The following is a 56,961-nucleotide window of genomic DNA, read 5'->3' on the forward strand; positions in this document are numbered from 1 at the left end:
GGACGCACCCTGAACGAAGCGTTTATGATTCTGGATGAAGCCCAGAATACCACCACCGAACAGATGAAAATGTTTCTGACCCGAATCGGTTTTGGCTCCAAGGCGGTGATTACCGGGGACATCACTCAGTGTGATTTGCCAAAAAATCAGCGTTCGGGCCTGCGTCATGTGATTGAAGTGCTGGAAGGCGTGCCGGAAATCGGGTTTACCTTTTATCAGTCACAGGATGTGGTGCGCCATCGCCTGGTGCAAAACATCGTGCAGGCGTATGATCAGTATGACAAACGTCACACCAAATCGGGGGATGGGCGATGATCACTTTGGACTGGCAGGTGGGACTGGAAAATGAGGATCCTTTGCGTTCGGCGTTGCCGTCCACAACAGACGTGGAGGACTGGGTGGCCGCGTCCTTGCGTGATCCCTGGCGACTGGGTGAAACCGAATTGACGGTCCGAGTGGTGACACCCGAAGAAAGCCAGACGCTCAATCAGGCCTATCGGGACAAAGACCGGCCCACCAATGTGCTTTCCTTTCCGTTTGAGAACCCGCCTGCGCTGGTGGATTTGGGCGAAGCGTTGCCTTATCTGGGCGATCTGGTGATTTGTGCGGAAGTGGTGGCCCAGGAAGCCGAAGAACAGAATAAGCCGCTCGTGGCGCATTGGGCGCACATGGTGGTCCATGGTTGTCTGCATCTGCAGGGATTTGATCACCTGGACCCCGAAGAGGCGAAGGAAATGGAGGCCATTGAGGTCGCCGTGTTGAACGATCTGGGTTGGCCCAACCCTTACTGAACGGGTTTTGTATGCGGGCCGGGAAGGTCCGCCTCTAATGTTGCACAATGGAGTTGAACAAGTCGATGAGTGACGAGGACAGTCGAAGACCCTGGTTGGAAAAACTGGGACGCTTTTTTTCGGACGAGCCAAAAAATCGGGAAGACTTGGATGCCTTTCTAGCCCTGGCCCAGGCGCAGGACCTGATCGACCGCGATGCAATGCTGATGATTCAGGGGGTTTTGGGCGTCTCCGAGTCGCGTGTGCGCGATGTGATGATCCCCAAGGTGCAGATGGTCTGTGTGGACGAAGCCGATGAGTTGTCACAGATTCTTGATACCATGCTTGCCTCGTCCCACTCGCGTTATCCGGTGCTGTCGGCTGATACGGATGAGGTTATTGGCATTCTGCTGGCCAAAGATGTGCTCAAAGCGGTGGTTAAAAATAATCTGACCGACAAAGAACAATTGCGCGAACTCTATCGTTCTCCGGTCATGGTCAGCGAAAGCAAACGTCTCAATGTCTTGTTGCGCGAATTCAAAAACAGCCGCAATCACATGGCCCTGGTGGTGGATGAATACGGCGAAGTGGCCGGGCTGGTGACCATTGAAGATGTGCTTGAGCAAATCGTGGGCGACATCGAAGACGAGCACGATGAAAATGAAGACAACATTCAGAAACACATCAGTGGCGGCTATGCCGTGCAGGCGATCACGCCTCTGGCGGATTTCAATGCGGCGTTTGACACGCAGCTGGAAGATGACATGTTGGAAACCATTGGCGGGGTGATCAATAAAACTCTGGGACGCATTCCCGAAGAAGGTGAGTCGTTCGACTTGCCGCCTTTGCGCTTGACGGTGCTCAAGGCCGATCAGCGCCGGGTGGAGAGCTACCTGGTGGAACCGCTGGATGAAGCGCAGCAGCGTGATGCAGAGGTCGCAAGTGATGCCGCGGAGGCGGCCGAGGCAGACGGCTCAACCACGGAGCGTCGCGACGAATGAAGGCGGCCCTGGCGTTTTTTCGCCCGCAGCGTCAGGATGCGGCCCTGTTTGGTCTGGGCGGGCTGATGGTGTTTGCCCATGCGCCAATCGGTCTGGCTCCTCTGGCGTTGCTGGCATTGATTGGGCTTTTCTGGTTTTGGCAGCAGGCCCCCACCCTGACACGTGCCGTTCAGCAAAGCATGTGGTTCGGGTTTGGCTTTTTTGGCGTGGGCGTGAGCTGGCTGATCTCCAGTATTTATCTCTTTGCCGATGTGCCTTTGCCTTTGTCGGTGGTGGCCGTTTTCATTTTTATTGCCTTTCTAACCGCGTATTTTATGTTGGCCGGTGCCCTGGTCGGCTGGCTTAAACGGCCCGAACCGGGGCGTGTTGACCAGGCCTGGCACTGGCTGGGGTTGATGCCAGCGGTCTGGGTGCTGGCGGAGCTGATACGCGGCTCTCTGTTTGGCGGGTTTCCGTTTCTGGTGACCGGCAACAGTCACCTCTACAGCAGTCTGGCCGGTTATGTGCCGGTGATTGGTGCCATGGGCGTTTCCTGGCTGGTGGCTTTGAGTGCCGGGATTCTGTTGTGGCTATTCAAGACCCGCACCTGGGTATTGAGTGCCACGGCGTTGGCGCTGATCTGGGGCGGTGGCGTGTTATTGGGACGTGTCGACTGGGTGACGCCCAAAGGAAACCCCGTGGACATTGCTCTGTTGCAGGGCAATGTGCCTCAGGACCAGAAATGGCAGGGCAGTCAGTTGATGCCGACGCTTGAGCGGTATGTGTCCATGACTCGTGACAACATGGGCGCGGATGTCATTGTCTGGCCGGAAACCGCCGTCCCCGGTTATTTTGATGTGGTCGAACGTGGGGCACTGCGTTCCTTTATTCGCGACGCTCAGTTGCTGGAAAAAGACATTTTGCTGGGCGTGATTCGTCGAGACGACGCGGGTGAGGCCTATTTTAATTCGATTGTGAACGCGGGCGATCCGACCCAGTTTTATGACAAGCGCCATCTGGTGCCGTTCAGTGAGTTTTTCCCGTTTTACGACCTGTTGTCGGTGATCAGCGGCTGGTTTGACATTCCATTTTCGGAATTTACCGCCGGGGCGACCGACCAGGCCCCGTTGCAACTCGGGGCGCATCAGGTCGGCTTGTCGGTTTGCTATGAGATGGCGTTTGGCACGGAGTTGGCGCCGAGCGCCAGGGCGGCGGATTTTCTGGTCACCGTCAGCAACGATGCATGGTTTGCCCACACCTTTGAACCGGCGCAGCAAATGCAGGATGCGCAAATGCGCGCCCTGGAACTGGGGCGTGAAATCGCCCGGGCCACCAATACCGGTTATACGGCGATTGTGGGCGTGGACGGACAGATCCGTTCGCAGCTTCCTTTGTATGAAGCAGGTGTTCTGCGTGGTGAGATCCAGCCTTACCAGGGAGAGACACCGTTTGTGCGTTGGGGCCACACACCGTTATGGCTGGCGACCTTGGGAATGCTCGGGCTCGCGCTGTTTTTGCGTTTCCGGCAGCGAATCCGGCAACCAAGGCGCGAGCAGAGTCAGTAAGCGCGACAGGGCCCCGGTCTGCCGTTGAAAACACTGTTGTGCCTGTTGGCCGAGGTCGTCTCGTTTGCTCGTGTCCAGCGCCAACTCGGTTAATACTGTGCCCAGTTGTTCGGGTGTGTCAACCAGGGTGATGGCATCGTCTTGCAGAAACGATTCATAGAGCGCGCTCAGATTCTGATAGTGTGGCCCTGACAGCACTGGCTTGCGCAAGGTGGCCGGTTCCAGAATGTTATGGCCGCCGAAGGGCACCAGGCTGCCGCCAACAAAAGCCACATCCGCCACCGCGTACCAGAGCATCAGTTCGCCGATGGTGTCGGCCAGATACACCTGTGTGTCGGCGGCCGGTTGGCTCGATTGCGAGCGGATGCGGTGAGGGCGGTCCGCCACCAGATCGGCCACGGTTGCAAAGCGATCACTGTGACGGGGCACCAAAATCAGCAGGGCATCGGGCACGCTTTGACGCAAACGGTCGTGCGCGGCCAGCATTTTTTCTTCCTCGTCGGCATGGGTGCTGGCGGCCACCCAGATAAAGCGATTGGACAGGCTGTTTTCCTGTCGCCACTGTATGGCCCGTTCCATCTGGGCCGAATCGATTTCCAGATCAAATTTAAGATTGCCGAGCGTGTGCACCTTTTCTGCGGGCGCGCCCAGTTCGATCAGGCGATTGCGATCAATCGGAAATTGCGCTGCGATCTGTTCGGTATGGATCAGCGCGTCGCGGATCAAGGCGCCGCCCCATTTCTGATAGGCGCGAAACGAACGCTGTTTGATGCGGGCATTGATCAGCAGCAGCGGGATGCCGCGTTCACGGCAGGCCTGGTATAAATTGGGCCAGATTTCGGTTTCGACCATCAGCACCAGTCTGGGCTGAAGCTGGTCTAGAAAGCGGTTGACCGGGCCGGGCAGGTCGTAGGGGATCATCTGGTGCTGAATGGGCACGGGGCAGAAGCGCAGCGCTTGTTGCGCTCCCTGAGTGGAGCCGCTGGTCAAGGTTAAAGGGGTGTCGGGGTTGTGCTGATGCAGCGCCTTGAGCAGCGGGAACACCGAGCGGGTTTCGCCCACGGAGACGGCGTGCACCCAGATGCTGCCGGTTTGGAACGGGCCGGGGTGGCGACCGAAGCGGGCCGCCAGGCAATGCCGGATCGGCTGCTCGTCTGGGTTCTGTCTGGCCTGTCTGTCGGCGCGGCGACAGCGGCGAAAACCGGACCAGGCGATGAGGGGCCAGAGCAGGCGCAACAGCCATCGATAGGTTCGAAGCGTCATCGCGTGTCTCCGGCCAAGCGATTAGCTGAGGTCATAAATCTGTATGACCCCGACCACGGGGTTAGGTTGACCGCTTTCGCGCTGGCGCACCAGCAATGAAGTGATTTTTTTGCCGGTCATGCGTTCTTCGGCCTCAGTCAGCCGGGCGTCCTGATGGATCCATTGCGGTTCCGGCGTCATGATCTGGGCTGCGGTCTGTTGCATGAAGCTCTGAGGATCGGCTTCCATGACCCGCCGCAGATCGCCATCCGTGATCACGCCTTCCCCCTGATTGACAATGCAAAGCCCCAGACGTCCTTCGGTCATGGCATGCACCACATCGATCATCGGCGCCGAACCGTCGATGAACGGCAGGTCACCTGAGGTCATTTCATGTTTGACCCGGGTCAGAAGTTTGCGGCCCAGACTGCCGCCGGGATGGAAGCGGGCGAAGTCCTGAGGCTGAAAATCACGTGCCTGCATCAGCGCCACCGCCAGCGCGTCCCCCATCACCAGCGTGGCGGTGGTGGAAGAGGTGGGGGCCAGTTGCAGCGGACAGGCTTCTTTGGGCACGGCGATGTTGAGGTGAAAGTCGGCGTTTTGTGCCAGCGTGGAATCGGGTCGGCCGGTCATGGCGATGATCGAATTACCGTTGTCTTTAAGAAACGGGATCAGTTTGATCACCTCTTCGGTTTCGCCCGAGTTGGACAACGCCAGGAAAATGTCATCGGGCGCGACCATGCCCAGATCGCCGTGAAAGGCTTCACCCGGGTGCATGAAAAAACAGGGCGTGCCGGTGCTGGCGAGGGTGGCCATGATCTTTTTGCCGATCAGGCCGGATTTGCCCATGCCGCAGATGACCAGTCGACCGCGTGTGTTCAGGATGGTGTGAACACTGCCTTCAAACTGATCGTCCAGCAGTTGTGTCAGGTGTTGTACTGCCTCGGCTTCGATTTGGATAACGTCTTTGGCGATTTGCAGGGCGTTGAATTGACTCATAAATTGACCAGGCCTGGTTAAAAATGCCATCCGATATGGATGTTGTGAATGTCGGTGTCCGGGTTGGGCGTTTGAATGTTGTTGTTGGAAATGTGCTGGTAGCGATAGCCGATTTCGTATCCATCGTGTGCCACGCCGATGCCCAGAATGCTGCCGAACTGGAATTGGGTCGACTTGTTGTCGTTTTCGAGCCAGACGTCGCTCAGGTATTGAGGGCCGATGCCGGTTTCGAGATAAGGGCGCAGGGAGTCGGCTTTGTATTGATAGCGAAACACCGGGGTCAGGCCCAGAATGTAGCCGTTGTCGTTGCGAACACCGGATTCGTTGCTGTACCAGTATTGCAGATTCAGGGCCCAACGCCCGTTGACGATGAAGCGATCGGATTCGTAAATCGGCCCTTGCCAGTCCATGCCAAGCCAGAGCGCTCGGTTTTGCAGGGTGTCATCGCGCCCGAGGTCCACCGACACACTGCGCCGGTCCGAAGCCATTTCCTGCGCCAGGGTGCAGGGCGTTTTCTGTTGATAGCACGCCAGTCCGAAGGACGCAATGGTGCCGGCAATCGCGGTGGAAAGCAGCGTTCGGTTGAGGTCAACGGCTTGAGCGGGCATCGTCAGCGAGGCCAGAAGCAGGCCGGTGATCAGTGGGCGCGTGTTTGAGCGTGAAATCAGAGGCATAGGGTTTAGAATCCTGTCAGACTGTTTCAGAATACGGTAACATGACACCATCCGGCTCACATTCGCGATGGTGAGCGACTATTTTAAACAAACTCTTAGATGATTATGGACGAATTTTCCAGGACGCGGATTCTGGTGGTCGGCGATGTCATGCTCGACCAGTATTGGGCCGGTTCGGCCAAACGCATTTCCCCTGAAGCCCCGGTGCCGGTGGTCAAGGTCGGCGAACAGACGGTTCGCGCTGGCGGCGCGGCCAATGTGGCGCTGAATGTGGCCGCTCTGGGGGCTCAGGCGACTCTGATGGGCGTGGTGGGTCAGGACGACCACGGTCAACAGCTGGAGCAGGTGGTGAGCGCAGCCGGCGTGACCCCTGACTGGGTTTACAGTGAGGTCGGCACCATTTGCAAGCTGCGGGTCTTGAGCCATCACCAGCAGTTGATTCGTATGGACTTCGAAGAACCCGTGCCGCCACAGGCGGCCAGTGAACTGGCAGCGAAGGTTGGCCGTGCGGTGGCGGGGTACGATGCGTTGGTGATTTCGGATTATGCCAAAGGCAGTCTGACCGATGTGGCGGTCATGATCGAAGCCGCCAATCAGGCAGGCGTGCCGGTGCTGATCGACCCCAAGGGCGATGATTTTTCGCGATACCGTTCCGCCACGCTGATCAAGCCCAATCAGTCGGAGTTTGAACACATTGTCGGGCCCTGCCCGGATACCGCCACCTTGTTGCAAAAAGCGGAATCACTGCGGGAATCTCTGGGCACGCAGGCCTTGTTGATTACGCGTAGCGAGCATGGCATGGCGCTGGTCGAAGCCGAGCATGCCGCAACGACGCTGCAATCCAAGGCGCAGGAAGTGTTTGATGTGACCGGTGCAGGGGACACGGTGATGGCGGCACTGGCGACGGCTTATGCCAGTGGCATGACGCTTCCCCAGTCGGTGCGGCTGGCCAATGAAGCGGCCGGGCTGGTGGTCAAAAAAGTGGGTACCTCCACCGTTACGCGTGCCGAGTTGGAAGCGCAATGGCGCCAGGCGCACAGTCATCAGGGCTATGCCAGTATGAGCGAGACCGAGGTGGCAGAACTGGTGCAGCTGGCCCAAAGCAAAGGCGAAAAGGTGGTGTTTACCAACGGCTGTTTTGATCTGTTGCACAGCGGCCATGTGCGTTATTTGTCCGAGGCGGCCCGTCTGGGCGATCGGCTGGTGATTGGCGTCAATGCCGACGCCTCGGTCAGTCGTCTTAAGGGCCCCAGCCGTCCAATCGTTGATCTAGTCGGACGGATGGAGGTGTTGTCGGCGCTCAGTTGCGTGGATTGGGTGGTGCCGTTTGAGGAAGACACGCCGCAACGTTTGATTTGTCGTCTGCAGCCGGATATTTTGGTGAAGGGCGGCGATTATCAGCCAGACCAGATCGCCGGAGCCGATTGTGTGCTGGCAAGCGGCGGGCAGGTCGAGGTGCTGTCGTTCTGGCAGGGCCATTCGACCACAGAGCTGGTCAAAAAAGCGCAGGCCGAGGAGCAAAAAGATGGCACAGATTGATCTGGCTCGGTCACTGGCGGCGCATCAGCAGGCATTGGCCTCTGTCACGCAATCGTCACAGAAGATCGAGGCCCTGATTGCTAGAATCATTGATGCGTTTGAAGCGGGGGGCAAAGTCCTCTGGATGGGCAATGGCGGCAGTGCGGCCGATGCCCAGCACATGGCGGCGGAAATGATGGTGCGCTATGTCAAAAACCGTCGGCCGTTGCCGGCTCTGGCGCTGACCACCGACACCTCGATTCTGACCGCGCACAGCAATGACTATCAGTTTGACACCGTCTTTGCCCGTCAGATAGAAGGGATTGCGCAGGCGCCGGATGTGGTGATGGCGCTGTCCACGTCCGGGCACAGTGCCAATGTGGTGAAGGGCCTGGAAGCGGCCCTGGCCAAAGGCTGTTACTGTGTGGCCCTGACCGGAAGAGAGGACTCACCGCTGAGTCGCATGGCGCACTGTGTGTTTCAGGTGGATTCGGATGAAACCGCCCGCATTCAGGAAGCGCATACGTTTGTCAGTCATCTAATTTGCGAAGGTCTGGACAATCATTTTGCCTGAATCCCTTTGAGCCAGGGCAGGGAAAGTGAGCGGAAAACAGACCGGGGAGGTCCGATGTCCGTTGTTCTTGCGGCCGATGTGGGGGCAACCAAGGTGTTGCTGCAGGCCCGTGATACCGATTCACAGACTGTGCTGGCCGAGGCGCGTTATCTCAGCAAAGGCTACCCCTCTCTGACGGTGATGTTGACTCAGTTTCTGGCGGACTACCCTTTGCCCACCATTGATGCGGCCGTATTCGGGGTACCGGGGCCTGTTTCGGGCCGAGTTGCCAATCTGACCAATTTGCCCTGGCGGGTGGATGCCGATGAATTGGCCAATGACGGCGTGCTGGGGCAGGTGGCCCTGGTCAATGACTTTTATGCGGCCGCCCGTGGCGTGGATGCGCTGCAACCGGGCGACTGCGTGTCTCTCCAGCCCGGTGAACCCGATCCGAATGGCAATCGCCTGGTGATCGGAGCCGGTTCCGGACTGGGGGTCGCGCCCGTCAAAAACTGTGACGGTCGTTTCTTCCCCCAGCCGTCCGAAGGCGGGCACATTGATTTCGCACCGGTCAATGACGTTCAAATCAAAATTCTCACCTGGCTGCAGCAGAAATGGTCCCATGTTTCTTATGAGCGGCTCCTTTCCGGTGAAGGGCTGGAAACCCTTTATCACTTTTACAGTATTCAGTCGCATGGTCACGGCCGCAAACGCATGCGGGCCGCAGACATGGTCGAAAGCGCCAAAACCGGGGATGCGATTGCGCAACGCACTCTGGAAACGTTTACAGATATTTATGGTGCTTACGTGGGCAATGCGGCACTGATCTGGGAGGCACGCGCGGGGATTTTCCTGGCTGGGGGGATTGCCCCCAAGATTCAGGAATGGATGCGCTCGCCCCGTTTTTTGAATGCCATGCACAACAAAGGCCGCATGCGGGCGTTGGTCACACAATGGCCGGTACAACTGGTGGTAAACGAGTCGGTCGGGTTACTGGGTGCTTTGGCGGAGGCCGAACAACTGGCAGCGCAGCCCAAAACAGCGTAATCTGACAGGAGTCTGCCAGAGAAATTTTGAACGTGCGGGGACACGTTTCGCCGTTCAATCAGACGAGGAGAGAGAGCATGAAAAATTATTGCGAGATGAAAACCGCCACGGACCTGACCCGACAAACACTGGCTCTGGTCCTGGCTGGCGGTGAAGGCAGTCGGCTCAAGGACTTGACTAAATGGCGGGCCAAACCGGCCGTGCCATTCGGGGGGAAATACCGGATCATTGATTTTGTGCTGTCCAATTGTGTGAATTCCGGCATTCGTAAAATCGGTGTCCTAACGCAATACAAATCGCACTCACTGATCCGTCACGTGCAGCGGGCCTGGTCGTTTATGCGTTACGAAGTGGGTGAGTTTGTGGAGTTGCTGCCGGCTCAGCAGCGTATCGACAAAGGCTGGTATCAGGGCACGGCGGACGCGCTTTATCAGAATTTGGATATTATGCGTCGTCACACCCCGGAGTATGTGCTGGTGCTGGGCGGCGATCATATTTATTCCATGGATTACAGCAAGATGCTGTACAACCATGCCGAATCCGGAGCCGATGTGACCATCGGCTGCATCGAGGTGCCGCGTGAGGAAGCCACCGGGTTTGGGGTGATGTCGGTCAACGACGATCTGGAAATCACCCACTTTACGGAAAAGCCGGCCAACCCGGATGCGATGCCCGGCAAACCCGATAAAGCGCTGGCGTCGATGGGGATCTATGTTTTTTCCCGCGAATTTCTGTTTCAGAAACTGATTGAAGACCACGACAACCCAGAGTCGTCCAAGGATTTCGGTAAAGACATCATCCCGTCCGTGATCGAGGATCACAAGGTGCAGGCGTATCCGTTCGTGGATGAAGACGGCGACCCGGTCTACTGGCGTGATGTGGGCACGGTGGAATCCTACTGGAAAGCCAGTCTGGATCTTTGTTCGATCACACCGGACCTCAATTTATACAATGAAGACTGGCCGATCTGGACCTATCAGGCGCAAATGCCACCGGCCAAGTTCATTTTTGATGACGAAGGCCGACGCGGCGAGGCGATTGATTCCATGGTCGCCGGTGGCTGCATTGTGTCGGGCGCCCGGATCAAGCGCTCGGTGATTTCCAGCGGTGGGCGGGTACACAGTTATTGCCTGATCAAGGATTCGGTGCTGTTGCCGCGCGTGGAAGTGGGGCGCAACAGTCGCATCCAGAATGCGGTGATCGATAAGGGGTGCGTGATTCCCCCGGACACCGTGATCGGTGAAGATGCCAAACTGGATGCAGAGCGGTTTTATGTGGAACCGCAGTCGGGGATTGTCCTGGTGACGCCGGACATGCTGGGTCAGAACATTCATATGACGCGCTAATCGGACGAGGTTTATGAGCGAACAGAAAATCAAGCTGGTTCTGTGCTGGCACATGCATCAACCGCACTATCGCGATGGCGTCAATGGCGCTTTCCGTCTGCCCTGGGTTTATTTGCATGGCATTAAGGATTACTCCGACATGGTGGCGCACCTGGAAGCCTGTCCCGAAGCGCGGGTGGTGGTTAACTTTGCCCCGGTGCTCTTGGAACAACTCAGTGATTATGCCGATCAGATGCAGGCCTGGCTCGACAAAGCCGAACCGATGCAGGACGGTTTGCTGAATTTGCTGGCGGGAGCGGAGCCGATTACCGAGGATCGGCAACAGCGTTATGACATCGTCCAGGCCTGTCAAAAGGCCTTTGCCCCGACCATGATTCAGCCGTTTGCTCCGTTTACCAAACTGTTGGAGATGGCGAACTGCGATCCGCACACACCACCGGAAGACGCCACGTGTCTGGCCTATTTTAATGAACAGTTTTTTATGGATCTGCTGGTGTGGTATCACCTGGCCTGGATGGGCCAAAGCGTGCGCCGTGACGATGAACGTATTCGCGCGTTGATTGCAAAGGGCGAGGCGGGAGAACACTTTGGCAGCGAAGACCGCCGACGCCTGATGCAGGTCATGACCGACGTCATCGCGGGACTGATTCCCCGTTACAAAGCCTGTCAGGACCGTGGTCAGATTGAAATTTCCATGACCCCTTACGGGCACCCGATTGTGCCGTTGATGATTGATTTTCAATCCATGCGCGATGCCCAGCCGCATGACCCCATGCCGGTTTCACCCGTTTACCCGGACGGGTTTGAGCGTGCCAAGTGGCACATGGAGCGGGGCATGTCGGTCTATCAGCATTATTTTGATCGCCGACCCCAGGGCGTCTGGCTGTCGGAAGGGGCAATCAGTTCGGCCGCCATCGGTTTGCTGGATCACTATGAAATTGGCTGGACCGCCTCGGGGGAGGGCGTGTGGCGCCATTCCTGTGAAGCCTCGCACATGGATCATCATGATGTGGCGTCCAAAAAAGCGCTGTATCAGCCTCTGCAGCATGCCACCCAGCACTGCGCGTTGTTTTTCCGGGACGATGGCCTCTCTGATCTGATTGGGTTTCAATACAAAGACTGGGGGCCGCAGGATGCGGCCAATAACTTCGTGCATCACCTGCAAAACATTGCCCGGGGACTGGGCGAAGATGTGGAAGAGCACGTGGTCTCGGTGATTCTGGACGGTGAAAATGCCTGGGAATATTACCCGGATAATGCCTGGGCGTTTCTGAGTTGTTTGTATGACACCTTGAGCACACACCCGGGCATAGAAATGACCACGTTCAGTGATGCGCTGGCCACGCCGATCCGGCCACGACACCTGTCCACGCTTAAGGCGGGAAGTTGGGTGTTTGGCTCCTTTTCCACCTGGATTGGCGAGGCCGACAAAAATGCGGCCTGGGACTTGTTGGTGGAGGCAAAAAGCGCGTATGATCGAGTCATGGTCAGCGGCCGATTGAGTGATGTGGAAGCCAGCGAAGCGTCTGAACAGCTCGCGATCTGTGAAGGGTCCGACTGGTTCTGGTGGTTTGGTGATTACAATCCCTCGGACAGTGTGCGAGATTTTGACCGTCTTTACCGGCGTCATCTGCGCCGTCTGTATGAGCTGCTGGATGAGCCGATACCGCCGCAGTTATCCCAGCCCCTTTCAGAAGGGGGTGGTCAGATGGAAAATGCGGGGACCATGCGCCGCAACTAGACATTTCACCAGGCCTGGTGAAAAAGGAGTTCTATGAACCCGGATGCCGTGAACGAAGACCTGATCCAAACCGATAATGTGCGCGAGGCGGGCGTGTTGATGCACCCGACCTCCCTGCCTTCCGGTTGTTTGGATGAGCAGGCCTGGTGGTTTTTGGACTGGTTGGCACAGGCGGGCTTGCGCGTCTGGCAAGTGTTGCCTTTGAGCGAACCGGTTCAAGGGTTGTCGCCGTATCAGAGCCTGTCCGCGTTTGCGCTGAACCCGGCATTGCTGCCAACCGACTGGGAAGCCGAGGTGGATGAAGCCGCCTTTGCACACTTTTTTGCCCACCCGCCTCACTGGCTGGATGATTACGCGCTGTTTCGGGTACTGCGTGCCGAGCATGGGGAGGCGCCCTGGTCACAGTGGCCGGCCCCTTTGCGCGACCGTGACCCCGAAGCCTTGGCACAGGCCAGAGAGGCGCATGACCGGGCAATCATGGCGGTCAAGCGTCAACAGTTTCAACTGCGCACGCTCTGGCAGCGTCTGAAAGCCGATGCCAACGCACGCGGGATTGAATTGTTTGGCGATGTCCCTATTTTTGTGGCCTATGACAGTGCCGATGTCTGGGCCAACCCCGATCAGTTCAAACTGGATGCCCAGGGGCAGCCCGAAGTGGTGACCGGTGTGCCGCCGGACTATTTTTCCGAAACCGGGCAGCGCTGGGGCAACCCGCATTATGACTGGTCGGTGATGGCTCAGGACGACTTTTTGTGGTGGCGGCGTCGCATGGCCGAGACCGGCACGTTGTTTGACCGGGTACGGATCGATCATTTTCGTGGGCTGGAAGCCAGCTGGGAAATTGATGCCGGGGAAGACACTGCCATAAACGGCCACTGGGTGCCGGCACCGGGAAAGGCATTGTTAACGGCGATTCGGCGTGACGTGCCGGATCTGAAGCTGGTGGCTGAAGACTTGGGCATCATTACCCCTGACGTGGTCGCGCTCAAAGAGGCGTTTGCGCTGCCGGGCATGTCGGTGTTGCAGTTTGGCTTTAGTGGGTTGCCGGACAACCCGCATGCATTGGATTCTCAAGTGGAAAATTCGGTGGTTTATACCGGCACTCACGACAACGATACCAGCCTTGGCTGGTGGCAATCATTGCAGGATGAAGGGCACAAACAATGGATTCTTTCGCTGCTGGCAGCCGATTCGCCGCTGGTTAATACGGGCGAGCCCATGCCCTGGCCGCTGATAGAGGCAGCGCTGGCCTCGCCAGCCAGACTGGCCATGGTGCCTTTGCAGGACTTTCTGGCGCTGGACTCTCAAAGCCGCATGAACACGCCGGGGACGGTGGAGCGCAACTGGCTCTGGCAGTTTGACTGGCACGCGGTCAATGCCGCGCTGGCCGAAAAAATCCGGCAGCGGGTGGTGGCCGCCGACCGTTTACAGGACACAAAAGGATGACTATGACGTCACAAATGCAGTTGGACCGCCTCATGGCGGGAACCCATCACGACCCGTTTCAGTATCTGGGATGCCATCCTTCAGGGAAAGGGAAGCAGTGGGTGGTGCGTGCCTGGCTGCCCTCCGCAGACAGCGCCGAGCTTTGCCTGGAAGGCGAGCAGACAATTGCGTTGTCGCGCGTGGGCAAGTCATTTGTGTTTGACGTCACACTGAGTGCTGCACAGAAATCGGCATTGCCGCAGCATTATACGGTGCAGTGGGTGGAAAACGGGCGCACGCACCGCGCGGTGTCGCCCTGGACCTTCTGGCCGCAATTGGGCGAGCTGGATTTGCACCTGTTTGCCGAAGGGCAGCACTGGCATCTGTATGAACATCTGGGCGCCCATCCACGCACCGTCGATGGCGTGGAGGGGGTGCAGTTTGCGGTCTGGGCCCCGGCCGCGGCACGCGTGTCGGTGATCGGGGATTTCAACGGTTGGCATGGCTTGCGCCACCCGATGCGCACCAATGGCACCTCCGGTGTCTGGGAACTGTTCATCCCCGGTCTGCATTCGGGCGATCTGTACAAGTATGAAATTCGCAATTACGAAACCGGTCATTGTCTGATCAAGACAGACCCGTTTGCCCAGGCGATGGAATTGCGCCCAGCCACCGGCTCTCGCGTCTTTCAGACCCGGCATGACTGGCAGGACCGCAGCTGGATGCAGAGGCGGGCGGATTTTGACTGGCAGCGTCAGCCCATTAGTATTTATGAAGTGCATCTGGGGTCCTGGCAGCAGGATGACGCGGGTGGTTTTCTGAACTACCGTGAGATTGCCCACCGCCTGGCCGACTATGTGAACTGGATGGGCTTTACGCACATTGAGCTGCTGCCGATCACCGAACACGGTTTGGACCAGTCCTGGGGCTACCAGACTCATGGCTATTATGCTCCCACCAGTCGACATGGCGATCCGGATGATTTTCGGTATTTTGTTGATGTGATGCATCAGCATGGCATTGGGGTGTATCTGGACTGGGTCCCGGCACATTTTCCCAAAGACGAATTTGCCCTGGCCCGGTTTGACGGCACGGCCCTCTATGAACACCAAGACCCACGTCAGGGCGAGCATCAGGACTGGGGCACGTATATTTTCAATTACGGGCGCAACGAAGTGCGCAACTTCCTGATTGCCAACGCGCTTTACTGGCTGAAGGAATTTCATCTGGATGGCCTGCGTGTGGATGCGGTGGCGTCGATGCTGTACCTGAATTATTCGCGAGAAGACGGCGAATGGGTGCCCAATGAACATGGCGGCCCGGAAAATCTGGAAGCGATCTCGTTTCTGCGCCAGCTCAATGAACAGGTGCACGCGCAGTGCCCGGGCACGGTGGTGATGGCCGAAGAGTCCACGTCCTGGCCTATGGTGTCTCGCCCGACCTGGATGGGAGGATTGGGCTTTTCCATGAAATGGAACATGGGGTGGATGAACGACACCCTCGCTTATTTCGAGCAGGACCCGATTTATCGTCCCTACCATCACGATCAGTTGACTTTCAGTCAGATGTACGCCTACAGCGAAAACTTTGTGTTGCCGCTCTCGCACGACGAAGTCGTGCACTTGAAGCGCTCGCTGGCCGACAAAATGCCGGGCGATCTGTGGCAGAAAATGGCCAACCTTCGACTGCTCATGGCCTATCAGCTGTGTCACCCGGGTAAAAAACTGTTGTTTATGGGGTCGGAGTTTGCTCAGTGGCGCGAATGGAATGAGCAGATCGGGCTGGACTGGGATTTGTGCGACAACCCGGTGCATCGAGGGGTTCAGCTTTTTCTCAAGGACGGTTTGGCGCTGTATCGACAGGAACCGGCCCTGCATCAACGTGACTTTGAAAGCGAGGGGTTTGCCTGGATTGATTGCCACGACTATCAGCAGTCAATCATCAGCTTTGAGCGTCGCGCTGAATGGGTGGATGAAAAAGGTCGTTCGCATGAAACGGTGCTGGTCTGCGTGTTTAATTTTACCCCGGTGCCGCGAGAAGGGTATCGGCTGGGCTTGCCGGAGCCGGGCCGGTACCAAGAACTGATCAACAGTGATGCCGAATTGTATGGCGGCAGCAATATGGGCAATGGTCGAGGTCTTGAAACCCAGGCGGTTGAATGGATGAACCGACCGGTTTCCGCCGAAGTGACCCTGCCGCCTCTCGGGGCACTGGTACTGAAACGCTGCCCAACCGAAACCGAATGATCTGGAGTCACACACAACAATGAATCTGCTTTTTGCCACCTCTGAGGCGCACCCGTTGATCAAAACCGGGGGGCTGGCCGATGTGTCGGGCAGCTTGCCCAATGCCTATGCCCGACTGAATCAGTCGGTGCGGCTGATTATGCCTGCTTATGGCGATGTCATGGAAAAACTCGATCAGGTTCAGCAGATTGCTGATCTGACCGTTGGAGGTTGCGGTCGCCATCTGCATGCACGGTTGTTGCAGGCGCAGGTCGAAGGCATTGATGTGCCGGTCTGGCTGGTGGACATTCCGGAGCTGTTCAAACGCTCGGGCAACCCGTATATGGCCGCCGACGGAGAGGACTGGTGGGATAATGGCGAGCGCTTCGGGGTGTTTGCCAAAGTGGTGGTCGAGGTGGCGATGAATCGTGCCGGACTTGACTGGGCACCGGATTGGGTGCATGCCAACGACTGGCAGACCGGTTTGGTGCCGGCGCTGTTGAGCGAGGAAATGAACCGTCCCCGCACCTTGTTTACCATTCACAATATGGCGTATGCCGGATTGTTTCCCAAGTCGCTGTTCGATTCGCTCTGGTTGCCCTGGCATTGGTGGGGGCCGCATGGCATTGAATTTCACGGGCATGTGTCCATGCTGAAAGCCGGCATTGTGTTTGCCGATTGGGTGAGCACCGTCAGTCCGAGTTATGCCCGGGAAATTACCTTTCCCGAGTACGCCTACGGGCTGGAAGGTGTGCTGCAGCAACGCGAAAGCGAAGGGCGTCTGTTGGGCGTGCTCAACGGCATTGACTCACGGGTCTGGAACCCGAAAACCGATCCGCTGATCGAGCGAAACTATTGCGCGGACAAAGGACGGGTGGCGGCCAAAAAAGTGAATAAGGCGGCCATGCTCGATTTTTGGGATCTGCCGCCAAGCGTTTTAGATTCACAGGCTCCGGTGGTTGGGCTGGTGGGACGTCTGGTCCCGCAAAAAGGGATTGATCTGGTGCTGGACGTGCTACCGGAGCTGCTGGCACAGACCGATGCCCGTTTCGTGTTTGTGGGCAGCGGAGAACGCCATTTTGAGTATGCGCTGAACGAACTGGCGCACCATCATCCCGAGCGGGTGATGGTCTACATCGGCTATTCCGAAAAGTTGGCGCATCGAGTGGAGGCAGGCGCGGATCTGTTCCTGATGCCTTCGCGTTTCGAACCCTGCGGGTTGAACCAGCTTTACAGTCTGGCGTATGGCACGCTGCCGGTGGTGCATGCCACCGGCGGTCTGGCGGACACCGTGGTCAATGCCACCGAAGACAATCTGAAAGCGGGCACGGCGACGGGCTTTGTGTTTTATGACCCCAGTCGCCATGCGCTTAAATCCACGCTCTTGCACGCTCTCTACCTTTACGGGCGCAAACGAAGCTGGCAGAAGCTACAAAAAACCGCCATGCAACAGGATTTTAGCTGGGAAAAAAGCGCTCAGCGTTATTTGCAATTGTTTGAAACGGTTTAAATTGACCAGGCCTGGTCAAAAACACAGGCGGACGCCTTTGTGCTGTCATTCTTTGACTCGGACATGTCACGGAAGCGTCACCCAAACAACCAGGCCTTGGCGTTGTAATGAATATCTGGAACCTGACGTGGGGTTCGCGAGTGAAGTCTATCAATGGAGACACACATGACGGCAAAATCGACCCAAACTCATCGCCACTCATTAACCCCGGAGCAGGAAAAACGCATTGCGGAACTGCTCAAACAAACCGGGATGGATGTCGAAGACATCGAAGAGGATTTTATTAACTACCTCTACAACACCTTTGGGCGCAGTGTGCGCTCGGAAGCCTGGTATCAGTTCAATGCCCTGTCTTATACCGTGCGCGACCGGCTTATGACCCATTGGAAGCGAACCTGGCAGGCCTATCAACAGTGCGACAGCAAAAAAGCTTATTACTTGTCGATGGAATTTCTGATCGGACGTTCCTTGTCCAATAATATGCTCAATCTGGGGATTGAAACCAAGGCCGATCAGGCGCTCTATAACCTGGGGCTCTCGATGGAGGAAGTTGAACAGGCCGAGCGGGACGCAGGCCTGGGCAACGGTGGCTTGGGCCGTCTTGCCGCCTGCTTTATGGATTCGTGTGCGACCTTGCAACTGCCGGTACTGGGTTATGGGTTGCGTTATGAGTACGGCATGTTCAAGCAGCTGATCCAAAACGGTTTTCAGATCGAGGAACCGGATCACTGGCTTGCCTACGGCTCCTATCCCTGGGAGATTCAGCGCTCGGAGTACACGCGGATGGTGCGATTTGGCGGCTACACCCGACCCTACAAAGACCCGGAAACCGGTGAGTTCATCGTGCATTGGGAAGATGCGGAAGAAGTATTGGCGGTGCCGTTTGATGTGCCGATCCCCGGTTTTAAAAATAACACCGTCAACACGCTTCGTCTTTGGTCGGCGTCGTCCCCGGAAGAGTTCGATCTGCAGGAATTCAACCAGGGCTCCTATTTTGAAGCCGTCGCCAAAAAGAGCGAAGCCGAAAACATCACCATGGTGCTGTACCCGAATGACGCCAGTGAAAACGGCAAAGAGTTGCGTCTGCGTCAACAGTACTTCCTGGTCTCGGCGTCATTGCAGGACGTGATGGGTCAGTGGGTGGAGACGCATGGCAAAGCGTTTGAGCGTTTTCATGAGCAGAATGTATTTCAGTTGAACGACACGCACCCCAGTCTGGCGGTGGCGGAGTTGATGCGCCTGCTGGTGGATGAACAACGGCTCGATTGGGAGCACGCCTGGTCGATTGTCAGTCAGTGTATGGCCTATACCAACCATACCTTGTTGCCTGAAGCGCTGGAGAAGTGGCCGGTGGCACTGTTTGAAAAGCTGTTGCCGCGCCTTTTGGAAATCATTTATGAGATCAATGCCCGCTTTTTACGCCAGGTGGCGATGAAATGGCCGGGGGACACGGCGCGCCAGCAACGGATGTCGATCATTGATGGCGATGATCAGGTGAGCATGGCGTATCTGGCCATCGTCGGCAGCTTCTCGGTGAATGGGGTGGCGGCTTTGCATTCGCGCTTACTCAAAGAAGGGTTGTTTCACGACTTTTATCAGCTCTGGCCGGAGAAATTCAATAACAAAACCAATGGCGTAACGCAACGGCGCTGGATGGCCAGTGCTAATCCAGGATTGCGTCAGTTGTTGAAAACGCACATTGGTGAGGATTGGATTACAGATCTCAGCCAGCTGGCCAAGATCGAGCCTTTGGTCAAAGAAAAACCGTTCCGTCAGGAATGGATGGCGGTCAAACGTGAAAACAAACAACGCCTTGCGGACATGGTGGCACGTAAAACCGGGGTTCAGCTGGACGTGAGCAGTTTGTTTGATGTTCAGGTCAAGCGAATTCACGAATACAAGCGTCAGTTGCTTAATGTGTTGCATGTAATTCATCTTTATTCCCGCATCAAGCGAGGCGATATCGATCAGTGGACCAATCGTTCGGTGATCATCGGCGGCAAAGCCGCACCCGGTTATGCGGTGGCGAAAAACATCATCAAACTGATCAATAATGTCGCCAGTGTGGTCAATGACGACCCGGATGTGGGCGACAAACTCAAGCTGGTGTTCATCCCCGACTATAACGTTTCGGCCATGGAAGTGATCGCGCCCGGCACCGATCTGTCCGAGCAGATTTCAACCGCCGGTAAAGAAGCCTCGGGCACCGGCAATATGAAATTCATGATGAACGGCGCGGTGACCATCGGGACGTACGATGGAGCCAATGTGGAAATTCATGACGCGGTCGGTCCCGATCATTTTTTCCTGTTTGGCTTGCGCACCGAAGAGGTCACGGAGCTGCGTCAGCACTACCATCCTCAGGGCTGTATCGATCGGGACCCGGACTTGCAGGCGGTGTTCGGCCTGTTGGAGTCGGGGCATTTTAACCAGTTTGAACCGGGGTTGTTTGATGAAATCCTGGCCAACCTGAAAAGCCCGCACGACCCGTGGATGACGCTCGCCGACTTCCGGGATTACGTGGACACTCAGGCTGCGGTGGCTGAAGCCTTTCAGGACCATGAGCGCTGGAATCGAATGAGCATCATCAACAGCGCGCGCAGCGGTATTTTTTCAACCGATCGGACGATGCAACAATACAACGAGGACATCTGGCAGCTGACGCCGGTCTCAGTGGAGGGGGAAAGGCCTTTGCGTTGATCGCCGGGGCGGCTAAAATGAGACCATTGTCAGCAAAACAGATGTCTCAATGGACGCAGTAATCGGTTGGATCAGTGAACAGCTCATCGTTTTTTCAGAATGGTTGCGCCCTTATCTGGGACAGCTGGTGCTGGCGATGGTGGCTAGTTTTCTGGTGATTTTCGGCAATGACTTGATGGGGGGGCTCAAAAAACAGCTGGGGGCACTGGCCTGGTTTTTGAAAGTGACGCTGTTTGTGCTGTTCTGTGCGGTGGGTTTTGCGTTGCTGACCAGCTTTTTTGCGCCTTTGCTCACGGCGGCGTTGGCTCAAATCAATGATGTCTGGCTGGGGTTGGTTGTGGTGGCGTTGTTTTATGTCATCGGCTGGCTGGCTCAGAAGAAGGGACTGTTGTGATGGCCGCGACCTATCTGACCCTGGCCGGGTTTCAACGTTTGAATGATGAGCTGGCCCATTTGTGGCAGACGAAGCGCCCGCATATTGTTAAAGCTCTGCAGACGGCGGCGGCTGAGGGCGATCGGTCAGAAAACGCCGAATACATCTATCGAAAAAAAGAATTGCGTGAGACCGATCGTAAAATCCGTCAGTTGGAAGCCGGGCTGAGCCGGGCAAAGGTTGTGCGTGACAATCCCAAAGATCAGCAGCGGGTTTTTTTCGGTGCGGAAGTGACTCTGATGCCGGCAGCCACCGAGCAGGACAGCGTTGAACCCCGTATACATCGCCTGGTCGGCGGCTTGGAGGCCCGGCTGGAGATGGGCGAGATTTCAGTGGATGCGCCTTTGGCCAAGCAATTGTTGGGGCGAACGCTGGGGGACCGTCTTAGATTGAAGGGTGGTGAGGGGCAAAATAAAACGTATGAAATCGTTCGCATCCGCTATTATAATCAGACGTATCGGGATGCGAAGAATCACGCAAGCAACCCAGCCGAGTCATAAAGAAAGCCGAAGACGTCTCGGGGGAGAGAAGGAGAAACGATGACGATCACAAAATGTGGCGCACAGACTCATCCACTGGCTGCCGGCGCATGGCTGTTGATAAGCAGTCTATGGCTGGTGGGGTGCAGTGTTCAGGAAACCAAAGAAACCTCCGAGTCTTCGACGTCGCCAGCGACTGAAACACAGTCGTCGCCTGAGCCGGTAATGGAAGCGGTCACGCTGGATCCCAAGACGTGTTATTACCCCGGTTCGGACGCCCCGGCACCCGGATGGGTTTGTGACCAGCCGGTCAAAGGCCTGGCCCTGTCAGCCGTGGGCATTGCCGAGCCCAGTTCGGGGGGCATCAGTTTTATGAAAACCCTGGCCGCGGCTGATGGGCGCGGACGACTGGCAGCGCAGATGCAGGTGCAGGTGGATCAGATGGTCAAGCAGTATCTGGGCAGTACGGGCCGAGGCGACCGTGAAACCATTGATGCCGTTGCCAGTGTGACCACCAAAACGCTCGTGCGTCAGGATTTGGTCGGTTCGCGTGTGTATCAAACGCGCACCGGGCCCAATGGACGCTTGTTTGCGCTGGTCGGGCTGGACCCGGCCAATTATGCCAGTGTGGTGGAAAACGCCGCCCTGGATTCCATGAACAATCATCGGTCGCTTTGGCAGGCGTTCAAAGCGGAGCAAAGTTTTGAAGAGATGGCCTCCGACCTGGCCAACCGCTCTGTGACCGATGATCTGAACGCAGCGCAGGAGGAGTGAATGGGCTGGATTATTAAAGACATGTATGAGGACGATTACGATTTTGAAGTGGATCGTATGAATCTGGAATCCATGGACATTACGGCCTTTTCCTGTCCCAAGCTGCGTATTATCGAAGTCCCCGTGGCCGATGACGATCTGGAAACCCTTCAAAAGGTGTATGAACTTCTTTTTCCGGGGCTGTTCGAAGACATGGAGCGCATGTTGACGCAGGAAGGACCTGATCCCTATAAAGTGAAGTATTACTACAAGATGCGACAATCCGGTGCCGATCGATTCTGACGGGGCCAAGGCCCTGTTTGGGCAGGCCTGGTAAGATCGGGAGAGGCTGAGCCACGCGGTTTCGGCCACTCCTTAGCGATGGCGCCCCCTTGAAATCAGTAGAGGGTTCATTATAATAATGCCTACGTTCATAGCCCAAGCAGGTTACGTTATTACTTCCAATACTGTTGCGTTGACACAGTTCCCGGCGTTTTGGCGCCTTCTTCAATCAGCTCTTTTTTCTTTTCTGATCCCGTTTCGTGCATTCGGTTTGACTCAGAACCCTTTCGCTGTTCTTTATTTTGCATGCCCTGTTCGCCTGGCGCGTTCAAGCTCGGCTGTGGTTTGCTCACAGCCTGTGGCGACATCGACTTTTTTTCAAGCAACCAAAGACTGAACCCATGACTGACATTGCGATTGACTCATTGACGTTTCGCAAACCGACTTTGCAGGACGGTTATGCGATTTATGAACTGGTAAAGGCATCCCCGCCGCTGGATGTGAATTCCAGTTACCTTTACTTCCTGCAGGCGTCGCATTTTGCTGACACCTGTCTGGTGGTGGAGCACGAAGGCCAGCTTTTGGGGTTTGTCTCGGCCTATTTTCAGCCAGACGCGATCGACACACTGTTTGTGTGGCAGGTCGTGGTGTCCAAGGCCGCTCGCGGGCTGGGGCTGGCCAAGAAAATGCTGCGCCAGCTGGTGATCAACCAGACCGCAAGCGGAGTAAAGCGTGTGACCTGTACCATTAGCCCATCCAATAAAGCGTCTCAGGCCCTGTTCCGTTCGTTTGCCGAACAGTATGGTTGGACCTTGCGCTGCGATCCGTTTATCCGGGAAGAAGATTTTGGCAGCGAGGGGCATGAGGCCGAAGATTTGTACACCGTTGAGGCGCCGGATCAATCGGACCTGACGAAAGCTTTATAATTTTTGATGACAAAGGATAAAAATATGGCATCACTCGACATTTTTAACAAATACGAATCCGAAGTACGCGGTTACATTCGCTCGTTCCCCGTACTGTTTGACACCGCCAAAATGGCAGAGATCTGGGACACGGACGGCAAGCGTTACATTGACTTTTTTGCCGGAGCCGGTGCCTTGAACTATGGTCACAACAACGACGTGATCAACAAGGCGGTGATCGAATACCTTCAGCGCGATGGCATCGGGCATGCGCTGGACATGGGCACCGTGGCCAAACATGATTTTATCGAAGCCTTTGTCAACAAGGTTTTGAAGCCACGCGATCTGGAATACAAACTGCAGTTTGTGGGACCCACCGGGACCAACGCCATCGAAACCGCGTTGAAAATTGCACGGAAGGTCAAAGGGCGCAAACAGGTGATGTCCTTCACCAACGGGTTCCATGGTATGTCCATGGGCTCTTTGAGTATTACCGGTAACCAGTATTATCACGACGCCAGTTATGGGGTGCCCGGTTATACCTACCAGGTGCCTTTCCACAAGTATCTGGGTGATAAGGTGGACACCATCGCTTACCTGCGCAAGATTTTGGAAGATGATTCCAGTGGCACCGAATTGCCGGCGGCGATTGTTCTCGAAACCATTCAGGCCGAAGGTGGCATCAACGTATCCGGTGAGCAGTGGTTGCGTGACTTGCGCAAGATCTGTGATGACTTCGACATCCTGATGGTGGTGGATGACATCCAGGTCGGTAACGGACGTTCCGGTAATTTCTTCAGCTTTGAGCGAGCGGGCATCCAGCCTGACATCATTACCCTGTCCAAGTCCATCGGTGCCGGTCACCCAATGGCCATGGTGCTTCTGAAAGAAGAGCTGGACAAGTGGAGCCCGGGTGAGCACTCCGGAACCTTCCGCGGTAACAACTACGCGTTCGTTGCGTCGACGGCCGCGATCAATACCTACTGGTCAGACAGTGCCTTCTCGGACGAGGTCAAAGACAAAAAAGCGCCGCTGGTTGAGAAACGCATGCGTCAGATCATGGAGCGTTATCCGGATGACGTGATTGATGTGCGTGGTTACGGCATGATCTGGGGCTGTGAATTCAAAGACCCGGAAAAAGCCTCTGCCGCCGCCGCCCAGTGTTTTGAAGACGGTCTGGTGATCGAATCCGCCGGGGCGGACGATGAAGTCCTCAAGTTCCTCGGGCCTTTGGTGATTACCGAAGAATTGATCAACGAAGGCTTTGATATTCTGGACGGTGCACTTGAGAAAGTGCTGAAGTAATCCATCCAAGGCCGCTTTTGAGCGGCCCGAACTGAATTGAACAAAGGACGATTATGATTGTCAAAAATTTGTATGACGACGTCATCGGCACCGACGCCGATGTCGATTCCAAGCAGTGGAACAGCCGCCGCTTGTTGCTGGCCAAAGACGGCATGGGTTTTTCCGTGCATGACACCATCATCAAAGCCGGTGAAGATTTGCACCTGTGGTACAAAAATCACCTTGAAGCGGTGTATTGCATTGCCGGTGAAGGGCAGATCACGGAAAAGAAAGACGGCACCGTTCACGAGATTCGCGAAGGCACGATCTATGCCTTGAACGAGCACGATCAGCACATCCTTAGCGCGAACAAGGGCGTGGATATGCGCATGGTTTGTGTGTTTAATCCGCCTGTGACCGGCCGTGAAGTGCATGACGAAGACGGCTCTTATAAATTGCCGGATCAGGACTGAACCCTAGTCAAAACCACCAGGCCTGGTGGTTTTGGTTGAACGCCCCGGTCGATCGGGGATCCATGGACGATAAACAGTAGAGAATCATGTCACAAACCAGGACACACTCCCTTAGTATTGAAAAAATCGGCGGCACTTCCATGAGTGATTACGCCGCAGTGCGCGATAACATCATCCTTTATCCCCAACAACGTTACGGGCGGGCATTTGTGGTGTCGGCTTATGGCGGCATTACCAACGACCTGTTGGAGCACAAAAAGACGGATCAGCCCGGGGTTTATGGCTTGTTTGCCAATGATGATGTGGATGACGACTGGCGCATTGCGCTGGATCAGTTGAGCCTCAAAATGAATAAGATCAATGCCGATCTGTTTGAGGACGAGTCGCTGCGAATTCAGGCCAATGCGTTCATCGATGAGCGCATTGCTGAAACCAAGCAGTTGCTCAACCACTTGCAGGACTTGTGCAGCCATGGCCATTTCTCATTGGAGAAGCACCTGTTGACGGTGCGTGAACTGCTGGCCAGTCTGGGCGAAGCCCACAGTGCCTGGAACCTGGCGCATCTGTTGCAGACCGAGGGTGTGAACGCGCGATTTGTCGATCTGACCGGTTGGCAGGCCGATGAGACGCTGCCGCTGGATGAAATGATCAAGACCCACATGGGAGAGATTGATTTTTCCCGTGAATTGCCCATCGTGACCGGTTATGCCCACTGTCAGGAAAACCTGATGCATACGTTCGACCGTGGTTACAGTGAGATGACTTTCAGCCGTATCGCAGTGATCCTGCAGGCAACGGAAGCGGTGATTCATAAAGAGTATCACCTGAGCAGTGCCGATCCGACGCTGGTGGGTGAGGACAATGTGGTGCCGATCGGTAAAACCAATTATGACATTGCCGATCAGTTGGCCAATCTGGGCATGGAAGCCGTCCACCCCAAAGCCGCACAGGGCTTGCGCCAGGCGCAGATTCCGCTGCGGATCAAAAACACCTTTGATCCCGCTCACCACGGCACCATCTTTACCGAAGATTATGTCAGTGAATACCCTCAGGTTGAGATCATTGCCGGTATGTCGCGCCTGATTGCGCTGGAGGTGTTTGACCAGGAAATGATGGGGCAACAGGGCCAGTATGAAAAGCATCTGGTGGACGTTTGTGATCGCCTCAAGATTGATGTGGTGACCAAGGATTTCAATGCCAACACGATTACCCTGTATCTGGACTCGTCGCTGAAAAAAGCCAAGCGTCTGGCCGAGCAGCTGGAAGCGGTGTATCAGACGGCAACCATCAGCACGGCGAAGATCTCGCTGGTCTCGGCGATGGGCAGTGACATGCGCATTAAAGGCCTGCTGGCCAAAGCGGTGCAGACCCTTTACGATCAGGCGATCAATGTCGAAGCGATTCACCAGAACACACGTCAGGTGGAAATGCAGTTCTTCGTCAATGAAAGCGACTATGAAAAAGCGGTTAAAGCCATGCACAGTACGCTGATTGAAGTGCACGATCACGGTAAAGCCATATGCGAACACTGAGTCAAAGGCTGGTTCAGACAAGTGCGCTGATTCTGCTGATGAGCGCCTGGCCACTGATTGCGATCAGTGCCACCTCGCCGCACACCAAAGAAACGCAGGATGTGGAGCAGTTGGAAGGTCCCATGTACAATCCGTTCGTTGAGCGTTATGTCATGGATGAGCTGCGCCAGCTGCGGGTGGATATGAACGACATGCATGTCCAGCTGACCAAGGAAGTGGTCAATCGTGAGTTGACGGCGACCAGTCGTGCGGTCGGCTATGCGACCGATACGGTGACCTATTTCTTTTATCTGATTGCGGGGATTTCCTCCGTTTTGCTTCTGGTGGGCTGGTCCTCGATTCGGGACATCAAAGTCAAAGTGCATGATCTGGCCGATACAAAGGTCAATAAGGTCATCGCCACTTACGAAGAGCGTTTGAAAAAACTGGAAGAAGAATTGCAGCGTAAATCACGCGGCATCACCAGTGCACAGAAACGCTTGTCTCAGCATCAGGATATTCATAGTTTATGGTTGAAAGCCGGTCAGGAACAGATTCTGAGTAATCGCATGACCATCTATGATCAGATTCTGGAACTGGACCCGGCGAACGTGGAAGCCATGACCTACAAGGCGGATGCAGCACTGGAAATGAACGAGCCACAGTGGGCAATCAATCTGTGTAATCAGGCACTGAGGATGGATCCGGAAAACAAACATGCGTTCTATCAATTGGCCGGTGCCTATGCTCAGCTGGATAAATCCGCGGATGCGATCGAATATCTCAAGGTGGCCCTAGAGGGCACCGAGGGCTACAAAGATCAGGTTAAAAATGACCCGGTGTTCAGCGAATTGCGCGACAATCCGGAGTTCCAGCAGCTCATTGCGGATGACATGGACGATACGAGCGAAAAGAAACCGTCCTGATGGTGGGACAGGCTTCTTTATTTGCTTCTCACAAAGCGCCTACTGGGCGCTTTTTTTGTGTACAGGGGGGTAAAACCGGCTTTGCAAAATTAATTCATAGTCATATTGCTCAAACTATGAAAAAATGCTCATCATCGTTGATCAATGGTTGGCCTGATCAGGCCGAGGGAGGAAGAATGCGGCGGTTACAACAATGGGGTGTGGGGCTTTGCCTGGCGTTTGCCGTGACTTGGCCGGCTCAGGCTCAGGAATTTTTCGATGAAACCTTTGGTGATTTGCAGGAAGAGTTGAGCGTGGCCAAAGAGGCGGACAAAAAAGGGATTTTTCTCTTTTTTCAGATGGAGGAATGCCCCTTTTGCGACCGCATGAAAAAAACCATCCTCAATCAACCGGATGTGATTGACTATTTTCGTGAGCATTTTCTGACGTATCAGATTGACATCGAAGGCTCGAATTACATGGTCAACTTCGATGGTCAGGAGGGCACGTCTCAGGATTTGTCCGAAAAAATATACCGGGTGCGTGCCACGCCGGTGATGATTATTTTTGATTTAGAAGGGCAACCGTTGGTGCGTTATACCGGGCCGACGCGGAGCAAAAAAGAGTTCAAGCTATTAGGGCAATACGTCGTGGATGGCGTTTACAAAGACATGTCGTTTACCCGCTACAAACGTTCGCAAAAATAAAGAGGCCAGACTATGGGGGGAGGATCAAAGAGCTTGATGCGTGCGTGGCCAATGCCCGCGCGGACGATCAGCGTACTCGTACTGATGTTTGCCTTGTCCGGAGCGAAGGCCGAGGCACCTCAGTCAAAACCGCAAGCGGAGGCAGCAGACGCCTCAACGCCGTCTCTGCCCGCGCCCTTGACCCTGGCATCGGTGTTGACCCTGCCGGATCAGGTCAGTCCGTCGGTCGCGCAGGCCAGAGCGGGCATGGACCTGCAAGCCAGTCTGCGGGATGAAAGACGCGCAGACAATGGCATTGACGTGGGCATTGAAGGGCGTCTGGCTTGGCGTGAGTACCAAAACGAAACCCAGGATCATCACCGCATGGCTCTGCATCTGGGGAAAGAACTTTATGACTTTGGTCAGACCGAGCAGGCAGCCCTGGCAGAAGAAACCCTGATGGATGCGCAGGCACTGCGTTATCAGGATCGTCTGAGCCGGTTTCGCATTCAAATGATGCGGGCGTTTTTTGACATCATCCTCGCGGATTTTCAGTACCGCATTGACAACGAAGCCATGGCGGTGGCCTACATCGACTTTGATAAGGCTCGAGATCAGCATGAATTAAGTCGAATCTCGGATGTGGAATTTTTACGGCTGGAAGCTGAGTACGAAAAGCTTTTGACCCAGCGCACTCGGTCGGAGCATGCGCAGCGGCGTACACGGGAACATCTGGCGAATCTGGCAGGCCAGCCCGGGCAGTTACCGGATAAGGTGCGGATGCCGTCGCTGGATTTTCTGTCTGAACGTGCATTGAAAACGTTGGCGGATTATCAGACCGCAGCGCTGACGCATAACCATGAAGTGCGTCGCCTGCAAACTGAAATCAAGGCACTGCAGCATCGTCTTGAAAGCGAATCAGCCGCAGATACGCCGACATTCCGTGCCGATGCCTGGGGTGGAAAGCTTTCCAGTTATCCAGAGCAGCGAGAGGGCAACTGGCAGTTCGGTTTGTCCATGCATTACCCCTTGTATGATGGCGGCACGCGCAAAGCCAGAGTCCAATCGGTTCGCGCCCGGATACAGGCTAGCCAAGCGGCGTTGCGGTTGGCTGAGCAACGCGTTCGTGACCAGGTTGCGGAGGTGTTTTTTGATTTGCAACTGGCCAAAGCCCAGGCGCGCCAGAACCAACGCTACAGTGATTACGCCGATTTGTATTTTGAGTTCAGCCGCGGCAAGTACGAAAACGAAATGCAAACCGACCTGGGGGACTCGATGGTGAAGTTGTCTCAGTCCACGTTTAATATCATGCAGCAGCGCTTTAACGAGACGTTGAACTGGGCACGATTGGATTATCTAACGGGCCAAACGTTGGCCGCCAGTGACTATCAATAAGTATTTGAGAAGGACGGTAATATGAAAACAACGGGTTGGAAAGCGATTGTGGTCATGGGGCTTTGCTGGTTCAGTCTTCAGGCCTGGGCGGCACAGACCATTCAAATCGGTGCGCTGGTATCAGGCCAGGTAGACGAGGTTCTGGTGCAGGAAGGCGACCGGGTGGAAAAGGGGCAGCTACTGCTTCGCATCAGTCACCCTCCATTCTGGGCCAAGCTGGAAGCCGCCAAAGCTCAGGCGGCAGCGTCCAAAGCGCGCTATGATGATGCAAAAATTGAATTGGAACAGGCGTTGGATTTGTATGACCGCACCGTGACCGCCAAGCGGACGCTGGATGCCGCGCAGGTCGCGCATGATGTGGCTGAGCAAACCTACCGGAAAGCGCAGGCGGATGTGCGTTATTACCAGGGTTGGGCTGGCTACTACCGAATCAAAGCGCCTGTGGCGGCCACGGTCAGTGCGATTAAAACGCCAAAAGGGGCCACGGTCTTCAAGGAGCACACGCCCATGCTGGAACTGACGCCGGAGTAGGCGCGTCAGGGATTGGGCGAACGGCGTTTAAACTGATAGACGGGGCGTAATTCGCCTTCAAACCAGTACTTAGCCGTCAGGTTTTGGTCTGTTTGCTCAAAGTGGCGCCCTAAAGAATGCCCAGAGGCCGGACGGCTCAGCGTCAGGTCCGTTTGCGACCAGTTCAGTGTTTCTTTCAAGTGCATGGGGTAATACCCATTAAAAAACTTACGCATATAAGGCCCCCGCTCTAATACCCAACCCTCGGACGCTTTACGCAGGGTCCGACTCTGGCCTTCAATGCAGATTTCAGCGTCTTTCTCAATCCCGCTTAATGTTACCTGGGCGGTGCCCGCTTTCGCCGATGCGATCCCCGACTCGCGCGTAATCGTTAGCCCGCGAGTGGTCTGAGAGTTGTAGACAATGTCAATTTTTGCCATGGCATCCAATTGGTGATGGCACTGTTCAAAGGTGACCCAGCCATGCGCCAATGAATCAGGCGTTAGGATCAGGTGGTTGACCAGATAGTAATCATTTTGAGGCACGTCTTCAGGCGATAGCCATTTGACTTGTTTGTTTTGAAAGCGGGTGGGAAAATCGTCCTCGCCGGGTTGCGGGGGCGTATTTTTTTGCATGGCCGCGATGTCCGGTCGCGGCCCATCTCCCTCCAGCCAGGCGCGTTCCGCTGGCGTCAGATCGGACAGATCATCGCTGAATTCAATTTCGGCCTGAACCGATCCGTATGCAAGCAGCGGTGCAGTGAGCAGAATGGACAAAATACGTGAGCGCAAAGGTGTGGATGGCAATGGCAAAATCGACCCCTTCTGTTGGAGGGTGGTGTGCCATGCTGGACTCGAACCAGCAGCTCGGGCTTAGGAGGCCCGGGATTTATCCTGTTAATCGAATGGCACTCAGGCCTTCAATTATGCAAATTTCCACATTAAAATCCACCAGGCCTGGTGGCGACTGGCCACCTTTTACCCCAAATCAACCGGAGTTTACCTTGTCTGAAACCGCACGCTGGGATCCGTCTCTGCCCATTGTCTCTCAACTGGCTACCATCGATCAGGCGCTGGCGTCCGGTCACAATCTGGTGCTTCAGGCTGAGCCGGGGGCGGGCAAGTCAACCGCCGTGCCAGCTTATTTGTTGGATCAGGCCTGGCTTTCGGGACAGAAGATTTTGATGTTGGAACCGCGGCGCCTGGCGGTGAAGACGCTGGCCAGTTATCTGGCCAGGCGGCATGAGCAGTCGGTTGGGCAGACCATTGGTTATCAGGTGCGCCAGGAAAAACGCCGCAGCCCCGAGACACGGCTCGAAATTGTGACCGAGGGCATTCTGACGCGGCGGTTGCAATCAGACCCGGCTTTGGACGGTGTGGGTCTGGTGATTTTTGATGAATTTCATGAACGCTCTTTGCACGCGGATCTGGCCCTGGCTCTGTTGTTGGAAGTACAAAGCGCGTTGCGACCGGACTTACGCATTCTGGTGATGTCGGCCACATTGGATCTGGATCCCGTCAGAGACTGGCTGGCAGCTTACCAGCATCCGGTGGCCGCATGCCAGGCAGAAGGTCGCTGTTACCCGGTTGCCACCCATTACCTGGAAAAATCGCTTTCGTTCAAGACCGACGCCTTGCCGGTTCTGGCCACCCTGGTTCAGCAGGCTTTGATCGATACGGACGGCGATGTGTTGGTGTTTCTGCCGGGACAAAGAGAAATTGAGCGTTTGCAATCCATACTGAGTGAGCGTTTGGGCGACTGGCCTGCGTTGCAGCTGCGTCCACTGTATGGGCGTTTGCCCGCTTCAGAGCAATCAGCGGCCATGGCGGCATGCCAGCCGGGCGAGCGCAAAGTGGTGCTGGCCACCAATATCGCAGAAACCAGTCTGACCATTGAAGGAGTGACTGCGGTGGTGGACAGTGGTCAACATCGTCAGGTGATCTATGATCCGAATACGGGCATGGATCACCTGGTGGTTCGGCGAATCTCGAAGGCGTCGGCGGAACAGCGGGCCGGGCGGGCCGGACGGGTGCAACCCGGACAGTGCTATCGTCTGTGGACCCAAGCGGAACAGGCGCGGCTTCAAGTGGCCGATGCCCCGGAAATACAGCGCGTGGATTTGACTCGATTATGCTTGGAATTGGCGCAATGGGGCCTGTCAAACCCGGAAGATCTGTGTTGGTTGACCCCACCTCCGGCAGGGCATTTTGCGGCCGCGCAGGCCAATTTGAAGCAGTTAGGGCTGGTTGAGGCGCGGGGGCAGATCACGGCGTCCGGGAAGCAGGCGTTGGCCATGCCCGTCTCCCCACGATTGGCAGCCATGGTTTTGAGTGCACCGGCGAGTCAAAAACCGCTAGCTGCGTCACTGGCCGCTTTTTTGATGGAAAATCTGGCTTGTCAGGGGTCGTCTCCCGATGCATTGGATTTCAATGCAAACTGGCGTTACTGGCACACGCAAAAGACAGCATTGACCCAGCGGTGGCAACGAACCACGGCGTCCATTATGGGCGCGCTCAATACCCGTCCTTCTAAGTCATCTGACTATTCGGTGCACGACGAAGCCTTGTCGGCTTTGTTGGCCAAGGCTTATCCGGATCGGGTGGCAAAACGCGTGGACCGGGCAACGGCCACCTATCAGTTGGCCCAAGGCAGCCGGGTTGGCTTGCCGGAATCCAGCCCGCTGGGGAATGCCAATTGGCTGGTCGTCATTGATGTGGCAGGCCAGTCCAAGCGGGTGCGTCAGGCGATTGCGATTGAGGAGAGCCGCCTGCGTACGACCCTGTCAGATCAGATTGCAACGGGTGCGCGCTATCATTTTGACCTGGATGAGAAGCGGGTTCGCGCGTGGCAGGAAACCAAACTGGGCGCCGTGACCCTGGACCAACGTCCACTTGCGGAAAGCGACTGGTGCACCGATGCCAGCCAGGCCTGTTTGCTGGAGGCTCTGCAAAAACACCCTCGCCTGCTTGTGTGGCCGGATAAAGCACAGGCCTGGTTGAACCGTGTACGTTGGTTGAGTCACTACCTGCCCGGTTTTGAAGGGTTTGAGGAAGCGACCTTGATGCAAACGCTGGACACTTGGCTAAGCCCGTTTCTGGCGGGCATCAAGAGTGTCCAAGCCCTCAATCGATCTGATTGGGTGAGTTACTGGCAAAGCCGTTTGGACTATGAGCACTTACAGACCTTGGCAAACGAGGCACCGGCGATGTTTGAGCCGCCAGCCGGACGACCGATCCCGATTCGCTATGACCCCAGTGGGCAGGCCCCGCCAACGGTTGCGGTGCCTTTGCAGGCGTTATTCGGTTTGCATGCATCCCCGCAACTCGGCGGGGGCCAGGTTCCATTGCGATTTGAGCTGTTGTCACCGGCGCGGCGCCCGGTTCAGGTGACCTCCAATCTGGCGGGTTTCTGGCATGATTCCTATCATGAAGTGGCCAAAGAAATGCGCGGCCGCTACCCCAAGCATCGCTGGCCAGAGGATCCGCTCCAAGCGGTTCCCGGGCGCTCCATCAAGCGTTGAGCGAGACAGCAATCAGGTTTTTTCGGCGGGCGCATCGGCGAGTTTAACGGAGGTGCCGGCCGCCGCTTTGGCCTGATACATGGCTTGGTCGGCTTGTTTGAGTAGGGCGCGGGCCTCTTTGCCATGCTCAGGCGCCATGGCAATGCCAATGGACGCACTGAGCGACAAGCGTTCATCCCCGACGGAATAAACAGTTTCCAGGCTGTCGATCAGTGTGCGGGCAATCTTTAATGCGTGATCATTCAGGTGTTTTCCCGAGACCAGAATTAAGAATTCGTCCCCACCTAGGCGTCCGACCCAGTCTTCAGAGCGAACATGGTGCTGCAGTCGTTTGGCGACGTCTTTGAGGACTTCATCGCCGCATTCGTGTCCGTACTGGTCGTTGATCGGTTTAAACCGGTCCAGATCCAGAAACAGGATGGCCAGATGCTCATTTGGGTCCAGGTGGTCGAGCCGATGGTCCAGCTCTGTGAGTGTGGACGCCCGGTTGGGGAGCTGAGTGAGGCTGTCATACCGGGCCAGATGTTTCATACGCTGTTCCCTGGCTTTGTGCTGGCGGATGTCATTGAATATATGAATCAACTGCGCAATCCGTCCACTCTGTGGGTTGCGCACGGCACTGATGGTTTGCAGGGTCGGCATCGATTCCTGGGAGTGGGTTCGGTACCAGATTTCGCCTTGCCAGTGGTCGCGCGCGTCAACCTGCTCAAGAATGCTTTTGATCTGGCCCGGGTCAGCTGACAATTCCGTCATGATCGCGGTCAGTTGCGTGTGGTGTGCATCATCGCAGGCATATCCCAGCAGTTCTTCAAAAGCATGGTTGACTTTGTCGATACGGAAATCCGGGTCGGTGATCACAATGGCCTCTTTGGCATTGTCGAACACACTGGCGGCCTGCTTCAGGGTTTGTTCATTGGCCTGGATTTCTTCAGCCTGGCGGCTCAATCGCTTGATCAGCGGTTGGATCGCCTGGTGGGTAAGCAAGGCCCCAATTAGCATCATTAATGCGATGGAGCCCAGGGCCCAGAAAAGGTCGTCATAGGCCTTGTGGTAGAGGGCATCCTGCGGCATTTCCACAATCAAATCCCACGGCGCCTGCTCCAGCGGGCTTTGGAACAGGGTTTTTTCCTCGCGGTTGATCGGCGTGAGATAGGACTGGCCAGTATGCCGGTTAAGGGTCTGCAAAAGCGCATGGTCGGGTCCCAGCGCCAGGGCTCGGTTGTCTTGAATCAACCAGGCCTGGTGGTTTTGAGGGTGGTACAGGTACAGCTGAGTGCTGGGGTCTAAGTGCTCCGGTGATTGAAGTTGTGCCAGCCAGTGATCCGGCGCAAACACCAGCACATCCATGCCGATGACGTCTTGTTGACCATTGCGAATGGGCGCGGTGGCCACGATCTTTAGGGATTCCCCTGCAAAATAAAACCCGATGGGCGGCAGACGTTTGTGCAGGCTGGGATCATCACGAAAAGACAGTGTCTGACCATTTAGCTGAGGAAATAATTCGCTGACGTGGGCAAACCCCAGGCCGTCTTTCTGGCTTTGGGTGATGATTTCGCCTTCGGGGCCCAGGCGGAAAAAACCGGAAAGACTGGGGGTTTTGCGCGCGGCATCCGCCAGACGCGGTTGGGAAAAGGCGATGGTTTTTTCCAGAGACAGGTTACCTTCGCTATAAGCCACCAGTCGTTTGCGAATTTCAGTTCGACTGGTGAACTGCTCGGCAATGCTCTGATAGCCTTTTAAAAGATGATCCAGTGAGCTGGTGTGTGCCTGAACACTGATGCGCGTGGCTTTGTCGATGCCTTGCTGGGCTGACTGGAAAAGCGGGAGTGCCACACTGAGCCCGACCAGAACCGCCGTGGTCAGCATGATGAACACGGCGGTTAAAAGAATGCGTTGCTGGCAGGCTTGCAGAAACATCAGGCTTTCCCCCGGCGGCGTGCCCAGGCATTAAACAAAAAGCGTATGGGGTGAAGGTAGGCGATCACGGCAAACAGCAGACTGCCGAACAGGATGCCCAGCATCAGATTGCCCAGAAAAAACGGCTGCCAGATCAGAGGAAACACCTGATCAAACCAAAGGGCCGAGCCGATGGGGAGGTTTTGCAGGCTGGGATCGACGCTGGGGGTGTTCAAAAACCAGGTGCCGAACTGGTAACCACCGTACCAGATGGGCCCCATGGTCAAGGGATTGGTGATCCAGGCCAGCGCGGTTGCCAGCGGAATATTGGCTCGACTGTAATAAGCCAGAATCGACCCCAGTAGCATTTGAAATGGAATTGGGAGCATCATGCAGAACATGCCGATGAAGCCTGCGCGCGCAAAGGACAAGCGATCCCCTGCCCAATAGACACGGTCTTTGAAGCGGGGGAAATAACGGTTCAGAAAGGTGGAGCGTCGAACCTTTCGACCGATGAGATGCATATGCAGCTTGAGAAAACGGACCATTAAGTCATTGTACCAATTCGGTCTTTGGTTTGTCACAAAATGGACATCATCCCCGGATTGGGGTAGAGTAGCGGCGGCAAGAAGGTCGGGCAATCGCGGGCCGGGGTGACCCGGTTCGAGGAAAGTCCGGGCACTGCAGAGCAGAATGCCAGCTAACGGCTGGGCGGCGTGAGCCGACGGAAAGTGCCACAGAAAACGTACCGCCGGGCAACCGGTAAGGGTGAAAAGGTGCGGTAAGAGCGCACCGCGCAGCGGGTAACCGTCTGCGGCAGGGTAAACCCCATTCAGTGCAAGACCAAATAGGAAAACAGGCTCGTTTCGCACGGGCACGGTGTGGCTCGCACCGGGTTTTCGGGTAGGTCGCTTGAGGCTGGCAGTGATGCCATGCCCAGATGAATGGTTGCCGCCTGGTGACAGGACAGAACCCGGCTTATAGACCTTCTTGCCTTTCATTTTATTGGTTTTTGACCAGGCCTGGTCAAACAGCCACCCCTCGCTTTGCCGGTTTTATCAATATTTAGTGCTTTTTTGATTTAATAGGTCTATATGTTGTGGTGCTGAAGTGTCTGCATCACGCCCTGAAACCCTCTTTTCTTTCAGTTTCTTAATATAAATAGTTAAAATTAACTATTCATACCTATTTGTAACTCTATGAATAATCAGGGTTTAATTTTGACCGGTTTTCGTGAGTTGCTGTTTGGGCGTCGACGCTAAGTTGTTGGTCTGCAAAAAGAAATTCTTAAATCTATGTGTTTTGATTGCTTGACAGGGGTAGGGAAAGTCAATATAGTGGCGATTAGTGGTGGCAAGTGGTGAATAGTGGAAATAAATGTTGTTCTTTCGTGGCATTAATGCAATCAATATGGACGCAAAGGGTCGGCTTGCCGTGCCCAAGCGTTACCGTGCCGCGATCGAAGAGGCCAGCGACAACCAGTTGGTGGCCACCATTGATCTCCACAGCCCATGCCTGCTGATGTATACCCTGGATGAGTGGGAAGTGATTGAGCGCAAGTTGATCAGCCTGCCTAATATGGATCCGCAGGCGCGCCTGGTTCAGCGGCTTTTGCTGGGGCATGCCTCCGAGATGGAGATGGACTCACAGGGACGTGTGTTGCTTCCGGGGTTGTTACGTGAACACGCCGGACTCGACAAGTCGGTGATTCTGCTGGGACAGGGGAATAAGTTTGAGTTGTGGTCGCAGTCTGCCTGGGACGACAGTCGTCCGGATATGTTGGCCAGTGCTCAGGACGGTGACCTGTCCGAATCTCTGGCGAACCTGAGTCTGTGATGCGTCGGCCCGAAGTGAAACAGTCCGAGGCCAGCCATGAGCCCTTGACGCCGCATGCGCCGGTGCTGTTGGAAGAAAGTCTGCGGGCGCTGGCGATTGATCCGGACGGGCGATACATTGACGGCACATTTGGGCGGGGTGGCCACAGTGGGGCGATATTGAACGCTTTGTCACCAAGCGGGCGGTTACTGGCGATTGATCAGGATCCCGAGGCGGTGAAGTGGGCCAAGCAAACATTTAGCGCTGACCCGCGATTTGATATCGCGCATGCCCGTTTCGATGAGCTGGTGCAATTGTGTGAGGCGCGTGACTGGGTCGGTAAGGTCAATGGTGTTTTTCTCGACATAGGGGTGTCATCGCCGCAACTGGATGAGGCCGAAAGAGGGTTCAGTTTTATGCGCGAAGGTCCTCTGGATATGCGGATGAACCCCGAAGCAGGGTTGAGTGCGGCACAGTGGTTGGCGGAAGTGGATGAAAAAACTTTGGTGAAAGTTTTGCGCGACTACGGAGAAGAACGGTTCGCCGGGCGCATCGCCAAAGCAATCAAAGCGGTCAGTGGCACGCCGGAACTGCAGACCACAACGCAATTGGCGGAGGTGGTCAAGGCCGCCAGTCCGAAAACCGAACGCCACAAGCACCCGGCCACCCGCACCTTTCAAGCCGTGCGTATCGCGGTCAATCGGGAGCTGGAGGGGTTGGCATCGGTGTTGACGCAATCGCTGACGGTGTTGGCACCGGGCGGACGTCTGGCAGTGATCAGTTTTCACTCGCTGGAAGACCGTATTGTGAAGCGTTTTATCAGAGAGCATGCCACGGCAAAGGATTTGTATCCGGCGTCACCCATTGAAATTGAAGTGGTGGCACCGGTATTGAAAAAAGTTGGCAAACCGGTTTTTCCATCTGAGACGGAATGCCAGCGTAATCCGCGCGCTCGCAGCGCGGTGTTGAGGGTGGCTCAGAAACTCTGACGCAGTCTGCGTTTTAGAGGGTGAGTCGGTTGTCGAAAGTGTTTGGGCTCGCGCCAGCGAGCGATGATTGATTGATAAAGGGGAGTATCAATGTCTATGCAGTTTGAACTAAAGGAAACCACGGCGGATCACACCGGGTTGCCGTCGATTAAGGTGATTGGCCTTGGTGGCGGTGGCGGTAACGCCGTGGATTATATGGTGCGCTCACAGGTCGAGGGCGTGGAATTTATGTGTGCCAATACTGATGTTCAGGCACTAAAGAATTCAGCGGTGTCCACGTGCATTCAGCTGGGTGAGAACGGATTGGGCGCCGGTGCCAACCCAGAGAAAGGGATGGAAGCGGCCAAAGAAAACATTGAACAGGTCAAAGAATCGCTCAAGGGCGCAGACATGGTCTTCATTACCGCTGGCATGGGCGGGGGCACAGGAACCGGTGCCGCGCCCGTCGTGGCTCAGGCGGCCCGTGACATGGGTATCTTGACGGTGGGCGTTGTGAGCCGCCCGTTTGGGTTTGAACGTCGTGCCAAAGTGGCCGAAGCCGGCATTGCCGAATTGTCGGAGCATGTGGATTCATTGATCACCGTGCCCAATGACAAATTGCTGAAGGTGCTGGGCAGTGATTTTGTACTGGCCAAGGCGTTTGATTATGCCAATGAAGTACTGCATGGCGCGGTTCAGGGGATTTCCGAGCTGGTGACGCGTCCCGGTATGATCAACGTTGACTTTGAAGATCTGCGCACGGTCATGAGTGAGCGAGGCGTTGCCATGATGGGTGTGGGGCATGCCACGGGCGAAGATCGCGCGATCAAGGCCGCTGAAAAAGCCATTGCCAACCCTCTGCTGGAAGACATTTCGGTGTCAGGCGCGCGAGGCCTGCTGGTAAATATTACGTCCGGTCTGGACTTTACGCTGGGTGAATTCAATGAAGTCGGTGATGTGATTGATGAAGTCGCCTCTGCCGATGCCAAAGTGATCATCGGGACCTCCATTGATGAGGCCATGTCCGATGAGATTCGTGTGACCGTCGTGGCAACCGGGCTGTCGGAAGCACAGGATGCGGAAACGAAACCTGAAAAAGTGACGCCGAACCTTCAAGCTGTGGAAGCTTCCAAGGCGGAAGAAAAGCAAAACATGGCGTCTGAAAAGTCTGCCTCGGAACCGAGTATTGCGGCCCGCCGCGAACCTGAGATCAGTCGAGAAAAAATGGCGGTCAACGGGTCCCATGCGCAGACACAGGACAAGGGGTCCAATTACCTGGATATTCCGGCTTTCCTGCGCCGTCAGGTTGATTGATACCTCGTCCCTCTAAACAGGCCAGGTCCATGACGACCGCTGATGGTTCGCCACGACTCCCCGGCTTCGTTTTGCTGAATGAATTCAGTGGGCGAGGTCTCCTCGTGGGCGGGCTGTCAGTGGTCGTTTTGGTTTCTGCGCTGGCGGTGGTGCTTGTACAACATCATGTACGGCATCTGGAAACCCAATTGGCCGAATCACTGGTAGAGGTTCAGGCTTTGACCCATGAAAGAGGGCGTTTGATTCTGGAAAAACACCACCTCACGGCATTGGCTCGGGTAGAGCGTATTGCAAAAGACGAATTAAATTTGCGTGAACGCTTGCCGGATAAGCGGGGGGAAACCATTGTTCTGTCCTCTCAACATTCGGTTGAGACGCCATGAAGCAAACATTGAGAAAACGCGACCAAGTGATCTTGGGTTTGATGCTGATGGTCTTCATTGCACTGGTGGTGAGGGCGTTTTACGTACAGATCCTGCAAGCGGATTTTTTACAGTCCGAGGGCAGCAAACGACAGGTCCGAACCATGGATTTGGCCGCACCGCGCGGCGACATTGTGGATCGTCACGGTCGATTGTTGGCCTTGAGTACACCGGTCAATACCGTCTGGCTGGACCCGAAAGTGGTGACTGGCTGGCTGGCACCGGACCCGCTGCGCAAGCAGGAGTGGACAGAAAAAGAGCAGGAGCGGGTGACGGCCTACCAAGCCGGATTTCGTACCCTGCTGCAGTGGCTGAAATTGTCCGAGCCGGGACTGACGCCGCAGATACTGGCACAAAAGCATCGGCGCTTTATGTATGTGAAACGTCAGATACTGCCGACGCTGGGCGAGCGGATTCGCGATCTGGCCCTGCCGGGTGTCTATGTGGACAGCGCATACAAACGCTACTATCCCGCGGGTGAAGTGGCCGCGCACTTAGTCGGCTTCAATGACATTGATGATCGCGGGATTGCCGGGATTGAAAAAATTTATCACGACTGGCTCAGTGGCAAACCCGGAAAAAAACAAGTCATTCGCGATCGGACCGGCCGGGTGGTGCATTTTGTCAAAGACCTGGAGCCAGCCAAAATCGGTCAGGATCTGGTGTTGTCGATTGATCAGGATCTGCAGTTCTTTTTGTATCATCGGTTGAAGCGACTTCAGATTGCTCATCAGGCGGCCACCGCCATGTCGGTGATACTGGATGCAAAGACGGGAGAAGTGTTGGCCATGGCTTCTGTGCCGGGGTTTAACCCCAACGACCGGAGCCAATTGCAAGGCAAAAAGTTGCGCAACCGCCCGGTGACAGATCGTTTGGAGCCCGGCTCCACCGTGAAACCGTTTGTGGTAGCCAAAGCACTTGACCAGGGCCGGATTCAGCCTGACACGGTGATTGAAACCGGGAACGGGCGCATGCGGGTTCAGGGAGAGGTGATTACCGACACCCATGCGCACGGTGATTTGACCCCGATGGAAGTGTTGCAGCGTTCAAGCAATGTGGGCGCGGCCAAAATTGCCCTGACACTGGAACCTCAGCAACAGTGGCAGATGTATCACGATATTGGGTTTGCCCAGGATACGGGGCTGTTTTTACCCGGCGAAATCATGGGCTATATAAAACCGGCACGCGAATGGCAGTCGATTGACCAGACCTCCAGCGCGTTCGGATATGGGTTTAACATTAATCTGCTGCAGTTGGCTCAGGCGTATTTGATTTTTACCAACCAAGGGGCCATCAAGCCGCTGAGCGTGATTAAGCTGGATGAGCCACCGCAGGGCAAACAAGTCGTTTCGCCAGAATCGGCCCAACAGGTATTGCGCATGCTGGAATCCGTGACCGAACCAGGCGGGACGGCACCTCAGGCACAAATCGAAGGCTACCGGGTGGCCGGGAAAACCGGCACCGTGCATTTGAGTCAGGGCGGTGGCTATGCCGCCAATCGCTATGCCGCGTTGTTTGCCGGGGTGGTGCCGGTGGATCATCCGCGTTTTATCATGGCCACAGCGGTGGTGGACCCCTCGCGTGGGGTTTATTATGGCGGCAAGTTGATCGGGCCGGTGTTTCAGTCTGTGATGAGTGAGGCCTTGCGACTGTATCAGGTGCCACCGGATGCGCATACGCGCCCCAAAAAACTGGCACCAGCGTCCGAGGCGGATACGCCCGTGGAGGAAATTGCTCCGCCGCCAGGACAGTTGTCCTCCCAAACACAGGAAGCGACAGCGCAGGGGGACAGGCCATGAGACGGCTCTCGGAGTTGCGGCGTTTTTTGCACCTGAACGACGAACAGATTGCCCGTTACGAACGGCAGAATGGATCGGGCCCATCCGAATGGGGTTGGAACGCAGAGTGGGATGCAGACGTCAAGGGACTGGTCGCCTGTGCCGACCAGGTGTCAGAGCAGGGTGGCTTTGTGGCCCTGCCCGGTCAACGACATCATGGCGCTGATTTTATGGATCAGGCGCTGGCCAAGGGTGCCTGTCTGATCATTACCGATGAACTCGGACGAGGCAAAATTGACCAGGCCTGGTTGCATGCGCCGGGCACCATGCCACTGACGGTGATGGTCTGGCCGGATTTGACTGACCCGGCCCGTCAGGCGGCGTTGGCAAGCTGGTTTCACCACGCGCCTTCCAATGCGTTGCAATTACTGGGTGTGACCGGCACCAATGGCAAAAGTTCGGTGGCGCATTTTACGGCTCAATACCTGAGCTGGGAAAAAGGGCCGGTCGGGATGCTGGGCACGTTAGGGGCAGGTCTTTGGACCGATGGTCACTGGGCAGGCGCTCCCGTGCGAAATACGACGCCGGACACGTTTGAATTGAATTCGATCCTGGCAGACTGGCGTGATCAGGGGGTGTCGGTGGCGGTGATGGAGGTCTCATCGCATGCGATTGAATTAGGACGAATCGATGGTCTGCGGTTCCATGCGCTGGCATTGACCAACGTGACGCGGGACCATCTTGATTTTCACGGTTCTCTGGCCGCGTACCAGGCAACCAAGAAGAAACTGTTTACCGATTGGCCCGCTGCATTCTGGGTCGCCAACCTTGACGATGCAGTCGGGCAGTCGCTGGCAACGATTGCCGAAGAACGGTGCGAGTCGCTGGCATGGATCGGCTATGGGCGTGAACCGATGTGTGATCGAGCGCAAATATGCCTGAAAAGCGCCCGGGCAACGCAAGCGGGTTGGCAAGTTTTGCTGGCAATGCAAGCGGGCGATCAGACCCTGGCGTTCAATCTGATGGGGGCGTTTCAGCTGGACAATGTGATGTGTGCGCTGGGACTGGCTCAGTCGGTGGGGCAAAGGCTCCTGCCTGAACGCGTCAAACAATTAAGTGGGGTGACGGGCCGGATGCAGCCCGTGTCACTTCCCCAGGGCATGACCGGGCCTGTGGGACTGGTGGATTATGCGCACACCCCAGACGGCTTGTCAGCCGCACTGATGGGCGCCCGTGCGCATCTCCCTGAAGACGGGAACCTATGGTGTGTGTTTGGGTGTGGCGGTAACCGCGATGTGGGCAAGCGCCCTGACATGGGCCGGGTCGCCGCCCGGCAGGCAGACAGAGTGATCGTGACCGATGACAATCCGCGTGATGAAGCTCCCGAGGCCATTGTGGCCGATATTCTCGAGGGGGTGCGTGGCTGGGACGGGCAGGTCGATGTGATTCATGACCGCCAGTCAGCGATTGAAACCGCCGTGCTTGAGGCAGGTGTTCAGGACATTGTGCTGGTTGCGGGCAAGGGACACGAAACCACTCAGACCATCGGATTGAAACAGCTATCGTTTTTTGATCCGGACGCGGTTCGAATGGCTTATCAACGACGTTTACAAGGAAATAAAAGTGTGGACGCTTAACCAGTTATGTCAGGTGATGAATGCCCGCTGTGATGCAGACGAGACACAGTCGCCGTCGATGACGGGGGCCTGTATTGATACGCGTCATTTGAATCCGGGCGAGGTTTTTTTTGCCCTGGAAGGGGCCCATCATGACGGGCATGCCTTTGCCGCCCAGGCTGAATCGAAGGGGGCGGCTGCCATCGTGGCAACCCGTCCGGTGGCTGTGAACATCCCGGTGATTCTGGTGGATGATGTGGTCGAAAGCCTGCAAACACTGGCCCGCTGGCACCGCCAGCAAATGCCGCTCAAGGCACTGATCGGAGTGACCGGCTCCAATGGGAAAACCACCACCAAGGCGATGCTGGCGCACTGCCTCAGTCAATCGCACTCGGTGTGCGCCACCGAGGGCAACTACAACAATCATTTAGGGGTGCCGCTTACCCTGCTGCGTATCCGTCCTGAGCATGAATACGCCGTGGTGGAAATGGGCGCCAACCATGCCTACGAAATCGGCGAACTCTGCCGGATTGCCTTGCCCGATTGTGGGGTGTTGACCTTGGCTGCCGGGGCCCATCTGGAAGGGTTTGGCTCACTGGAAACAATCATTGAAACCAAAGGTGAACTGTTGTCGTCGATTCCCGCGGACGGCTATGGGGTGATCAACGCCGACAGTGCCGGTTTTTCCCATTTTGAAACCATTTGCCTGGAAAAAGGCATGACCTGTATTCGCTTCGGGCAGGCCGACAACGCCGATTTGCGTCTGGTGGATGTGCAGCAGAACGATCAGGGACTGAGCTTTGGCGTGGTTTTGCAGCAGGAAGCGGGTCAACCGGTTCAGACACTGCAGTTGCCGGTTTTGGGCGAGCATAATGCCTGGAATGCAGTGGCCTGTGCCGCCGTCTGCGTGCAGGAAGGGATGGACTGGTCAAGCGTGGCCAACGCGCTGGCGCGTTTTGAAGCCGTGGATCAGCGTATGCAGGTGCATCCTCTGGCACATGGGCGACTGATCAATGACGTTTACAATGCCAATCCGTCATCGATGAAAGCGGCGATTCAGACCTTGGCTGCACTGAAACACACACACACGGGCGACCGGGCGCTGGCGTGTCTGGGGCCCATGTCAGAGTTGGGCGCGCGTTCAGAAGCCGAACATCTGGGCGTGGCCAAGGCACTGCTCGATGCGGGGATTGATCATGTCTTGCTCTATGGCGCCCCGACGCGACCGATGCTGAGCGTTCTGGGAAAACGCGCGCAATGGTTTGACACCCATCAGGCGCTGCTGGCCGAGGCCCATCAATTGCTGGCCGATCAGGCCTGCCAGCATATTCTGATCAAAGGGTCGCGTTCGGCACGGATGGAAGCGGTCAGTGATCCCCTGATTCAACGCTGGGCCCAGCCCACTCATTCACCTGCCGGGAGCGATGCCTCATGTTAATTTATCTCACCGACTATCTGGCCCAGTTTGTTTCCGGGTTTACCGTGTTTCAGTACATTACCATGCGTGCCATCATGAGCGTGGTCACGGCCCTGTTGCTGTCTTTCTGGATTGGTCCCAAGGTGATTCGCGCCTTGATTCGATTGAAAGTGGGGCAAAGCATTCGGGATGATGGCCCTCAGACCCATCTGACCAAGACCGGTACGCCTACCATGGGGGGCGTGATGATTCTGTTTTCCATGGCCGTTTCCATATTGCTATGGGGTGATTTGACCAACCATTACCTGTTGGTGGCCACCTTGACCATGCTGGGGTTTGGCCTGATCGGGCTGGTGGATGACTACCAGAAGGTGGTGTTCAAGGATCCCAATGGCATGCGCTCGCGCACCAAGTTTTTCTGGCAGTCCGTGGTGGGTCTGATCAGCGTCTATGCGTTGTTTGCCATGTCGCAGGTGCCGGCGGAATCACAACTGCTGATTCCTTATATGAAAGACACGTTTTTGCATTTGGGAGCCTGGAGCATGTTGCTGGGCTACCTGGTGATTGTGGGGACGTCCAATGCGGTTAATTTGACCGATGGACTGGATGGACTGGCGATTATGCCGGCTGTGATGATTGCCGCCGCGCTGGGGGTGATCGCGTATGTGACCGGGCATGTCTATTTTGCCGATTATCTCCAGATTCCGTACATACCGGGGGCGGGAGAGCTGGCGATTTTCTGCGCGGCGCTGGCAGGCGCGGGGCTCGGTTTTTTGTGGTTCAACGCCCATCCGGCTCAGGTGTTTATGGGCGATGTGGGGTCGCTGGCCATTGGCGCCGCTTTGGGGGTGGTTGCCTTCGCGATCAAGCAGGAGCTGATCCTGTTTATCATGGGTGGGATTTTTGTGGCCGAAACCCTGTCGGTGATTTTGCAGGTCGGTTCCTATAAGCTGCGCAATGGCAAACGCATTTTTCTGATGGCGCCGTTGCATCATCATTTTGAACAGAAAGGTTGGCACGAATCTCAGGTCATTGTCCGATTCTGGATCATCACCATTTTGCTGGTGTTGATCGGTCTGGCAAGTCTGAAAATCCGATAAGCAAACGATGAGTGAGTCTGTATGTATTTAGTTGCCGGGTTGGGCGTCACAGGGCAGAGCGTGTTGAATTACTTTGCCAGTCAGGGAGAGCCGTGTCTGGCGTATGACACCCGAGCCGATCTTGATGTGTCGGCCTTGACCGAGCGCTGGCCCGAGGTGGTTTTTGCCACTGGGACGCTGCCGGCGCATTGGGGCAAAAAAATATCCACCGTGGTGTTGAGCCCTGGGTTGCCGCGCTCGGAATCCTGGGTACAGAAGCTGGCCGACAATGGGGTAGAGATCATCGGCGACATTGAACTGTTTGCTCGGGCGGCAGGCGCGCCCATCGTGGCGATTACCGGCTCCAATGGCAAATCCACGGTGACCACTCTGGTGGCGCAAGCCCTGGCATTGGGTGGTTATCAGGTAGGGATGGGCGGCAACATCGGTCAGCCTGCGCTGAATCTGCTTTGCGATGCCCGGGATTACGACGTATATGTGCTCGAGCTGTCAAGCTTCCAGCTGGAAACCACCTATTCTTTACAGTGTGCCTCGGCAGCGATTTTGAACATTTGCGAAGACCACATGGATCGTTATCCGTCGCTGGCCGATTACATTCAGGCCAAAATGAGTCTGCTGGATGACACTGACTGGGCGGTTCTGCCCGATGATCCGCGCCTGACCCATTTGTACCCGGACGATGGCAACAAGCTGGTGTTTGCACTGGAGACGCCGCAAGACGGAGAAACGGATCGTTACGGTGTCCTCTACAAAAATGACCAGGCCTGGTTGGGTTGGGGCAGTGAAGCCGTGGTGCCGGTGGCGGAAATGTGCCGGCAGGGTCATCATGACCAGCTTAATGCATTGGCAATGATGGCGTTATGCCGCCCGTTTCGTTTGTCGCCGGCGGTGTTTACTCAGGTGTTGGCTTGTTTTAATGGGTTGCCGCACCGGACAGAGCGTGTCGGGTGCTTTGACGGCGTAACCTGGATCAATGACTCCAAAGGGACCAACGTGGGGGCAAGCGTGACCGCCATTGCCTCCACCGCGAACGACTGCAAGGGGCGGCTGTTTCTGTTGGCTGGCGGTGTGGACAAAGCGGCGGATTTTACCGAACTGGGCAAAGCGGTCCGGCGCTACGCCGCTGGTGTGATTCTGTTCGGTCAGGATCGGGAGACACTGGCGGCCGTGATGCCGCCGGAGCGGGTGACACAGGTGGTGACCATGCAGGAAGCCATTTATGCGGCGGCTTCGATGGCCCAGTCAGGCGATACCGTCCTACTCTCACCGGCTTGTGCCAGCTTTGACCAGTTTCGCGATTACATTGAGCGGGGCGAGGTGTTTGCCCAATGCGTGAGAGAGCTTTATGACGCTGACGCCTGATCGTACTCGACAGTGGGACCTGGACTGGGTGCTGGTTGGTGCCGTGGCGGCCCTGATGGCACTGGGGTTGTTGATGGTCGGTTCAAGCTCGGTGGCCATCAGTGAAAAATATTTCGGTCATGCCACCCATTTTCTGGGTCGTCAGGCGATGGCCATGGGGTTGGGGCTGGTGGCGGCCTGGGTGATTGTGCATGTGCCCTTGTCGGTTTGGCGCCAGCAGCGGGGCAAGTTGTTTCTGCTGGGGTTGGGGTTGTTGATTCTGGTACTGGTGTTCGGGCGCGAAGTGAACGGGGCCAAACGCTGGTTGCCTCTCGGGGTGATGAATTTTCAGGTGTCGGAATACGTCAAGCTGGCGGTGGTGGTGTTTATGGCGGGCTATCTGGCCCGGCACGGACAAGCCGTCCGAGAGCAATATGAAGCGGTGATTCGGTTGATGCTGCCCTTTGGCGCGATGGCGGTGCTGCTGCTAATGGAGCCGGATTTTGGCAGTACCTTTGTGATCGCGGTGATCATTACCGGCATGCTGCTGATTGCCGGTGCGCCCTGGCGCTATTTTGTGATTACCGTGGTGCCCATTGCCGCCCTGCTGGTGTTTATGATCATTACCTCGCCCTATCGCATGGCCAGGGTGAGTAACTTTCTCGACCCCTGGGCCGATCCGTTCGGGCAGGGCTATCAGTTGACTCAGGCGCTGATTGCGCTGGGCCGGGGCGAGTGGCTGGGCGTGGGCATGGGTGAAAGCGTGCAGAAACTGCTTTATCTGCCGGATGCACATACTGATTTTCTGTTTGCGATTTTTGCCGAAGAATATGGTCTGGTTGGCGTCCTCGCCCTGATTGGGTTGTATGCACTGATTCTGATCCGTTGTTTTCGCATTGGACGCCGCGCCAATCAGGCATTCGGGACCGAAGCCACGCAGACACATTTTGGTGGGCTGATCGCCTATGGCGTGGGCATCTGGGTGGCGCTGCAGGCCATGATCAATATCGGGGTGAACCTGGGGTTGTTCCCAACCAAAGGCCTGACCCTGCCTCTGATGAGTTATGGCGGTTCCAGTGTGTTGATGATTATGGTAGCGCTGGCACTGGTGATTCGGGTTGATATGGAAACACGTCAGGCACTGAAACAGGCAGGCGTGCACGCTGAACCCCGATCGACGGATCCTGCAGATTCAAAAGGAGGGGAGCATGGCTAAGCCCAGAACACTGATGATCATGGCGGGTGGCACAGGCGGACATGTGTTTCCCGGCCTGGCGTTGGCCAGGGCACTGACAGCGGAATCGGTAAACGTGGTTTGGCTTGGCACCGAAGGCGGTATGGAAGCCGATTGGGTGCGCCAGGCCGGAATTGAGTTTCATTCGATTCGGATTAAAGGCTTGCGTGGCAATGGTCTTTTGGGTTGGTTGAAAGCCCCGTGGCGGGTTGCCAAGGCAATGTGGCAAACGCTGCGCATTTTGCGTCAAACCCAACCGGATCTGGTTTTGGGGATGGGAGGCTTTGTCTGTGGGCCCGGTGGTCTGGCCACCCGGCTGATGCGTCGCCCTTTGTGGTTACACGAACAAAATGCCATCATGGGGCTGACCAATCGTTGGCTGGCCCCCTTTGCCGAAACCCTTGTCTGCGCTTTCGAGCAGGCGGCAAAAGGACGGCCTCGAGCGGTGGTGCTGGGCAACCCGGTGCTCCCCGAGCTGGAAGCCTTACCGCCGGTGCGCATGCAGTCACCGGGCAATCTGCTGGTGATGGGCGGCAGCCGAGGGGCCAAGGCCATCAATGAATTGGTGCCGCAGGCGTTGGCCTTGTTGCCAGCGTCACAGCGCCCCCAAATCAGACATCAGACCGGTCAGGCCATGCTGGCGGCCACGCAGAATGCCTACACTCAGGCGGGCGTGACGGCGGAAGTGGTGCCGTTTGTGGACGACATGGTTGCGGCGTATGACTGGGCTGATCTGGTGCTCGCCCGCGCCGGAGCTTTGACGGTTTCAGAGTTGATGACTGCGGCCCGACCGGCGATTTTGATTCCCTTTCCTTATGCCGTGGACGACCATCAGACGGCCAATGCACAAGCGCTGGTTGCGTTCGGCGGCGGGCAAGTGCAGCAACAGGCCGACTTAAGCCCCGAGGGGCTGGCCAATGCCTTGAGTGAATGGCTGGTTCCCGAGCGATTGAACCATGCTTCCCAGGCATTGCGTGCCGGCGCACCCAAGCGTGTCACCGAGATTGTGGCGCAACGCGTCCTGAAACGACTGAATCAAGAGGAGAGACAATGAGCAATGCGATGTTTTCAGATTTGCGCGATAAGCGCATCTTAATCACCGGCGCGTCCAGCGGCATTGGTGCGGGGATGGCAAAAACCCTGGCGGCAAATGGTTGCCGCCTGGTGTTGCATTACAATCGCAATCGTGACGGCGTGGAAAAGACCTTATCGGCCGTGCATGAGCTGGGAGCGGAAGCCTCGGCCCTGCAGCAGGATTTTGCTCAGCTCGATGACGTGCGTGCCTTTTTTGACCAGGCCTGGTCGCTCTACAGCGGTTTGGATGGGCTGGTCAACAATGCCGGAATCGTGACCAAGTGCCTGAGTGAAAAAGACCCGGCCGGAACCAAGTTTGCTCAGACTCTGGCGGTCAACCTCCAGGCCCCGTATCTGCTGAGCACGGCGTTTGCTCAGGCGTGCCGGGCGCAATCTCAAGCCGGTGTGATCGTCAACAACAGCAGCATTCATGGTCAGCAGACCTGTGAATGGTTTGCTGCCTACGCTGCGTCCAAGGCCGGCATGGATGCCATGACCAAGGTGCAGGCAGTCGAATGGGGGCAGTATGGCGTGCGTGTCAATGTTTTGGCGCCCGGGGTGGTCCCAGTGGAGCGCACCGAAACCATTTTGTCGCAACCGGCGATGAAACAGAAATGGGAAGGCGCGATGCCAGTGGGTCGTTACGGCACGGTGGAAGACATGGGGCAGGCCACGGCGTTCCTGCTCAGTGACTCATCGGCCTGGATGACCGGTGCCAATCTGACAGTAGACGGCGGACTGATTGCGCGGGGTCAATACCCGCGTCGTGACTGATCGCTGGTTCACCCATTACCACTTGGCATTATGATTGCTTGAGAACCCACAGTTTCATTTTTTGAGCTCGACGTTCGGGCTCCCAGACAACAGCGGGTTTTTGCATGGAAAACTTTTTAAAGAAACTCACCATCAAGCAAAAGATGCGTTTTGGTTTTGGTGTGATCTGGGCCGTACTGGCTGTGATCACCATCCAGGCCGTGGTCAATCTCTACATTGTGCGTGAAAACGTCAAAGAGGTGGTCGAGGAGCGCCAGCCCATTGCCTTGCAGGCCAACCAGATGGCCATGCAACTGGAAAAAACCATGAGCACGCTCGGTCAGTACATGCTCACAGGCGAAGACGAAACCTTGCAAGGGGTTCGCGATGGCCTATCGCAAACCGAAGCCATGCTGGCCGGCCTGAAACAGAAAGCCGCCGGGCAGTCTGATATCGAATCGCAGAACCTGGAAAAAATTGCCACCAGTCTCAGTGCCTTGCCGGAATACGTCCAGGAAGTTCAATCCCTTCAGTCCGATCGTAGCAAAAAATTCCCCGCGTTTGCGTTTGTGGACAAAAATCTGATGCCGCATGCGGTGACGATTCAGCAGCAAATCAGCCTCATGATCCAATCCGAATGGAACGATCTGCGTCCTGAACGCAAACCCATTCTGGATATTCTGCTGGACTTGCAAAAGAATTGGTTGAACGTGCTCAGTGGTGTGCGGGGTTACGTGGCGTTTCGCTCCGAAAATATGGTCAATACCACGGAGGACTATCTGGATCTGGTGGAAGCCGGTTTGCGTGACCTGGCCCAGCAGGATTCGCTCGAACTGACGTTTGAAGAAGAAATGGGCGTGGAAACGGCCCAGCAGGCCTATGAAATCTATCGAGAAAATTTCATGCAATTGAAGCTGATCCATGAAGGGCCTAAGTGGCGCATGGATACCTGGCTGATGCAAAATAAGATCCAACCGTTGTTCCAGACGCTGGAAGTGCAGTTGGAAGAAATCGCCACCGGCGCTACCCGGGCCATGCAGGAAACCAGTGACGAAGTCGTGGATTCAACCCTGCGCAACCTGATCATTCTGCTGGCGTTGTCGGTCATCGGCCAGCTGGTGGGGATGCTGATTTCCAAGCGTGTGACGAATTCGGTGGTGCGGCCGGTGAAACGCTCCGCCGAGGCGATGAAAGACATTGCTTATGGTGAAGGGGATCTGACCCGTCGTCTTCATGTTGACGGCAAGGATGAGTTAGCCAACCTGGCTTACTACTTCAATGAATTCATCGGTCGCATGCAGCAGACACTGCGTGAAGTGACCGAAACCGTGGATGAACTCGAGGGCGCGTCGCGCAGCATGCTGGAAGTGACGCATTCCACTAAAGAGGGCACCGATGAGCAATTGAACGCCTCCAACCAGTTGTCGGAATCCATGATCTCCATGTCGGAAAAAGCCAAGAGCGTGGAGGACCATTCGCACAACACATCCCGTTCGACTGAGCAGGCAGCCGAGCGGGTCAAAGAAGGGGGCGAAGTGGTCAAAAGTGCTGGCATGACCATCCGTCAGGTGTCAACGGAAATGGAAAAAATCACCGAAGCGGTCAACCAGCTTAACCATGACAGCCAGACCATCAGCACGGTCACCAATGTGATCCGCGAGATTGCCGAACAGACCAACCTGTTGGCGCTGAACGCGGCGATTGAGGCGGCGCGTGCCGGTGAGCACGGTCGAGGGTTTGCGGTGGTCGCCGATCAGGTGCGGGTCCTGGCACAACGGACTCAGGAATCCACCACACAGATTGAAGAAGTGATCGAAAAAATTCAAAAAGCCACCGAAAGCACGGTCAGCGTGGTGGATGTGGGGCGTGAAACCACGAAACAGGGCTATGATTCCGTGATGCGCGTGGAAGAAGTGTTGAGTCCGGTGGTGATTCTGATTGAAGACATCAACCACATGAGTTCGGAAATGCTGACCGCAGCCCAGGCACAGACGGCGCTGGCGCAAGAGGTGAACGCTCACATTAATAAAATCCATTACGTGTCCCAGAATACCGCGGATGGCGCGGGCAACACCGAAGCCTCCAGCAACCGTCTGCAACAGTTGGCGAGCAAATTGGATGAATTGGTACGCCAGTTTAAGATTTAGGCACTCAGTGGGCTGCCTCCGGTAGATGGCCGCTGTCCCCCCATTTCTCCAGCGCTGCTTCGGCAGCGCTGATGGCGTTGTCCGGCAGCTCAAGGTAATCGCAGGCGTTTTCAAATAGCTGTTCCAGTTCGCGGACCATGAAATGGTCTGAAAAATGCTGGAAAACCAGGTAATTGGCGATGTGAATCAGCGCCACCATTTTGGCCACACTGGGTTGATAGCTTTCCAATTCGATCAAATCCGGTTGGTGGTGAAAGAGCAGGGTTTTGCTGAGTGTCTCCCCCAGATGCCAGCGGTGAGCAATGATGCTGCCGACGAACGTATGGGCGGTTTGATAATGGGTGATTTCGTCCTGATGAGCGCTCACCGGCTGGTTCATCTGAGGGTTGAGAAAGCGCTCGCCGTAGGTCTCCGGATCGTAGCGCAGCATGACCAGGGCCCCGATGTTTTGCATGAAAGCATAAAGGTAAGCCTGGGTGCGGCTGATGCCAGCAACCCAGTAGGATAATTCGGCTGCGGCGATGCCGGTGCGCAGGTCATGCTCAATCAGCTTGCGGTCGGTCAGATTCACGGGCAGGTGTTTTTGGAGATAAGTGCTCAAAAACAGATGATGGATTTCATCCAGTCCCATGATGTTGACCGCCGCCATGGCATGGAGAATCAGGTCGTCTTCCGGTCGGTTTAGTACCCGATTGGCCAGGCTTAGAAACTCACCCAGTATGTCCGGGTTGCGAGAAAGCAGGTCCGCCACATCATGTGAATTGGGCGCCTCTTCCTGCATCAGGGTTTCCAGCTCATAGATTTCAGGCGGAACGGCGTCAAGCGGTGTGGTTTTGAGGATGCGCGTTGCGTTTTCGATGCCGGCTTTGATGGGAAGGTGCACGAACGTCTCCCTTACTGTTGTCAGGATGGTGGATGCGTTGGATCAGTTTACTACAGCTGAACGGGCCGACAAAAAATCGGTTGTTTTCAAATGGAAATTTGCCATAATGGCAAACAGACAATGATTATCAGGGGAAGGCATCATGAGTGCGGAACCACAGCAGCAACACGACGAAAAGCAGGTTGAAGAAAAGGTGCTCAACATCGCCAGCGATGACATGGAACAGTACCTGTCCTTTATCCTGGGCGATGAAATTTATGGCATCGACATCCTGCGTATCCAGGAAATTCGCGGCTGGGAAAATGCGACCCCTCTGCCTAATGTGCCGCATTACGTCAAAGGCGTCATCAACATGCGTGGTGCGGTGGTGCCGATCATCGACCTGCGTGAACGCTTCAATTTTCAGAATGTGACCTATGACGATTCGACGGTTGTGATCATTACCAAATTTCATACCGAAGATGAAAACGGCGGTTTTAAGGAAAAAACCGTGGGCTTGGTCGTGGATGGTGTCAGTGACGTGGAAGATGTGGATCCGACCACACTGCAGAAAACGCCGAGCTTTGACACGGGCGCGGACCGCATTGATGATGAATTCATCAAGGGCTTGGCAGTGGTGGAACAGGCCGAAGTTCAGCAGATGTTGATTGTGCTGAATGTGGATGTGATGCTGGCCGACGGGGTGTTTGATCAGTTGAAGGCCATGGGGCAATCCTGAGGACTGAGGACTGAAATCGTTTTTTACCAGGCCTGGTGAAAACCGGGTCTTTCAGGTCTTTCAAGTGAACCCGATCATAAAAAAGGCGCCGAATTCGGCGCCTTTTTGCGTTGCGGTCGGAGAAACCTCAAGGTTCAGCGTCCCATCATGCCCTGCAGTTGTTGACGCAGTGATTGCAGCTCTTTGATTTGACGCTGCATAGTGGCCATCAGCTGCTTGCTTTTGGGGGCCATTTCGGTCATGACATTGCGGACCTGTGTCTGCAGGTTGTTGGACATTTTCTGCACTTCCGGGTCCTGAAACGCTTGCTGTTGCTTTTGCTGAAAGGTTCGCTGGCGTTTCTGATAAGCCTGAATGGCTTCCTGGCTGGGTTTCTGGCCACTGTTCTGGTATTTGGCCACCATGTCATTGAGCGCTTTCATTTCCTGCTCGGCATCATAGCCGCCGGTATTCATTTTTTCAGCGATCTTGTCCTGCAAAGCCTGACGCTTTTTCTGCAGTTCGGGCGTTTGTTCATAGGCCTGTTGCTGATAGGTTTGCAGTTGTTGCTGGGTCTGTTGCAACTGCTGCTGGGTCTGTTGCATTTTCTGCAGTAATTGTTGCTGTTCCTGGGTCAACTGTGGCTGTCCCTGTCCGGCAGCCTGGCCCATGCCCGGCTGTGCCTGGGCGCTGGTCATGGATAAAACCAGCGCGACCGCAGCAAACAGTTGAGTCAGGTGTGACGATTGTTTCGACATGTTGATTGTCCTTTTGGTTGGTGACGTTGGCTCTGTGGCGAGCTTGTTCAGGTCTGCCGCCGCACGGCTGACTGTATAAAGAATCGTTTGCACCCTAGCACATTATCCGGTACCCATCAAATCATGGGCCTTGCCTTCAAATTGTTTCAATCTTTTTGTCGCGAGCGTGTATGCGCTCGTTTGGGTTGCCTGTGATGGGCAAAGCACGCATAATGTGGCTTTTGTTGAGTCGCGTGGTGGAGAGTGGCGGTGTTAGCAGATGCGCAGGAGATGACGGAGGCCGACGCCTTCTGGACGTACCCGCAGATTGACCCGATTGCCCTCGATTTGGGGGTGGTGCAACTGCACTGGTATGGTCTGATGTACTTGTTTGGCTTTGCTTTTTTCTGGTTGTTCGGTCGTTATCTGGCTCATCGCGACGCACATTGGTCGAAAGCCCTGGTGGATGATTTCCTGTTTTATGGTGCACTCGGTGTGATGCTTGGAGGGCGCCTGGGCTATATCCTGTTTTACGATCTTGCGCATTACCTCGATCAACCATTGGACGTGTTCAAGGTCTGGCAGGGCGGCATGTCGTTTCATGGCGGGATGCTGGGGGTGATCCTGGCCATGTTGTGGTTCGCACGCTACCGTATGCGGGTCTCGCCTTTGGTGGTGTCGGATTTTGTCGTGGTGTTGGTGCCCATGGGGTTGTTTTTTGGCCGGCTCGGTAACTTCATTAATGGCGAACTCTGGGGGGCGGTGACCCAATCCCCTCTGGGGATGCGCGTGTTTGACCCGGCGTTGAATCAATGGGTGTTGCGCTACCCGACCCAGTTGCTGGAAGCTTTGTTGGAAGGCCTGGTGCTGTTTGCGCTGCTGCTGATTTATCATTTCAGGCGGCCGCCGTTGGGTGCGGTGTCCGGTGCCTTTCTCGTAGGGTATGGCGTTTTCCGGTTCCTGGTCGAGTTCTGGCGCGTCCCCGATGCACAGCTGGGGTATCTGGCATGGGGTTGGGTCACCATGGGGCAGGTACTGTCACTGCCTATGATTCTGGCTGGGCTGGGATTGTGGCTCTGGTCATATCGTCAACGGAAAGGACATCAAGCATGAAGCAGTATTTACAACTGTTGGAACACATTCTCGAAAACGGCGTGGACAAAGGCGACCGAACCGGCACGGGCACTCGTTCGGTGTTTGGTTATCAGATGCGGTTTGATCTGAGTGAGGGCTTTCCGTTGGTGACCACCAAAAAAGTGCATCTGAAATCGATTATTCATGAGCTGTTGTGGTTTCTTCAGGGCGACACCAATAACGCTTACCTGAAAGAGCATGGCGTGCGCATCTGGGACGAGTGGGCGTTGGATAACGGTGATCTGGGGCCCATTTACGGCAAGCAATGGGTTGCCTGGGAAACCCCCAGTGGTGAGCAGATCAATCAGATCCAGACCATTATCGACACGCTCAAACAAAACCCCAACAGTCGGCGGATGCTGGTGTCGGCATGGAACCCCGCCGATTTGCCGGACGAACGTTACAGCCCCCAGGAAAATGTGGCGATGGGCAAAATGGCTCTGGCCACCTGTCATGCGTTTTTTCAGTTTTATGTGGCCGATGGCCGCCTGTCCTGTCAGCTCTATCAGCGCAGCGCCGATACCTTTCTTGGCGTGCCATTCAATATTGCCAGTTATGCGTTGCTGACGCATATGATCGCCCAGCAGACCGGCTTGAAAGTCGGTGATTTTGTCTGGACAGGCGGTGATGTGCACCTCTACCAGAACACGATTGAGCAGGCACGGCTTCAACTGACGCGGCAACCCTATCCGCTGCCGGAGTTGCTGATTAAGCGTCAGCCCCCCAGTATTTTCGATTATCGATATGACGATTTTGAAGTCGTCAATTATCAATCGCACCCTCACATCAAAGCTCAGGTGTCGGTATGACCGAACAGACATTGGAATCCGCCGCCGAAGGGCTAAACATTGCCATGATTGCCGCCATGGATTGCCATCGTCTGATTGGTCGGGACAACCAGATGCCCTGGCATTTGCCCGATGACTTCAAGCATTTCAAGGCGCACACCTTAAACAAGCCGGTGATCATGGGACGCAAAACGTTTGAATCGATCGGTCAGCGCCCTTTGCCCAAACGCCTGAATATTGTGGTGTCGCGTCAGCCCAGAGCGACGGAGAGCATGGATGCGTCCCTGCGATCCTCCGACACCGGATTGGTGTTTGTCACATCGCCTCAAGCGGCGCTGGCAAAGGTTCGGCAAGCCTATGCGCAGCCGCCTGAGATCATGATCATGGGTGGTGGCGAGCTGTATCGGCAGTTTCTG

General features: G+C 55.8%; 52 protein-coding genes, 1 tRNA gene and 1 other RNA gene (2 of these 54 running past the window's edge). 44 read left to right on the plus strand and 10 right to left on the minus strand.

The window, feature by feature from the left end:
- The 4 genes from AVO41_RS07370 to lnt form a co-directional block, all read left to right on the plus strand.
- Window positions 1-315: the end of a PhoH family protein gene (locus tag AVO41_RS07370; protein ID WP_068584994.1), read on the plus strand. It extends 666 nt beyond the left edge of the window; 315 of the gene's 981 nt are visible here — the last part of the coding sequence; its start codon lies beyond the left edge, outside the window; it ends in the stop codon at window positions 313-315.
- Entirely contained in the window at window positions 312-791 is a 480-nt protein-coding gene (ybeY, locus tag AVO41_RS07375) for an rRNA maturation RNase YbeY (RefSeq protein ID WP_068584997.1), read from the plus strand. The genes AVO41_RS07370 and ybeY overlap by 4 nt, the downstream gene beginning before the upstream one ends.
- 65 nt (window positions 792-856) lie before the next feature.
- Window positions 857-1,771: an HlyC/CorC family transporter gene (locus AVO41_RS07380; protein ID WP_068585000.1), complete on the plus strand. Its 915-nt coding sequence runs from the start codon at window positions 857-859 to the stop codon at window positions 1,769-1,771.
- The gene (gene lnt / locus AVO41_RS07385; RefSeq protein ID WP_068585003.1) at window positions 1,768-3,315 is read left to right on the plus strand and encodes an apolipoprotein N-acyltransferase; all 1,548 of its coding nucleotides are present in this window, start codon (window positions 1,768-1,770) and stop codon (window positions 3,313-3,315) included. The genes AVO41_RS07380 and lnt overlap by 4 nt, the downstream gene beginning before the upstream one ends.
- Here the strand turns inward: lnt and AVO41_RS07390 are convergent.
- The 3 genes from AVO41_RS07390 to AVO41_RS07400 are packed head-to-tail and all read right to left on the minus strand — an operon-like array spanning window position 3,223 to window position 6,230.
- Window positions 3,223-4,578 (minus strand): 3-deoxy-D-manno-octulosonic acid transferase, encoded by a 1,356-nt coding sequence (locus AVO41_RS07390; protein WP_068585005.1) that lies wholly within the window; start codon window positions 4,576-4,578, stop codon window positions 3,223-3,225. The two genes, lnt and AVO41_RS07390, sit on opposite strands and share 93 nt — an antisense overlap.
- Before the next feature lie 21 nt (window positions 4,579-4,599).
- Window positions 4,600-5,556 (minus strand): SIS domain-containing protein, encoded by a 957-nt coding sequence (locus AVO41_RS07395; RefSeq protein ID WP_068585007.1) that lies wholly within the window; start codon window positions 5,554-5,556, stop codon window positions 4,600-4,602.
- Between the two features lie 17 nt (window positions 5,557-5,573).
- Window positions 5,574-6,230: an acyloxyacyl hydrolase gene (locus AVO41_RS07400; protein ID WP_068585010.1), complete on the minus strand. Its 657-nt coding sequence runs from the start codon at window positions 6,228-6,230 to the stop codon at window positions 5,574-5,576.
- A 99-nt stretch (window positions 6,231-6,329) separates the two neighbouring features.
- Here AVO41_RS07400 and hldE point away from each other — a divergent pair, with 99 nt between their 5' ends.
- From hldE to AVO41_RS07465, 13 genes are all read left to right on the plus strand, one after another.
- Complete coding sequence (hldE, locus tag AVO41_RS07405) at window positions 6,330-7,769, plus strand: bifunctional D-glycero-beta-D-manno-heptose-7-phosphate kinase/D-glycero-beta-D-manno-heptose 1-phosphate adenylyltransferase HldE (protein ID WP_068585015.1); 1,440 nt, start codon at window positions 6,330-6,332, stop codon at window positions 7,767-7,769.
- Window positions 7,756-8,322, plus strand: a complete 567-nt coding sequence (locus AVO41_RS07410; protein WP_068585018.1) for an SIS domain-containing protein — start codon at window positions 7,756-7,758, stop codon at window positions 8,320-8,322. The genes hldE and AVO41_RS07410 overlap by 14 nt, the downstream gene beginning before the upstream one ends.
- 54 nt (window positions 8,323-8,376) lie before the next feature.
- Window positions 8,377-9,348: a glucokinase gene (glk, locus tag AVO41_RS07415; RefSeq protein WP_068585021.1), complete on the plus strand. Its 972-nt coding sequence runs from the start codon at window positions 8,377-8,379 to the stop codon at window positions 9,346-9,348.
- Window positions 9,349-9,425: 77 nt separating this feature from the next.
- Window positions 9,426-10,694, plus strand: coding sequence for a glucose-1-phosphate adenylyltransferase (gene glgC / locus AVO41_RS07420; RefSeq protein WP_068585024.1), 1,269 nt, complete (start codon window positions 9,426-9,428; stop codon window positions 10,692-10,694).
- A 13-nt stretch (window positions 10,695-10,707) separates the two neighbouring features.
- A complete protein-coding gene (locus tag AVO41_RS07425) occupies window positions 10,708-12,435 on the plus strand; it encodes a glycoside hydrolase family 57 protein (protein WP_068585027.1) in 1,728 nt (575 codons plus the stop codon).
- 33 nt (window positions 12,436-12,468) lie between these two features.
- Window positions 12,469-13,881, plus strand: a complete 1,413-nt coding sequence (malQ, locus tag AVO41_RS07430) for a 4-alpha-glucanotransferase (RefSeq protein ID WP_068585032.1) — start codon at window positions 12,469-12,471, stop codon at window positions 13,879-13,881.
- A complete protein-coding gene (glgB, locus tag AVO41_RS07435; protein ID WP_068585034.1) occupies window positions 13,878-16,106 on the plus strand; it encodes a 1,4-alpha-glucan branching protein GlgB in 2,229 nt (742 codons plus the stop codon). The genes malQ and glgB overlap by 4 nt, the downstream gene beginning before the upstream one ends.
- A 19-nt stretch (window positions 16,107-16,125) precedes the next feature.
- Complete coding sequence (glgA, locus tag AVO41_RS07440; protein WP_068585037.1) at window positions 16,126-17,595, plus strand: glycogen synthase GlgA; 1,470 nt, start codon at window positions 16,126-16,128, stop codon at window positions 17,593-17,595.
- A 165-nt stretch (window positions 17,596-17,760) separates the two neighbouring features.
- A complete protein-coding gene (locus tag AVO41_RS07445; RefSeq protein WP_068585040.1) occupies window positions 17,761-20,295 on the plus strand; it encodes a glycogen/starch/alpha-glucan phosphorylase in 2,535 nt (844 codons plus the stop codon).
- A gap of 49 nt (window positions 20,296-20,344) precedes the next feature.
- Window positions 20,345-20,689, plus strand: a complete 345-nt coding sequence (locus tag AVO41_RS07450; RefSeq protein WP_068585044.1) for a DUF3392 family protein — start codon at window positions 20,345-20,347, stop codon at window positions 20,687-20,689.
- Entirely contained in the window at window positions 20,689-21,228 is a 540-nt protein-coding gene (locus AVO41_RS07455; RefSeq protein ID WP_068585049.1) for a GreA/GreB family elongation factor, read from the plus strand. Before AVO41_RS07450 ends, AVO41_RS07455 begins: the two co-directional genes overlap by 1 nt.
- A 39-nt stretch (window positions 21,229-21,267) precedes the next feature.
- Window positions 21,268-21,981, plus strand: a complete 714-nt coding sequence (locus AVO41_RS07460) for an LPP20 family lipoprotein (protein WP_068585052.1) — start codon at window positions 21,268-21,270, stop codon at window positions 21,979-21,981.
- Complete coding sequence (locus AVO41_RS07465; protein ID WP_068585054.1) at window positions 21,982-22,263, plus strand: hypothetical protein; 282 nt, start codon at window positions 21,982-21,984, stop codon at window positions 22,261-22,263.
- Between the two features lie 152 nt (window positions 22,264-22,415).
- Here AVO41_RS07465 and AVO41_RS10910 read toward each other — a convergent pair whose 3' ends face one another.
- Entirely contained in the window at window positions 22,416-22,550 is a 135-nt protein-coding gene (locus tag AVO41_RS10910; protein ID WP_255357707.1) for a hypothetical protein, read from the minus strand.
- A 93-nt stretch (window positions 22,551-22,643) separates the two neighbouring features.
- Here AVO41_RS10910 and ectA point away from each other — a divergent pair, with 93 nt between their 5' ends.
- From ectA to AVO41_RS07510, 8 genes are all read left to right on the plus strand, one after another.
- The gene (ectA, locus tag AVO41_RS07475) at window positions 22,644-23,168 is read left to right on the plus strand and encodes a diaminobutyrate acetyltransferase (protein ID WP_068585060.1); all 525 of its coding nucleotides are present in this window, start codon (window positions 22,644-22,646) and stop codon (window positions 23,166-23,168) included.
- 24 nt (window positions 23,169-23,192) lie between these two features.
- Window positions 23,193-24,452: a diaminobutyrate--2-oxoglutarate transaminase gene (gene ectB / locus AVO41_RS07480; RefSeq protein ID WP_068585063.1), complete on the plus strand. Its 1,260-nt coding sequence runs from the start codon at window positions 23,193-23,195 to the stop codon at window positions 24,450-24,452.
- A gap of 53 nt (window positions 24,453-24,505) precedes the next feature.
- Complete coding sequence (locus AVO41_RS07485; protein ID WP_201022865.1) at window positions 24,506-24,904, plus strand: ectoine synthase; 399 nt, start codon at window positions 24,506-24,508, stop codon at window positions 24,902-24,904.
- An 86-nt stretch (window positions 24,905-24,990) separates the two neighbouring features.
- Window positions 24,991-26,436, plus strand: coding sequence for an aspartate kinase (locus AVO41_RS07490; RefSeq protein WP_068585069.1), 1,446 nt, complete (start codon window positions 24,991-24,993; stop codon window positions 26,434-26,436).
- Window positions 26,424-27,341: a tetratricopeptide repeat protein gene (locus tag AVO41_RS07495; protein WP_068585072.1), complete on the plus strand. Its 918-nt coding sequence runs from the start codon at window positions 26,424-26,426 to the stop codon at window positions 27,339-27,341. The genes AVO41_RS07490 and AVO41_RS07495 overlap by 13 nt, the downstream gene beginning before the upstream one ends.
- A 176-nt stretch (window positions 27,342-27,517) precedes the next feature.
- Window positions 27,518-28,027: a thioredoxin family protein gene (locus AVO41_RS07500; protein ID WP_068585075.1), complete on the plus strand. Its 510-nt coding sequence runs from the start codon at window positions 27,518-27,520 to the stop codon at window positions 28,025-28,027.
- 36 nt (window positions 28,028-28,063) lie between these two features.
- A complete protein-coding gene (locus AVO41_RS07505; protein ID WP_068585078.1) occupies window positions 28,064-29,401 on the plus strand; it encodes a TolC family protein in 1,338 nt (445 codons plus the stop codon).
- Between the two features lie 21 nt (window positions 29,402-29,422).
- The gene (locus AVO41_RS07510) at window positions 29,423-29,932 is read left to right on the plus strand and encodes an efflux RND transporter periplasmic adaptor subunit (RefSeq protein WP_068585081.1); all 510 of its coding nucleotides are present in this window, start codon (window positions 29,423-29,425) and stop codon (window positions 29,930-29,932) included.
- A 5-nt stretch (window positions 29,933-29,937) separates the two neighbouring features.
- Here the strand turns inward: AVO41_RS07510 and AVO41_RS07515 are convergent, their stop codons facing one another.
- Together AVO41_RS07515 and AVO41_RS07520 are read right to left on the minus strand one after the other, a co-directional pair.
- The gene (locus AVO41_RS07515; protein ID WP_153003510.1) at window positions 29,938-30,723 is read right to left on the minus strand and encodes a hypothetical protein; all 786 of its coding nucleotides are present in this window, start codon (window positions 30,721-30,723) and stop codon (window positions 29,938-29,940) included.
- 23 nt (window positions 30,724-30,746) lie between these two features.
- Window positions 30,747-30,822 (minus strand) — tRNA-Arg (locus AVO41_RS07520).
- A 14-nt stretch (window positions 30,823-30,836) separates the two neighbouring features.
- Between AVO41_RS07520 and hrpB the strand changes: the two genes are divergently transcribed.
- Window positions 30,837-33,431 (plus strand): ATP-dependent helicase HrpB, encoded by a 2,595-nt coding sequence (gene hrpB, locus AVO41_RS07525; protein ID WP_068585086.1) that lies wholly within the window; start codon window positions 30,837-30,839, stop codon window positions 33,429-33,431.
- Between the two features lie 12 nt (window positions 33,432-33,443).
- Here hrpB and AVO41_RS07530 read toward each other — a convergent pair whose 3' ends face one another.
- Window positions 33,444-35,348, minus strand: a complete 1,905-nt coding sequence (locus tag AVO41_RS07530) for a sensor domain-containing diguanylate cyclase (RefSeq protein WP_068585089.1) — start codon at window positions 35,346-35,348, stop codon at window positions 33,444-33,446.
- A complete protein-coding gene (locus AVO41_RS07535; RefSeq protein ID WP_068585092.1) occupies window positions 35,348-35,875 on the minus strand; it encodes a DUF2062 domain-containing protein in 528 nt (175 codons plus the stop codon). Before AVO41_RS07535 ends, AVO41_RS07530 begins: the two co-directional genes overlap by 1 nt.
- A 77-nt stretch (window positions 35,876-35,952) precedes the next feature.
- Between AVO41_RS07535 and rnpB the strand changes: the two genes are divergently transcribed.
- From rnpB to AVO41_RS07605, 14 genes are all read left to right on the plus strand, one after another.
- Window positions 35,953-36,324, plus strand: an RNA gene (rnpB, locus tag AVO41_RS07540) — RNase P RNA component class A.
- 380 nt (window positions 36,325-36,704) lie between these two features.
- The gene (mraZ, locus tag AVO41_RS07545) at window positions 36,705-37,163 is read left to right on the plus strand and encodes a division/cell wall cluster transcriptional repressor MraZ (protein WP_068585093.1); all 459 of its coding nucleotides are present in this window, start codon (window positions 36,705-36,707) and stop codon (window positions 37,161-37,163) included.
- Window positions 37,163-38,131, plus strand: a complete 969-nt coding sequence (gene rsmH / locus AVO41_RS07550; protein ID WP_068585096.1) for a 16S rRNA (cytosine(1402)-N(4))-methyltransferase RsmH — start codon at window positions 37,163-37,165, stop codon at window positions 38,129-38,131. The genes mraZ and rsmH overlap by 1 nt, the downstream gene beginning before the upstream one ends.
- 96 nt (window positions 38,132-38,227) lie before the next feature.
- On the plus strand, window positions 38,228-39,424 hold the full coding sequence (gene ftsZ / locus AVO41_RS07555) for a cell division protein FtsZ (protein ID WP_068585099.1): 1,197 nt from the start codon (window positions 38,228-38,230) through the stop codon (window positions 39,422-39,424).
- 29 nt (window positions 39,425-39,453) lie between these two features.
- Complete coding sequence (ftsL, locus tag AVO41_RS07560) at window positions 39,454-39,807, plus strand: cell division protein FtsL (RefSeq protein ID WP_068585102.1); 354 nt, start codon at window positions 39,454-39,456, stop codon at window positions 39,805-39,807.
- Window positions 39,804-41,645 (plus strand): penicillin-binding protein 2, encoded by a 1,842-nt coding sequence (locus AVO41_RS07565; protein WP_068585105.1) that lies wholly within the window; start codon window positions 39,804-39,806, stop codon window positions 41,643-41,645. The genes ftsL and AVO41_RS07565 overlap by 4 nt, the downstream gene beginning before the upstream one ends.
- Window positions 41,642-43,261: a UDP-N-acetylmuramoyl-L-alanyl-D-glutamate--2,6-diaminopimelate ligase gene (locus AVO41_RS07570; RefSeq protein WP_068585108.1), complete on the plus strand. Its 1,620-nt coding sequence runs from the start codon at window positions 41,642-41,644 to the stop codon at window positions 43,259-43,261. The genes AVO41_RS07565 and AVO41_RS07570 overlap by 4 nt, the downstream gene beginning before the upstream one ends.
- Window positions 43,248-44,678: a UDP-N-acetylmuramoyl-tripeptide--D-alanyl-D-alanine ligase gene (gene murF / locus AVO41_RS07575; RefSeq protein WP_068585111.1), complete on the plus strand. Its 1,431-nt coding sequence runs from the start codon at window positions 43,248-43,250 to the stop codon at window positions 44,676-44,678. The genes AVO41_RS07570 and murF overlap by 14 nt, the downstream gene beginning before the upstream one ends.
- Window positions 44,672-45,757, plus strand: coding sequence for a phospho-N-acetylmuramoyl-pentapeptide-transferase (gene mraY / locus AVO41_RS07580; RefSeq protein ID WP_068585114.1), 1,086 nt, complete (start codon window positions 44,672-44,674; stop codon window positions 45,755-45,757). The genes murF and mraY overlap by 7 nt, the downstream gene beginning before the upstream one ends.
- A gap of 21 nt (window positions 45,758-45,778) precedes the next feature.
- Window positions 45,779-47,119, plus strand: coding sequence for a UDP-N-acetylmuramoyl-L-alanine--D-glutamate ligase (gene murD, locus AVO41_RS07585; protein ID WP_068585117.1), 1,341 nt, complete (start codon window positions 45,779-45,781; stop codon window positions 47,117-47,119).
- Window positions 47,103-48,314, plus strand: coding sequence for a putative lipid II flippase FtsW (ftsW, locus tag AVO41_RS07590; protein WP_082676643.1), 1,212 nt, complete (start codon window positions 47,103-47,105; stop codon window positions 48,312-48,314). Before murD ends, ftsW begins: the two co-directional genes overlap by 17 nt.
- Window positions 48,307-49,386, plus strand: coding sequence for an undecaprenyldiphospho-muramoylpentapeptide beta-N-acetylglucosaminyltransferase (gene murG, locus AVO41_RS07595; protein WP_068585120.1), 1,080 nt, complete (start codon window positions 48,307-48,309; stop codon window positions 49,384-49,386). Before ftsW ends, murG begins: the two co-directional genes overlap by 8 nt.
- Window positions 49,383-50,180, plus strand: a complete 798-nt coding sequence (locus AVO41_RS07600; protein ID WP_068585123.1) for an SDR family NAD(P)-dependent oxidoreductase — start codon at window positions 49,383-49,385, stop codon at window positions 50,178-50,180. Before murG ends, AVO41_RS07600 begins: the two co-directional genes overlap by 4 nt.
- 104 nt (window positions 50,181-50,284) lie before the next feature.
- The gene (locus AVO41_RS07605) at window positions 50,285-52,306 is read left to right on the plus strand and encodes a methyl-accepting chemotaxis protein (RefSeq protein ID WP_068585126.1); all 2,022 of its coding nucleotides are present in this window, start codon (window positions 50,285-50,287) and stop codon (window positions 52,304-52,306) included.
- Between the two features lie 4 nt (window positions 52,307-52,310).
- On the opposite strand, the gene AVO41_RS07610 is transcribed toward AVO41_RS07605, so the two are convergent.
- Window positions 52,311-53,189: an HDOD domain-containing protein gene (locus AVO41_RS07610; RefSeq protein ID WP_068585129.1), complete on the minus strand. Its 879-nt coding sequence runs from the start codon at window positions 53,187-53,189 to the stop codon at window positions 52,311-52,313.
- 142 nt (window positions 53,190-53,331) lie between these two features.
- On the opposite strand from AVO41_RS07610, the gene AVO41_RS07615 reads away from it, so the two are divergent.
- Window positions 53,332-53,907 (plus strand): chemotaxis protein CheW, encoded by a 576-nt coding sequence (locus AVO41_RS07615; RefSeq protein ID WP_068585132.1) that lies wholly within the window; start codon window positions 53,332-53,334, stop codon window positions 53,905-53,907.
- Window positions 53,908-54,041: 134 nt separating this feature from the next.
- Here the strand turns inward: AVO41_RS07615 and AVO41_RS07620 are convergent, their stop codons facing one another.
- Window positions 54,042-54,644 carry a hypothetical protein gene (locus AVO41_RS07620; RefSeq protein ID WP_068585134.1) on the minus strand — a complete coding sequence of 201 codons (603 nt, stop codon included), beginning with the start codon at window positions 54,642-54,644 and terminating at the stop codon, window positions 54,042-54,044.
- Between the two features lie 270 nt (window positions 54,645-54,914).
- Here AVO41_RS07620 and lgt point away from each other — a divergent pair, with 270 nt between their 5' ends.
- The 3 genes in view from lgt to folA are tightly spaced (each overlapping or abutting the next) and all read left to right on the plus strand, a layout consistent with a single transcriptional unit that may run on beyond the window.
- On the plus strand, window positions 54,915-55,736 hold the full coding sequence (lgt, locus tag AVO41_RS07625; RefSeq protein ID WP_068585137.1) for a prolipoprotein diacylglyceryl transferase: 822 nt from the start codon (window positions 54,915-54,917) through the stop codon (window positions 55,734-55,736).
- Window positions 55,733-56,566: a thymidylate synthase gene (locus AVO41_RS07630; RefSeq protein ID WP_068585140.1), complete on the plus strand. Its 834-nt coding sequence runs from the start codon at window positions 55,733-55,735 to the stop codon at window positions 56,564-56,566. Before lgt ends, AVO41_RS07630 begins: the two co-directional genes overlap by 4 nt.
- Window positions 56,563-56,961, plus strand: the 5' portion of a protein-coding gene (folA, locus tag AVO41_RS07635) for a type 3 dihydrofolate reductase (RefSeq protein ID WP_201022866.1). The gene runs 171 nt beyond the window's last position; 399 of the gene's 570 nt are visible here — the first part of the coding sequence; its start codon is at window positions 56,563-56,565; its stop codon lies beyond the right edge, outside the window. Before AVO41_RS07630 ends, folA begins: the two co-directional genes overlap by 4 nt.

Origin of the sequence: Thiomicrospira sp. WB1 (assembly GCF_001507535.1) — a bacterium.
Lineage (GTDB): Bacteria > Pseudomonadota > Gammaproteobacteria > Thiomicrospirales > Thiomicrospiraceae > Hydrogenovibrio.

Bases quoted from the DNA above. Each gene is read 5' to 3' on its own strand.
- AVO41_RS07450 (WP_068585044.1), top strand. From the start codon at position 20,345: ATGGACGCAGTAATCGGTTGGATCAGTGAACAGCTCATCGTTTTTTCA.
- AVO41_RS07485 (WP_201022865.1), top strand. From the start codon at position 24,506: ATGATTGTCAAAAATTTGTATGACGACGTCATCGGCACCGACGCCGAT.
- murG (WP_068585120.1), top strand. From the start codon at position 48,307: ATGGCTAAGCCCAGAACACTGATGATCATGGCGGGTGGCACAGGCGGA.
- ftsW (WP_082676643.1), top strand. From the start codon at position 47,103: ATGACGCTGACGCCTGATCGTACTCGACAGTGGGACCTGGACTGGGTG.
- hrpB (WP_068585086.1), top strand. From the start codon at position 30,837: ATGCAAATTTCCACATTAAAATCCACCAGGCCTGGTGGCGACTGGCCA.
- AVO41_RS07460 (WP_068585052.1), top strand. From the start codon at position 21,268: ATGACGATCACAAAATGTGGCGCACAGACTCATCCACTGGCTGCCGGC.
- hldE (WP_068585015.1), top strand. From the start codon at position 6,330: ATGATTATGGACGAATTTTCCAGGACGCGGATTCTGGTGGTCGGCGAT.
- AVO41_RS07535 (WP_068585092.1), bottom strand. From the start codon at position 35,875: ATGGTCCGTTTTCTCAAGCTGCATATGCATCTCATCGGTCGAAAGGTT.
- AVO41_RS07630 (WP_068585140.1), top strand. From the start codon at position 55,733: ATGAAGCAGTATTTACAACTGTTGGAACACATTCTCGAAAACGGCGTG.
- AVO41_RS07445 (WP_068585040.1), top strand. From the start codon at position 17,761: ATGACGGCAAAATCGACCCAAACTCATCGCCACTCATTAACCCCGGAG.
- AVO41_RS07510 (WP_068585081.1), top strand. From the start codon at position 29,423: ATGAAAACAACGGGTTGGAAAGCGATTGTGGTCATGGGGCTTTGCTGG.
- AVO41_RS10910 (WP_255357707.1), bottom strand. From the start codon at position 22,550: ATGCAAAATAAAGAACAGCGAAAGGGTTCTGAGTCAAACCGAATGCAC.
- AVO41_RS07380 (WP_068585000.1), top strand. From the start codon at position 857: ATGAGTGACGAGGACAGTCGAAGACCCTGGTTGGAAAAACTGGGACGC.
- AVO41_RS07490 (WP_068585069.1), top strand. From the start codon at position 24,991: ATGTCACAAACCAGGACACACTCCCTTAGTATTGAAAAAATCGGCGGC.
- ybeY (WP_068584997.1), top strand. From the start codon at position 312: ATGATCACTTTGGACTGGCAGGTGGGACTGGAAAATGAGGATCCTTTG.
- ectB (WP_068585063.1), top strand. From the start codon at position 23,193: ATGGCATCACTCGACATTTTTAACAAATACGAATCCGAAGTACGCGGT.
- AVO41_RS07600 (WP_068585123.1), top strand. From the start codon at position 49,383: ATGAGCAATGCGATGTTTTCAGATTTGCGCGATAAGCGCATCTTAATC.
- AVO41_RS07565 (WP_068585105.1), top strand. From the start codon at position 39,804: ATGAAGCAAACATTGAGAAAACGCGACCAAGTGATCTTGGGTTTGATG.
- AVO41_RS07570 (WP_068585108.1), top strand. From the start codon at position 41,642: ATGAGACGGCTCTCGGAGTTGCGGCGTTTTTTGCACCTGAACGACGAA.
- AVO41_RS07425 (WP_068585027.1), top strand. From the start codon at position 10,708: ATGAGCGAACAGAAAATCAAGCTGGTTCTGTGCTGGCACATGCATCAA.
- malQ (WP_068585032.1), top strand. From the start codon at position 12,469: ATGAACCCGGATGCCGTGAACGAAGACCTGATCCAAACCGATAATGTG.
- murD (WP_068585117.1), top strand. From the start codon at position 45,779: ATGTATTTAGTTGCCGGGTTGGGCGTCACAGGGCAGAGCGTGTTGAAT.
- AVO41_RS07505 (WP_068585078.1), top strand. From the start codon at position 28,064: ATGCGTGCGTGGCCAATGCCCGCGCGGACGATCAGCGTACTCGTACTG.
- AVO41_RS07620 (WP_068585134.1), bottom strand. From the start codon at position 54,644: ATGTCGAAACAATCGTCACACCTGACTCAACTGTTTGCTGCGGTCGCG.
- AVO41_RS07615 (WP_068585132.1), top strand. From the start codon at position 53,332: ATGAGTGCGGAACCACAGCAGCAACACGACGAAAAGCAGGTTGAAGAA.
- AVO41_RS07500 (WP_068585075.1), top strand. From the start codon at position 27,518: ATGCGGCGGTTACAACAATGGGGTGTGGGGCTTTGCCTGGCGTTTGCC.
- AVO41_RS07410 (WP_068585018.1), top strand. From the start codon at position 7,756: ATGGCACAGATTGATCTGGCTCGGTCACTGGCGGCGCATCAGCAGGCA.
- glgB (WP_068585034.1), top strand. From the start codon at position 13,878: ATGACTATGACGTCACAAATGCAGTTGGACCGCCTCATGGCGGGAACC.
- mraY (WP_068585114.1), top strand. From the start codon at position 44,672: ATGTTAATTTATCTCACCGACTATCTGGCCCAGTTTGTTTCCGGGTTT.
- rsmH (WP_068585096.1), top strand. From the start codon at position 37,163: ATGCGTCGGCCCGAAGTGAAACAGTCCGAGGCCAGCCATGAGCCCTTG.
- lnt (WP_068585003.1), top strand. From the start codon at position 1,768: ATGAAGGCGGCCCTGGCGTTTTTTCGCCCGCAGCGTCAGGATGCGGCC.
- ftsZ (WP_068585099.1), top strand. From the start codon at position 38,228: ATGCAGTTTGAACTAAAGGAAACCACGGCGGATCACACCGGGTTGCCG.
- AVO41_RS07400 (WP_068585010.1), bottom strand. From the start codon at position 6,230: ATGCCTCTGATTTCACGCTCAAACACGCGCCCACTGATCACCGGCCTG.
- AVO41_RS07390 (WP_068585005.1), bottom strand. From the start codon at position 4,578: ATGACGCTTCGAACCTATCGATGGCTGTTGCGCCTGCTCTGGCCCCTC.
- AVO41_RS07495 (WP_068585072.1), top strand. From the start codon at position 26,424: ATGCGAACACTGAGTCAAAGGCTGGTTCAGACAAGTGCGCTGATTCTG.
- lgt (WP_068585137.1), top strand. From the start codon at position 54,915: ATGACGGAGGCCGACGCCTTCTGGACGTACCCGCAGATTGACCCGATT.
- AVO41_RS07455 (WP_068585049.1), top strand. From the start codon at position 20,689: ATGGCCGCGACCTATCTGACCCTGGCCGGGTTTCAACGTTTGAATGAT.
- ftsL (WP_068585102.1), top strand. From the start codon at position 39,454: ATGACGACCGCTGATGGTTCGCCACGACTCCCCGGCTTCGTTTTGCTG.
- glgC (WP_068585024.1), top strand. From the start codon at position 9,426: ATGAAAAATTATTGCGAGATGAAAACCGCCACGGACCTGACCCGACAA.
- ectA (WP_068585060.1), top strand. From the start codon at position 22,644: ATGACTGACATTGCGATTGACTCATTGACGTTTCGCAAACCGACTTTG.
- glk (WP_068585021.1), top strand. From the start codon at position 8,377: ATGTCCGTTGTTCTTGCGGCCGATGTGGGGGCAACCAAGGTGTTGCTG.
- glgA (WP_068585037.1), top strand. From the start codon at position 16,126: ATGAATCTGCTTTTTGCCACCTCTGAGGCGCACCCGTTGATCAAAACC.
- AVO41_RS07530 (WP_068585089.1), bottom strand. From the start codon at position 35,348: ATGTTTCTGCAAGCCTGCCAGCAACGCATTCTTTTAACCGCCGTGTTC.
- AVO41_RS07465 (WP_068585054.1), top strand. From the start codon at position 21,982: ATGGGCTGGATTATTAAAGACATGTATGAGGACGATTACGATTTTGAA.
- AVO41_RS07605 (WP_068585126.1), top strand. From the start codon at position 50,285: ATGGAAAACTTTTTAAAGAAACTCACCATCAAGCAAAAGATGCGTTTT.
- mraZ (WP_068585093.1), top strand. From the start codon at position 36,705: ATGTTGTTCTTTCGTGGCATTAATGCAATCAATATGGACGCAAAGGGT.
- AVO41_RS07395 (WP_068585007.1), bottom strand. From the start codon at position 5,556: ATGAGTCAATTCAACGCCCTGCAAATCGCCAAAGACGTTATCCAAATC.